The following is a 54,540-nucleotide window of genomic DNA, read 5'->3' as shown; positions in this document are numbered from 1 at the left end:
ATGTACATCAGGGCCAGGCCGCCAATGATCAGCACGAGCCATGCGATCAGGGTGCTCATCCTCGTCCTCCTCCGCCTCGGGCGGTGTTATCGATGCCGCGGCAGCGGCGCACGCATGCCCGCCGCCAGAAAGGGAACCAGTCGCGCGATCAGGGCCTGGGCATTGGCGGTCTCCGACAGGGGCGAGCCCGCCATCAGGCGTGCCACATCGGGCCCCACCATGCTGTAGGCCACCGCCCCCACCAGAAAATGTAGTCGCCAGGTGAGCTCCTCGCGCGGCAGATCCGGCAATACCCGCTGGAAGGCTTCCTTGAAGGCGCTGGCCGCCCGGGCGTTCACCGCCCGCACATGCTCCTGCAGCACCCGGGTGTGCTCGGTGTAGCTGCGCCCGACCAGCTTCACGAAGCGATCTCCTACTACATCGTGACTACCGGCCAGTTCCAGGTTGGGCGCGATGAAGGCCTCCAGTAGCTGCTCCAGGGTGGGGTTGCCGGCGAGCTCCAGCGCCGCCAGTCGGCGCAGACGTTCAGCGTTCAGCGGTTCCAGACGCCGGGAGAACACCGCCTTGATCAAGCCTTCCTTGGAACCGAAGTGATAGTTCACCGCCGCCAGGTTCACGTCGGCCTCGGCGGTGATGCGCCGCATGGAAGTGCGTGCGAAGCCGAGCTCCGCGAACAGCCCTTCGGCGGCATCGAGTATGCGTTCCTTGGTGTCGGATTGATCGGCCACGGCGTTTCGGAGCCTCATGTTCATACGTTCGTTTTAATGCTAGGGCAGAAGATCCCCGAGCGCAACATGTGGCGAGTTGCCCCCCTGCAAGGAGCACATCCGGCGGCATTTGGCGACACTGGGACTCGGCGCCCCGCACAGGCTTGAAAGCTTTTGGGCCCGCAACCAAGACCGCTTACAGAGAGGCACCGGCCCCTGGCCCGGACACACCCCGGCGAATATCAACAGGCGTATCCGGCCGCCTCGCAAAGCCCCAAGGAGAACGCATGGTAGCCGCCACAAAGCTGCGTTGTTACCGCGCCGGCCATTTGGTCCTGCTCCTGCTGTTCGGCTCGCTGACCGGCTGCGCCACGCACCACGTGCTGCCCCGCAGCGAGCAGACGGTGGACTCCCCCTGGCAGAGCTTCGAGGAAGCGAAGAGCGCCTACGACCGCATACGCCCCTCCCACACCACCACCGCGGAACTGCGCGAGCTGGGCTACGACCCCTACGGAGGGGCCAATATCCGCATCCTCAGTTATCTGGACCTGCTGGGAATGTTCATGCCCAATGACGCCATCGCCCTGGAGGATCTGGCCCCGGCACTGCGTCGCTGCCTGGCCGCCAAGGATCGCTGCTATGCCTACGAGGCGAGCCCTGCCCACGCCGTGGATCAGCGCTCGGGCAATCTGCTGCTGGACATCATGAGCTTTCGCCGTCACGTGGTGCACAGCGGCTGGAACTTCAAGGCACTGATCGTGGTGCACGAGGAGCGGGTGGTCTACAAGCTCTGGGGCGGCACCCCGCGGATCAACCGCAGCAGCACCGACAGCACCCCGCTGGGCCCGCTGCAGCAGATCAATCTGGGCCGCTTCATGTAAGATAGGCGCCTTCTTTGGCGCTGAAACAAGGCCTGCCCGGTGCTCGAAGCCCGACAGCTGGAATGTCTGCGCGGCGACAAGCAATTGTTCGTCGATCTGGACTTCACCCTGACCCCCGGCCATTGCCTGCTGCTGGAAGGCCCGAACGGCTCGGGCAAGACCAGCCTGCTGCGTATACTCGCGGGCCTGAGCGAAGCGGAAAGCGGCGAACTGCGCTGGCAAGGGCGGAACCTGCGCGGGCGGATGGCCCAGTACCGGGACAACCTCGCCTGGCTGGGCCACAGCGCCGGGCTCAAGGCGGAACTCAGCGGCGAGGAGAATCTGCGCTTTTTCGCCCGGCTCTACGGCCAGCGCCGCGGGATTGGCGCGGCCTTGGCGCGGGTGGGCCTGGCCGGACGCGAGCAGCTGCCGGTGCGCAGCTATTCCGCCGGTCAGCGGCGCAGGCTGGCACTGGCCCGGCTGCTGCTGCGGGGCGCGCCGCTATGGCTGCTGGACGAGCCCTACACGGCGCTGGACAGCGAAGGCATGGCCCTGGTGGACAGCCTGCTCGGCGAGCATCTGACCGGGGGCGGGCTGGCGGTGATCAGTTCCCACCAGCGGCCGCGGGCGAGCCTGCCGCTGCAGCAGCTGCGCCTGGGGGGGCCGGCATGATCGACAGCTTCCTCGCCCTGCTGCGCCGTGACCTGCAGCTCGCCCTGCGCGACAAGGGCGAACTGGCCAACCCGCTGATCTTCTTTCTGATCATCATCAGCCTGTTTCCACTGGCGCTGGGCGCGGGGCCGCAGCTGCTGCAGAGCATCGCCCCGGGGGTACTGTGGGTGGCGGCACTATTGGTGAGCCTGCTCTCGCTGGACCCGATCTTCCGCTCCGACTACGAGGACGGCAGCCTGGAGCAGCTGCTGCTCAGCCCCCAACCCCTGAGCCTGCTGGTGCTGGCGAAGATCCTCGCCCACTGGCTGGTGACCGGGCTGCCCCTGGCGCTGGCCTCGCCGCTGCTGGCGATGATGCTGCGGTTGCCCAGCGAGGCCTGGAGGGTGTTGCTGCTGAGCCTGCTGCTGGGCACACCGGTGCTGAGCGCGCTGGGGGCGATCGGGGTGGCGCTGACCGTGGGGCTGCGCCGGGGCGGCGTGTTGCTCTCGTTGCTGATCCTGCCGCTGTACGTGCCCTTGCTGATCTTCGCCGCGGGGGCCGTGGACGCGGCCGCCGCGGGCATCGACGTCAGCGGCCAGCTTTATCTACTGGCGGCGATGGCGCTGGCCAGCCTGGCGCTGGCGCCCTTGGCGGTGGCGGCGGGCCTGCGGATCAGTCTGGACTGACCCGGCGTTCGATACGCAGCTCCACGGTTCCCTGGCGGGTGCGAGGGTTTAGCGGCGCACTGCGCGCCACCGGGTCTCCGGCGCGGGGCGTGGCCTCCCCCGAGGGACTGAGACGCGCTTCCACGCGCACCACGTCCGCTGTGGCAAGGCTGTGCCCCGGCAGCATGGCATCGGCGTCGCTCAGGGCCAGCGTCAGCGGCAGATCGCCGAGCCGGCGGCGTACCGCCGCCAGGGGCGGGCCGGCCTGCTCGCCCCGGGCATACACGAACAACACGGTATCCTCGGGTAAGGCTTTCACCAGGGCCGGATCGGCACTCACGCTCACCCGCAGACTCACCGGCTCGGAGGCGGTGGCTGCCTCTTCGCCCAATTCCGCCAGCAGACGATCCACTTCCCCGCGCCCGGTGCTGTTCGGCGGCAAGGCGTCGCGCAGCGCCCGCCAGTAGACGCCGGCGGCCGGATTCTCGCCCAGCTCCACGGCAAGACGACCGGCAAGCCACAGGGTCTGCGGATCGCCGGGCTGCAGGCGCAGGGCCTGATCGGTGAGCGCCAGCGCCTGGCGGAGCTGCGCCTCGCCACCCACGCGTCCACGCGCCTCGGCCTCCGCGCGCAATAGCGCCGGCTGCTCGCCCAGCCGTTCCCGAGCGCGCGCATAGGCCTCGGCGGCGTCCGCGGGGCGCCCCACCACGGCGTAAGAGCGGCCCAACATCAACCAGGCTTCGCCGTCCTCGGGGTTCTGCGCCAGGCGCTGCTCCAGACGCGACAGATTATCGCGGATGAAAGCCACCTGGCTCTCTCGCTCCTGCTGTATACGGGCAAGCTCCGCTTCCACCTCCAGCGCCTGCTGGTTGCCCAGGCCCAGGTAAACCGGCACCGCGATCAAGGGCACCAGCAAGGCCAGCAACACCGCGCCCCGGAAACTGCCGCTGCGCTGCGCCCAGCTCACCTGGTCGGTCTGCTCGATGACCTGACGTTCCAGTTCGGCCAGGGCCTCGGCATGGGCGGCCTCGTCCAGCTCGCCCCGCTCCAGCTCCCCGCGCAGCTCGGCCATGCGCCGACGAAGCACTGCCAGATTGCTGCGCGCCTCGCTGACTCCGCTCAGCGCCCGACGCCGACCGCGCACCAGGGGCAGCAGCACGAAAGCCAGGGCCAACAGCAGCAAGGAGGCACCGGCGGTCCAGAAACTGATATTCATAGATCCTGCTTTCCGTCGAGTAGCTCACGGGCCCGCCGGCGTTGCGCATCGCTCAGTTCCACGGCCGCGGCCCGGCGGCGCAGCGTGCGCAACAGTACGAACACGCCGATGAACAACAACAGAAACGGCCCGAACCAGAGCAGCAAGGTGCCCGGGCGCATCGGCGGGCGGAACAACACGTAATCCCCGTAGCGATCGGTCATGAAACGGATGATTTCCTCATCACTGCGCCCCTCGCGCATCATCTGCGCGACCCGCGCCCGCAGGTCCTGGGCCAGTTCCGCGTTGGACTCCATGATGCTCTCGCCCTGACACACCAGGCAGCGCAACTGGCCGGCGATCTCCCGGTAGCGCTGCTGTTGGGCGGGGTCCTCGAAACTCTCCACCGCCACGGCGGGCAGGCCGAACAGGAGCGTCAGCAGTATCAGGAACCCGAGCAGACGCCGCTTAACCATTGGCCTGCTCCTGCAGCGCGCGAATACGGGGGATGATCTCCTCTTCCAACGCCTCGCGGTCGATGGCGCCGATGTGCTTGTGACGGATCAGGCCCCGGTGATCGAGGATGAAGGTTTCCGGCACGCCGTAGACCCCCCAGTCCAGCCCGATCCCGCCTTGCGGGTCGTAGATGATGGCCTGGTAATGATCTCCGAAGCGGGCCAGCCAGCGCAGAGCATCCTCGCGCTGGTCCTTGTAGTTCAGCCCATAGACCGGCGCGTCGACCCGTTGCGCCAGCTCCACCAGCAGCGGGTGCTCGTCGCGACAGGCCACGCACCAGCTGGCCCAGACATTGACCACGCTGACCCGCCCGCGCAGATCCGCGTGGCTGATCCGCGCCTCGGGCCGGTGCAGCCGCGGCGCCTCGAAGGCCGGCGCCGGTTTGCCGATCAGCGGCGAGGGCACTTCGTTGGGCCGCAGCCCCAGCCCGATGCCGAGCAGAACGACGAGCAGCAGGAACACGGTCAAGGGAATCAGAAACCGCCTCATGCCCCGCCCTCCGCGCCTCGGACGGCCCGGGTGCGCCGGTAGCGCCGATCCGCCGCGGCGAAGATGCCGCCCAGCACCATCAGCACGGTGCCGCCCCAGATCCAGCGCACGAAAGGCTTGTAGTGCACCCGCAGGCTCCAGGCACCCTGCTCGCCCAGGGGCTCACCCAAGGCCACGTACAGATCCCGAAACACACCCACGTCGATGGCGGCATCGGTCATGGGGCTTTGCTGCACCCGGTAGGTACGCTTCTCAGGCCACAGCTCGGCGATGTGCTCGCCGTCGCGGCTGACCATCACATGCCCGCGGCGGGCGGTGTAGTTCGGGCCTTCCACCCGGCTCACCCCGTCGAAACGGTAATCGTAGCCGGCCAGGGTCACGCTCTCGCCGGGCGCCAGGCGCACATCACGCTCCAGCTCCAGATTACTCACCAGGGTGACACCGACGATGAACATCGCCATGCCCAGATGGGCCAGCACCATCCCCCAGATACCCGCGGGAATACCCGCCAGCGCCCGCAGCGGCCGACGCTTGTTGCGCACCCGCTCCCAGAGCGACTGCAGGGAGCTCACCGTGATCCACAGCGCCAGCGCCACCCCGAGGGCGCTGGCCAGCCCGCCGGGCACCCACCAGGCCGCCACCAGTACGCCGATGAGTACCGCGAGCAAGGCCGCGATGCCGAAAGCCAGGCCGAGGCGCGACAGCCGATCGCCCTTCCAGCGCAGCAACGGCCCCACGCCCAGCAGCAGCACCAGCGGAATCATCAGCGGCACGAACACGGATTCGAAATACGGCGGGCCTACCGAGATCTTGCCCATGCCCAGGGCGTCCATGAACAGCGGATACAAGGTGCCGATAAGCACCGTGGCCGCCGCCACCGTCAGCAAGACATTGTTGAGCAGCAGCGCGGTCTCTCGGGAGACCATCTGGAAATCCGCCCCCACGCTCACCCGCGGCGCGCGCCAGGCGTACAGCAGCAGGGACCCGCCGATCACCAGCATCAGCAGCAGCAGGATGAACACACCCCGCTCGGGGTCGCTGGCGAAGGAGTGCACCGAGGTCAACACCCCCGAGCGCACCAGGAAGGTACCCAGCAGGCTCAGCGCGAAGGCGAAGATGGCGAGCAGCACGGTCCAGCTGCGGAAAGCGCCGCGCTTCTCGGTCACCGCCAGGGAGTGCATCAGCGCGGTGCCCACCAGCCACGGCATGAAAGAGGCGTTCTCCACCGGGTCCCAGAACCACCAGCCGCCCCAGCCCAGCTCGTTATAGGCCCACCAGCTGCCGAGGGAAATACCGGCGGTGAGAAACAGCCAGGCGACGGTGGTCCAGGGGCGGGACCAGCGCGCCCAGGTGGCGTCCAGCCGCCCGCCCAGCAGCGCCGCCACGGCGAAGGCGAAGGCCACCGAGAAACCCACGTAGCCCATGTAGAGCAGAGGCGGATGGGCGATCAGGCCCGGATCCTGCAACAGCGGGTTGAGATCGCGCCCCTCGGCGGGCGCCGGCAGCAGGCGGGCGAAGGGGTTGGAGGTGAGAATGGTGAACAGCAGAAAGCCCACGCTCACCAGCCCCAGCACGCCCAGCACTCGAGCGGCGAACACCCGGGGCAGACTGCGCGAGAAGAACGACACCGCCGCGCCCCAGGCGGCCAGGATCAGCACCCACAGCAGCAGCGAGCCCTCGTGGGCGCCCCACACGGCGGCGATCTGGTAGTACCAGGGCAGCGCCGTGTTGGAGTTCTGCGCCACGTAGGCGACCGAGAAATCATCCTGCAGAAAGGCCCAGGTCAGCGCCAGGTAGGCGAGGAACAGAAACAGCGTGTGGCCCCGGGCGAGCGCGGCGCCGCTGGCCATCCAGTCGGCCCGGCCGCGCACGGCGCCCGCCAGCGGCAGCACGGTCTGAAAGCCCGCCAGCACCAGGGCGAGGATCAACGCCAGGTGTCCAAGCTCCGGAATCATTGCGCCGCCTGCCCGGCGTGAGGATTGGCCAGCTTCTTGCCCTGCGCCAGGGCCTCGGCCACCTCCGGCGGCATGTAATTCTCATCATGCTTGGCGAGCACTTCCTCGGCCTGGAAACGGCCCTCCACCAGTCGGCCACGGGCCACCACGCCCTGCCCTTCGCGGAACAGATCCGGAAGTATGCCGGTGTAGCTCACCGGAATGCTCCGGTTGCCATCGCTGATGGCGAAAGCCACCCGCAGATCATCCCCGCGCTGCACGCTGCCGTCGGCCACCAGGCCGCCCAGCCGGAAGGGATAGCCCAGCGGCGCCTCGCCGTCCGCCACCTGGGTGGGGCTGAAGAAAAAGGTCATGTTCTTCTGAAAAGCGGTGAAGGCCAGCGCCGCGGCGCCACTCACCGCCAGCAACAACAGCCCCACCAGCGCCATGCGCCGTCCGCGCCGGGTCATGCCCCGCTCCTTGCCCGCTCCTTGCGGGCCAGTTCCGACCAAAGCCGCCGCGCCCGCTGACGCGCCAGCCACCAGTTGCCCAGCAGCACCGCCAGGCTCAGCCCGTAGGAGGGCCAGACATAGACGGCATAGCCGCCCATCGCGAAGAATTCCTGCCAGTTCATGAACGCAGCCGCTCCCTTACCCAGCGCGCCTTGCGCTCCCGCCACAGCATCTCGGCCCGCGCGCGCATCAGCAGCACCCAGCCGTAGTAGCACATGAAGGCCAGCGCCATGGCGAGCAGCGGCAGCAGCATGCTCCAGTGGATGCTGGGCGCCTCCAGCTTGGTGACCGTGGCACCCTGGTGCAGGGTGTTCCACCAGACCACCGAGTAATGAATGATCGGCACATTCACCACGCCCACCAGGGCCAGCACGGCACTGGCCCGCGCGCCCTTGCGCGGGTCTTCATAGGCATGGTGCAGGGCGATGTAGCCCAGATACAGGAACAGCAGAATCAGCTCGGAGGTGAGCCGCGCATCCCACTCCCACCAGGTGCCCCACATGGGCCGCCCCCAGAGCGAGCCGGTAACCAGCGCCAGGAAGGTGAACCAGGCGCCCAGCGGTGCGCTGGCCAGCGCCAGGATCTCCGCCGCCTTGACCCGCCAGATCAGCCCCACCCCGGCCAGCAGCGCCATGTTCACGTAGACGAACATGGACATCCAGGCCGCGGGCACGTGCACGAAAATGATCCGGTAGCTTTCACCCTGCTGATAATCGGGCGGCGCCCAAAACAGACCACCGTAGAGCCCCAGCGCGAACAGCGCCACGCAGGGCAACGCGAACCAGGGCATGAGCTGCCCGCACAGGCGATAGAATCGCTCGGGCGAACCAAGCTGATGGAGCCGAGTCCAGAGGCCGGGGCTGCGCACTGCCAGGGGTTCCTCCACGAAAGCACCGCGACGCCGGGCCGGGTGCGGTTAGCCTTACCGCGTGATGACGCGGGCCGCATTATGCCCCACAAGAGGGCTCCCCGTCGCGCCCGGCGCGACATCCCACCGGCTGGCGGGCGCTGCTCAAGAAATGGGTGCGGACGAGCCGGTTCGACCGATCTGGCGACTGGAAGTTCCGGGCGTCTCCGCAGCCAGCTTCACACGGCGCAAGCGCAGGGAATTGCTCAGCACGAAGATGCTGGACAGGCTCATGGCGCCGGCCGCCACCATGGGGTTGAGCAGAAGGCCGGTGAAGGGGTAGAGCACACCGGCCGCCACGGGGATCAGCGCCACGTTGTAGCCGTAGGCCCAGACGAAGTTGCCGACGATGGTGCGCCGGGTGCGCGCGGACAGGCGGAAGGCCGCGGCCAGCACACGCAGATCCCCCCGCATCAGCACCACATCGGCCGCTTCCACGGCGATATCCGTGCCGGTGCCAATGGCAATGCCCACGTCCGCCTGCGCCAGTGCGGGCGCGTCATTGATGCCGTCGCCGACGAAGGCGACCCGCTTGCCCTCGGCCTGCAGACGCTTCACCTCCGAGGCCTTCTGCTCCGGCAGCACTTCGGCGAGCACGCGGCTGATACCCAGCTCCACAGCGATGGCCTGGGCGGTATGGCGGTTGTCGCCGCTGAGCATGGCAAGCTCCACACCCTGCTCGCGCAAGCGCTCCAGCGCTTCCACGCTGCCGGGCTTGAGGGGGTCGGCCACGGCGATCAGGGCACCCAAGCGCCCATCCACCGCCACGTACAGCGGGGTACGGGCACGCCGGGCCAGATCCTCCGCCGCCGCCGTCAGCGGCGAAATATCCACCCCCAGCTCGCGCATATACCGATCGGCGCCGATATCCAGCCGCTGCCCGGCCACCGTCGCGCGCACACCAAAGCCCGGTCGTGCCTGAAAATCCGTCGCCGGGGGCAGGTCCAGGCCACGCTCCCGGGCGGCGCGGACCAGGGCTTCCGCCACCGGGTGCTCGCTCAGGGACTCCGCCGCCGCCACCAGCGCCAGCAATTCATCCTCCTCGCCATCGACCACCCGAAAATCGGTCAACGCGGGGCGGCCTTCGGTGAGGGTGCCGGTCTTGTCCAACACCACGCGGTCCACCTGACCCAACAGCTCCAGCGCCGTGCCCTTGCGGAACAGCACACCCTGCTCGGCCCCCTTGCCGGTGCCCACCATGATGGCGGTGGGGGTGGCCAGCCCCATGGCGCAGGGGCAGGCTATCAGCAACACGGACACGGCGCTGACGAAGGCGTAGGACAGCGCCGGACTGGGCCCGAGCAGCAACCAGACCACGAAACTCAGCAGTGCCACCAGCACCGCCACCGGCACGAACACCCCGGCAATGCGATCGGCGAGCAACTGGATCGGCGGCTTGTCCGCCTGGGCGCTCTCCACCATGCGGATGATCCGCGAGAGCACCGTGTCCTCGCCTACCCGGCTGACCCGGAACAGCAGACTGCCGTGCTTGTTCACGGTCCCGCCCACCAGCTCCGCACCCGGGCCTTTCTCCACCGGCACCGGCTCGCCGGAGATCATGGACTCGTCCACCCAGGAGCTGCCTTCGAGCACCTCCCCATCCAGCGGCACGCGCTCACCCGGGCGCACCTGCACCCGCTCGCCGGGCAGCACGTCCTCGACGGGCACATCCCGCGCCTCGCCATCGCGCAGCACCCGCGCGGTGGGCGCCTGCAGCCCCATGAGTTTGCGTATGGCCTGGGAAGTGCGGCCCCGGGCAATGTGTTCCAGATAGCGCCCGAGCAGAATCAGGGTGATGATCACCCCCGCCGCCTCGAAATAGCTCACCGCCGTGCCGGCGGGAAACAGGCCGGGCGCCAGCAGCGCCAGGAGGGAATAGAAGTAGGCCGCCGAGGCGCCGATCATGACCAGGCTGTTCATCCCCGGGTTCAGATGGCGCAGCTCCGTCCAGCCCCCACGGTAGAAGCGCGCGCCGGCATGGAATTGCACCGGCGTGACCAGCAGCAGCTCCAGCCACATCCAGCCACGCGCGTCCATCAGGCCATGCATCCACGGACCCAGCCCGGGGAGCATCTTGCCCATGGAGACCAGGAACAGCGGCACCGTGAAGAGCGCCGCCACCAACAGCGCGTATCGCAGCGATGCCCCTTCGGAGTCACCGACGGGCGGGGCGGCCTCCTCGGCGTGGCTCTCGTATCCGGCCTCGCGGATCGCATCACGCAGGCGACCGGGGCTCAGCGCGTCGGACAGGTAACCCACCGTCACCTTGCCTAGCGCCAGGTTGACCGAGGCGCGGACCACCCCGGGCCGCGTGAGCAGCGCCTTCTCGATACGGCCCACACAAGACGCGCAGCTCATGCCCTCCACCTGAAAAACCGCCTCCGCGATGCGCGGTTCGTAGCCCGCATCGCGTACCGCGCCCAGAACCGGCTCCAGCATCGCCCCACGGGCCAGGCGCAGATCCGCCCGATTGCCGGCCAGGTTCACGCTGGCCTGCTCCACGCCCTTGGCCTGCTCCAGCGCACGCTCTACGCGCCGCACGCAGGACGCGCAGCTCATGCCGTCTATGCCCAGCACCAGTTCTGTGCCCATCTCAGCCACCACGCTATCGGTATTTCAGCAATTCCATCAGCTCATCCACCAGGTGGTGGGTATCGCCGCGTTGGGCGGCGGTGCTGACGTGCTCCTGCAGATGGCTGCGCAGCACCAGCTCTCCCACCCGGTTGAGTGCGCCATTGACAGCCTTGACCTGCTTGAGCACATCCACGCAATAGACCTGCTCGTTGTCGAGCATGCGCAGGATGCCATCCACATGCCCTCTCAGCGACAGCAACCGCCGGCGGGCATCCTCGCGCACAGCCGGGTCCAGCCGCAGCCCCTCGCAGTGCCCCGCGTTTACGGCCCTAGCCATGGGATGCCACCAGTTCGTAGCCTTCCACCCGCAGCGCATGGGCCAGGGCCTCGGGGGCCGCATCACCCTCGAGGCGGGCTATACCGCGGGAGGCGCTCACCTCTTGCACCGCGCGAACCCCGGGCTGCGCCGCCGGCACCTTTTCCACAGCTCGCTCGCAGTGTCCGCAACTCATGCCCTTGATGAGCAATTCCATGATATCCCTCCCGTGCTTGCCACCCCTCCCCAGGGGGGGTGGCTATCCATGACGAGGCTAAGCCGTACGGCGCGGGTTTTCAAGAGCCCGGACCAAGGCCGGAAGCTTGTACGTCGCCGCCCGGACCCATAGATAAGAGCTACCCCAGAAGCTGACAAAGCCAACCCAATAATGCCGATGCACAGCCGGGGCCGGCGCCGCCCTCGCAGCCAGTTGGCGCACTGCCTGATTCGCCGGGGCGCTCTGTACACCCCGCTCTGGTTCGCCCTGAGCGGCGCCCCGGCGGGCAACTGGCCCTACGGGATGATGGCGGTGGGCGCCACACTGGGCCTGAGCCTGGCACTGCTGCCCCCCGGCCACACACCGGCACATACCCAAACCTCCGGTTGGCGCCTGTTGCGCTTTCTGCCCTGGTTCGCCTACGCCAGCCTGCGCGCCGGCTTCGATGTGGCGCGGCGGGCGTTCAGCCCCGGCCCACCCCTGAACCCGGGACTGCTGGAGGTGAAACTGCCCCAGGCGCCCGGCGCCCGACGCGTCGTGCTGGCGGGCCTGCTCACCCTGCTGCCGGGCACCTTGGCAGCGGATTTCACCGAGGGGGGGCTGAAGTTGCACGTGCTGGACCGCGCCCGGGACAACCGCGGCAACATTCTCGCCCTCGCCCACCGGCTATACGGCGCCGCCCGAGAGCCGCGCTGATGGATACGCTGCTGCTGGGGCTCGCCGTTTTCCTCCAGGGCAACATCCTCGCCGGGCTGTGGCGCATCTGGCGCGGCCCCACCGCCGCCGACCGCATGTTGGCCGCGCTGTTGTTCGGCAGCACCGGCATTGCCGTGTCCTTGCTGCTGGGCATGGCGCTGAGATTGCCCGCCGCCCTGGATGTGGCCCTGATCCTTGCGCTGCTCGCCGTCATCGCGGCACTGGCTTTCGTGCGCCGGGCCTGGCGCCCCGAGAAGGCGGCGAAACCGACGAAGGAGTAAAGGCATGCTCTGGCAGTTCTACACCGTGGCCTGCCTGATTCTGGGTGGTTTCTTCTTCCTCGCCGGTACTCTGGGGCTGTTGCGTTTTCCCGACGTGTATACCCGGCTGCACGCCCTCACCAAGGCCGACAATCTCGGCCTGGGCTTGATCGTACTCGGACTCCTCCCGCTGGCGGGGCGCTGGAGCGAGGCCCTGAAATTACTGCTCATCTGGGGACTGGCGCTGTTCGCCTCGGCCAGCGCGGCCCATCTGATCGCCCGCGCCGCGGTTCTTGAAGGGCGCAAGGTCTGGGAGCGCGAGCCATGATGCTGCTGTTCGATCTCCTGCTGGCGCCGGCCCTGCTGTGGGTCGCCCAGGGCGCCATGAGCCGACGCAACCTCTTCCAGGCGGTGGTGCTGTTCATTGCTTTCGGGCTGCTGCTCAGCCTCGCCTGGGTACGCCTGCGTGTACCCGATGTAGCCATGGCCGAAGCCGCCGTCAGCGCGGGGATCACCGGGGTGCTGATGCTGGACGCCCTGGGACGACTGGGCGGCAAGCACCCGCGGGGCAGGAGACGCTGAATGAGACAGCTCCGGGATTCTCTGGCGCATGCCCTGCTCACCGTGCTGGCCACCGGCCTGGGGGTGCTGCTCATCCTCGCCGCGTTGACACCGGCCGGACCGCCCTCGGCGCTGCCGGCGCAACTGCGCCAGACCATGCCGTACAGTGGCGTGGAGCACCCGGTTACCGCGGTGCTGCTGAATTTTCGCGGTTTCGATACCCTGCTGGAGATCGGCGTGCTGCTGCTCGCCGCCATCGCCGTGCTCATCCTGATCCCCGACAAGGGCAGCCGCGGGCATCGCCCGCTCAGCGCCGGCCCCACCCCGGGTCCGTTGGTTCCCTGGCTGCTGCCCCGGCTGCTGCCCATGGCCCTGATGACCGGTCTGTATCTGTGGTGGGCGGGCGCCAGCCGCCCGGGCGGGGCCTTTCAGGCGGGCACGGTGCTGGCGGCGGGCATCGTGCTGGCCTTGCTGGGACAGAGCCTGGGCCCTCCCCGGGTGGGTGCTCGCCTGCGCCTGGGCATGGTGCTGGGCTTTGTACTGTTCTGCGCCTTCGGCCTGGGCAGCGGGCTTGCGGCGCCTCCCATGGCGTATCCGGCGGGCTGGGCCAAGGCGCTGATCCTGCTCATCGAACTGGCGCTGATGGTGTCCATTGCGCTGATCTTCATGGTGCTGGTGATCGGCATTCCGCCCCACGCCCGCGGACGCTTTCCGGGGGACGCGCCATGAACGCGCCGCTGTACGCCGTCATAGGTGCGCTGCTGTTCGTGATGGCGCTGCGTGCCCTTTTCCTGAGCCCCCACCTGCTGCACAAGCTCATTGCCGGCAATATTGCCGCCAGCGGGGTGTTCCTCACCTTCATCGGCCAAGCGGGCGTCACGGACGGCGCGGTGGATCCGGTGCCCCAGGCCCTGGTGCTTACGGGCATCGTGATTTCGGTCTCGATCACGGCCTTCGCCCTGTCCGTGCTGCGCCGACTGCACGAATGCCACGGCCACGCGCACCTGGAGGCCTCGCGACCACGCAAGCGGCAATGATGGACTGGGCGGGCACAACACTAACCGTGGCGGTATTCGCCCCCCTGCTGGCGGCGCCCCTGGCCTTCGTGCTCGGTCACCGGGCGCTGCCCTGGCTCGCGCTGCTCACCGCGAGCCTGGTGCTGTTCAGCCTGCTGGCCGCCCTGATGCCGCCGGGCGGGGGCAGCCTGCTCATTGCGCTGGGCGGCTGGCAGGCGCCACTGGGCATCCTCTGGCGCCACGACGGCGCCAGCGCCGCCACCCTGCTGGTGAGCGCCGCGGTGGCCGCGGCCATCCTGGTGTACGCCAGCGCCTACCCCGCGCTGAGCCGGTGGCAGGGGCGGGCGCTGGGCTTCTGGCCGGTCTTCCTGCTGCTGTGGGGCGGCTTGAACGCGCTGTTTCTGGCCGCGGACCTGTTCAATCTCTACGTCACCCTGGAACTGGTCAGCCTGGCGGCGGTGGCGCTGGTGGTGCTGGAAGGCAGCGCGTCCAGCCTCACCGCCGGCATGCGCTATCTGCTCATCGCCCTGGTGGGCTCGCTGTGTTATCTGTTGGGCGTGGCGCAGCTCTACGGCCAGTACGGATTGCTGGCTATGGAGCAGCTCGGCGCGGTGCTGGAGAGCAACACCCCAAGCCGCCTGGCCATGGCCCTGATCAGCGCGGGGCTGTGCGCCAAGGCGGCGATATTCCCCCTGCATGTATGGTTGCCCGCCGCCCACGGCCAGGCTCCCGCCCCGGCCAGCGCCGCCCTGTCGGCACTGGTGGTGATGGCGCCGATGTACATCCTCTACCGGCTCCACGGCGAGCTGTTCCCCCCGCTTCACACCCCGGGCCTGCTACAGGGGCTGGGGATACTGGGCGCCGCAGCCATCGTCTGGGGCTCCCTGCAGGCTCTGGTGCAGACCCGCCTGAAATTGCTGATCGCCTATTCCACCGTGGCCCAGCTTGGCTATTTCATGCTGTATTTCCCGCTGCTACACCACCCCGGCGCCTGGGCGGGCGGTTTCTATCTGATGCTCTCCCACGCCCTGGCCAAGGCGGCCATGTTCCTCGGCGCCGGGACCATCCTCCACGCCCTGGGACATGACCGCATTCATGAGCTGCGCGGCGTGGCCTCGCGGATGCCCATGACGGTGCTCGCCTTCGGCGTCGCCGGCATGACCCTGCTCGGCCTGCCGCCCAGTGGCGGCTTCATCGGCAAGTGGCTGTTGCTGCAGGCCGCCATTGAAGGCGGCCAATGGCGCTGGGTGGTGGTGCTGCTGCTGGGTGGCCTGCTTACGGCGGGGTACCTGTTCCGCCTGCTCCGCCATGTGTTCAACAGCGGACCGGATCCGCGCCGTGCACCGGTGGCCAAACGCCTGGAGCTGACCGCGCTGTTGCTGGCCGCCGCCTCGCTGTTGGTGGGGCTGGCGGCCAAGCAGCCGACACTGATGCTGCTGGGCACGGCGCCCACGGGGGTGGCGCCATGAGCTGGAACGCCACCTGGCCGCTGATCACCATCCTCTGCTCGCTGCTGCCGGCCTTGCTGATCCTCACCCTGGATGAAGCCCGCCACCGGCTGCGCAACAGCCTCAACCTGGGCGGCGCGGTGCTGAAGCTCACCGTGGTGGGGCTGATGCTCTGGGGCGTGTACGGCGGCACCCGCTACGGCTTTGGCTGGGAGGTGCTGCCGGGGCTGAGCATTGTGCTGCGCGCGGATGCCCTGGCCCTGCTGTTCCTGACCCTCTCGGCGCTGCTCTGGCTGCTCACCACCATCTACGCCATCAGCTATCTGGGCCAGGGGCCGGACCTGAGCCGTTTCTTCGGTTTCTTCTGCCTGTGCGTCGCCGCCACCGCGGGCATCGCCCTGGCGGGCAATCTGTTCACCCTGCTGATCTTCTACGAGCTGCTGACCCTGTCCACTTACCCCCTGGTGGTGCACAAGGGAGACCGGGCCTCCCTCGCCGCGGGCTATGTGTACTTGCGCTACACCCTGGCCGGCGGCGCACTCGTGCTGCTGGGCACGGCCTGGCTGCATGCCCTCAGGGGCAGCCTGAGCTTCGCCGAAGGCGGGGGGGCGCTGGAGGCCGTGCCGGATCAGCTCAGCCTGCAACTGATCTTCTGGGTGCTGATCCTCGGTTTCGGCGTCAAGGCCGCGCTGGTGCCGCTGCACGGCTGGCTGCCCCGGGCCATGGTGGCCCCGGCACCGGTCAGCGCGCTGCTGCACGCGGTGGCGGTGGTCAAGGCGGGTGCGTTCGGCATCATCCGGGTGATCTACGATGTCTACGGCCTTGCCTTGTCGGCGCGCCTGGGGGTGCTCACGCCGCTGGCCTGGCTGGCGGCGTTGACCATCGTCTACGGCTCGGTGCAGGCACTGCGCCAGGACGACATAAAACGCCGCCTCGCCTACTCCACCGTCAGCCAGCTCTCCTATATCGTGCTGGGCACGGCGCTGCTAAGCCCCCTGGCCGGCATCGGCGGGCTGGCCCATTTGGTGCACCAGGGCGTAATGAAGATCACCATGTTCTTCTGCGCCGGCGCCCTGGCGGAAACCCTGGGCATACACCGGGTGAGCGAGCTGAACGGCGCGGGGCGACGCATGCCCCTGACCATGCTGACCTTCAGCATCGCCGGACTGGCCATGGTCGGAGTGCCGCCGTTGGCCGGCTTCATCAGTAAATGGCAGCTGGGCGTGGGCGCGCTGGAGAGCGGCAATGATTGGGTGGTTCCGGTGCTGTTGCTGAGCAGCCTGTTGAACGCGGCCTATTTCCTGCCGATCATCCACCGGGCCTGGTTCCTGCCTCCCGAGGGCAGCTGGCCCCAGGAGGCCGCCAGCCCCGGTCGCCTGGAGACTGCGCCCGGGCTGCTCTGGCCGGCGCTGATCACCGCCGCGCTCACGGTGTTGTTCGGCCTGTTCGCCGGCAGTGCGCTGAGCCCCCTGCACTGGGCCACCTTCATCAACGAGCAGGTCCTGCCATGAGCGCCCTTTGGCCTGCCCTCTTGTATCTGATCGTGCTGCTGCCCCTGGGGCTGGGGCTGCTCGCGGTGCTGCCCGGAGGCGCGCCCCGCGCCGCCCGCGCCCTGCCCGGTACGCCCCTGCCGGCACTACTCGCCGCACTGCTGCTGCCTCAGATCAGCCTGCAGCAGCCGCTGATCACCTTCGGCATCACCCTGGGACTGGATGCGCCCGGTCGGCTATTCCTGCTCTTCAGCGCCGTGATCTGGATGCTCGCCGGCTGGCACCTGCTGCGCACCCGGCCCTGGCAGCGGCCCGCCGGCGCGCGGCTGCTGTGCTGCTTCCTGCTTTGCCAGGCGGGGAACCTGGGCGTGATCATCGCCTTGGACCCGATCGGCTATTACATCGCCTTCAGCCTGCTCAGCCTGGCCGCCTACGGCTTGATCGTGGTGGAGCCCGGCGCCCGGGCACGCCAGGCAGGGCGGCTGTATCTGACGCTCGCGCTGCTGGGGGAGATGGCCATGCTGGCGGGCTTTCTTTACCTGGACCAGGGGCGCGAGGGGCTCCTGGTCGCCCTGTTGCTGTTCGTCGGCATGGGCGTGAAGCACGGCGTGCTGCCACTGCACGTGTGGTTGCCGCGCGCCCATGGCCTGGCCCCCTATCCCTGCAGTGCTCTGCTCTCCGGCGCCCTGCTGAAGGCCGGGCTGCTCGGCTGGATCCGCTTCCTGCCGGAGACCGGCGCCGGCCTTACCGCCCTCGCGCCCTGGATGCTCGGGCTGGGCCTGGCGGCCGCTTTCTATGGTGCCCTGGTCGGTGTGCTGCAGTCGAAGCCGAAGATGCTGCTCGGTTATTCCAGCATCAGCCAGATGGGCCTGGTCACCGCGCTGCTGGGCAGCAGCGCCGGCGAGCCTCGTACCTGGCCCCTGGCGGCCGCCGCCGCCGGCGCCTTCGCCCTCCACCACGCCAGCGTCAAGGCCGCGCTGTTCCTGGGGCTGGGCGTGGCACGCCGGGGCCGAGCCGGTGGCTGGGTGTATCCCACCCTGCTGATGCTCTCGCTCAGCCTCGCCGCCCTGCCCCTGAGCGGCGGATATCTGCTGAAGCTGTGGATGAGCGCGGCCGGGCAAGCTCCGATTGCACCGACCCCGGCCGGGCCGTGGAAGAACCTGCTGCCCTGGAGCTCGGTGGCGACCGGCCTGCTGATGAGCCGTTTCCTGTACCTCAGCCGCCGGCAGCCCCGGCCAAGCCCCCTGCCCGGCATGGACCCGGTGGGGCCCGCGCCCTTTCTGATCCTGGCGGCCTGGGCGCTACTCATGCCCTGGGTCTGGTCGTGGCTGCACCATCCCTACGCCCCGGCCACACTGTTGGCGGACAGCCTCAAGTGGAAAAGTCTCTGGCCCTGGCTGGTGATCCTGCCCCTGGCGGGCTTTGCCTGGTGGGTGGCGACAAGGGGTTGGAGGCTGCGCCCGATCGTCCCCGCCGGGGATATAGTGGTGCCGCTGGAAGTGCTGGCGGCCCGGCTCCGGCTGCCCGATACCGCCCGCAAACACCCTCACCGTCACCTCAGAAGGGGGGCGCTACGGCGTCGCCTCGACCATCTGGAGGCGAGGCTGCTGCATCTGCCCCGAACCGGCATCGTGTTGCTGGGTTTGATCCTGTTGCTCGCTGCCCTCAGCCTGGGAAGCTGAGCGATTCGGCCATGGCGGCCAAGACCGCGCCCACCCCGCCGGGCGGGACGGTCAGCCCTGCTTGCCCTGCTCGTCGGGCCGCGCGGCGGGTTTGCCCACGCTCTCCGCCAGCGCCACGCATAACAGCAGGCCCAGCCACCAGATCAGGCCAAGCTTGAGCAGCTGCCACAGGCTCTCGGCCTGGAGCATCAGGCCCAACATGACCAGCGTCAACGCCAGCAGCGCCTGGCGGCTGACCCCTACCTCGGGTCGCAGCCCGCGGTACAGGGCCCAGGCGCCGCCCAGCCAGCACAGCACACTGAGCAGATTGAAGCCCGCGTTCATCGCAGCTTCCCACGGCTTAGCGGCTGCCGGCGCGGCCACAGCAACCAGGCGGAGACCAGCAGCAGGAGAATCATCAGCAGCAGATCCATCAACCAGGGGAGCCCGGAAGCCTGGGCCGCCAGCGCGGCGGCGCAGGTCAACGCCGCGCAGCCGAGCACCAAGCCCCGGGCACGCTGGCGCGCCGCCGCCAACAACCCGCGCAGCGCGGCGGCGGCGGTGAACAGCAGGAAAAGCGCAATGGCTGCATTGAGTTCCGTCATAAGCACCTCGGCATGGGCGGAGCGGGTCCGCTTGCAGTCGGTGCCTCTTAGATGGTGCCCTGCGGGCACTGGGGCAAGTTCAGATCGACCAGAGCGTCCAGCCGGCCAGCAACAGGAAAAGCAGCCCCGCCAGCCGGTGCAGCCAGCGCCCGGGCATGTGCGCCAACAATCGCCCCCCGACCCACACACCCAAGGCCGTATTCAGCAGCAAGGCCAGGCTCCCCCCCAGCCAGACCGGCCAGGGCGGCGCCACAGTGGCGAGACCCGCCACCGCCAGCTGGGTCTTGTCGCCAAATTCGGCCAGGAACACCAGCGCGAAGCTGGTCACCAGCACCATGCCAGGGCGCCCCCCGGCGATCGCCCCCGCCTCCTCCTCATCGCCACCGCGCAAGGCCTGCCAGGAAAACAGCAGAAACAACCCCGCCACGGCGATATCCAGCCAGGGGCGTGGCAGCCACTGCGCCACCAGCGCACCGAACAGCACCCCCAGAGCGCTCAGCAGCACCAGAGCCCCACCGGCCCCCAGCAACACGCTCCATACCTTGCGGTGCCGTGCCGCCAGCGTCATGGCCACCAACTGGCTCTTGTCGCCGAATTCGGCGAAGAACACCACCAGGGCGGTGAAACCCAGCGCACCCAGGCCCTCCCGAGCCGGTGCCAGACTCGTCAAGAGACTGTCGAGCAAGGATTCCCCCCCTGTTCCGCCTTGCTTGAGTTGCCCGCGGCCGCGCCCAATACCCACTCGGGAAGCCCGACGCTCACCGGACGCCACCAGATATGCCAGCGAGTACGCAGGGACGCATCATCGTCGTTTCCAACCGCCTTCCGGTCACCCTGTGTCAGCAAGGCAAACGCTGGCACGCCGAGCCGAGCAGTGGTGGATTGGTCAATGCCATGGTGCCCGTGCTGCGCCGCCATGGCGGACTGTGGGTAGGCTGGCCCGGCCAGCTGGGCGCCAGTGCCCGGGCCTTGCGCCGGGCGCTGGACCAGGCCAGCGGCAACGGCGCCTATCGCTACCACCCGGTGAGCCTGAGCAGCGCCGAGCACGCCGGCTTCTACCACGGGTTTTCCAACGAGATCATCTGGCCACTCTTTCACGACCTGTTCACCCGCTGCAACTTCGACCCCCGTTACTGGCGCATCTACGAGCGGGTGAACCGCAAGTTCGCGCGCATCGTCTCGGGCCTGGCCTGTTGGCAGGACTTCGTCTGGGTGCACGACTACCACCTGATGGAGCTGGCGAGCGCGCTGCGACGCCTGTCCTGTCCGGCGCGGCTCGGTTTCTTTCTGCATATCCCCTTCCCACCACTGGAGATCTTTCTCAAACTCCCCTGGCGTTTCCAGATCCTGCGCAAGCTGCTCGCCTTCGACCTGATTGGTTTCCAGACCTTGCGTGACCGGCGCAACTTCGGCCAATGCGTACACCGGCTGCTGCATACGCCCGCCAGGGCCGTGGCCCGGGGTACCCTGCTGCAGGTGGCCCACCGGGAGGAAGAGGCCTCGCACCCGGTCGCCGTGGGCAGCTTCCCCATCGGCATAGATGCCCAGGCGGTGCGCGCCCAGGCGCTCTCCAGCGAATCGGCGCAAGTGGCGGCCACGCTGGACGAGGCCTTCCCGGGCCGTTGCATCATCCTGGGCGTGGATCGGCTGGACTATACCAAGGGCCTGCCCAACAAGCTGGAGGCCTTCCGCACGGCCCTGCACCGTTATCCACGCCTGCGCGGGCGGGTGCACCTGGTGCAGCACGCCGTACCCAGCCGCCATGACATACCCGCCTACCAGGCGCTGCGGCTGGAGGTGGAGCGGCTGGTTGGCGAGATCAACGGCGAGTTCACGGAGGAAGGCTGGGTTCCCATTCACTATATGTTCCATCGCTTGAGCCCGGTGCATCTGGCCGCCTGGTACCGACGCGCCGACATCGCCCTGGTCACACCGCTGAAGGACGGTATGAACCTGGTGGCCAAGGAATACTGCGCCAGCCGCGTCGAGCGCCCCGGGGTACTCATACTCAGCGAATTCGCCGGCGCCGCCCCCCAGCTCCAGGACGGCGCGCTGCTCATCAACCCCTACGATGTGGAAGGCACCGCCGAGGCCATACACCGGGCCTACCGCATGCCGGCTTCGGAACGAGCCCGCAGGATGGCGCGGCTGTGGCGCCAGGTGAGCGAGCAGAATGTCTACCGCTGGGCCGAGCAGTATCTTGCCGCCGCGGCCCAGCCCGAACCACACCGCTTCCCGCCGGTGGCCGATTACCTGCCCCGTGAGCCGGCCGCCGAGCGTTTCATTCACGCCTCCCTGCACCGTGCCTGAATGCGCGGCCGCGTCCCTCACGCCCTGCCCTGGCCCGCACGGCGCCTGCCCGCCGCGCTGGCGGCGGGCGCGCTGGCGCTGTTCTTGGGCCTGGCGCCCCCTATCGGGCATGCCCAGAACGCCCAAGCCACGGACACCACCGCGACGGATGTCTTGCGCCTGGAAGCGCGCATCGAGGCCCTGGAGAGCCCCGAGGGCGAGCCCGCCACGGGCGGCAACGCCGATGCCCTGGCTCTCTACCGAGAAGCGCGGGAGCGGCTGCAACAGGCACAGCGTGACCAGCAGGCGGCCGCCGCCTTTCGCGCGGCGCTGGAGAATGCCCCGGGCCGGGCGGCACGGGCACGACGCGAGGCGGAATCCGACCGAGCGCCGGACGACTGGCCACCCTTGCCGGGCGAAGGGGCCGATCTAGCCACACTGGAACAAGCCTTGAGCGAGGAGAAGGCGCGGCTCGCCGCCCTGCAGAGCGAACTGCAGGCGCTGGAGGCACAACTGGCGGATATGCGCGACCAGCCGGCCCGCCTGCGTGAGGCACTGCTGGAACTGCGCAGCGAGCAGGAAGCACTCACCCAGGAAAGTGCCAGCGCCGACGGGGAAGAGCTGGCGGAAGCCAGAGCCGCACTGCTGGATGCCCGCCGCCGGGCCGTGGCGGCCAAGACGCGCATGCTGGAGCAGCAGTTGCTCAGCCACAACGCCCGGCAGGAACTGGCCAGGGCACAACGCCTGCGCCTGCTTCAGCACATCGAATGGCTGCAACAGCGGGTCGGCTCGCTGGAGACGCGCGTCAACCGCGAAAGTCGCAGCGAGGCCGAACGCGCCCGGGAACAGGCCCAACGCGCCGCGGAATCCGTGCGCGGGCTGCACCCCCTGTTGAGTGAACAGGCGCAGCGCAACAACGCCCTCAGCGAGCAGCTCAACACGCTGGTGGCCGGCGTGGAGCAGCTCGCCGAGGAGAACCGCTACGCTCAACGACAACTGGAGCAGTTGCGCCGCAGCTACCAGAGCACCCGCCGGCAACTGGAACTCGCCGGGGGCGATGTGCTGCTCGGCGAGGCCTTGTTGCGCGAGCGGCGCAGCCTCCCGCCCCCTCAGCGCTTCGAGGAGCGCCTGAAGGCTCTGCGCACGCGACTGGCCCGGGCCCGCCTGGAGATGCTCCGTCTGCAGGAAACGGCTCGCGCATTGCAGGAGCCGAAGGCTCTTGCCCGGGAGCTTGTCGCCGAACGGGTGCGACTGACCGCCCGCCCCGAGGATATTCCCCGCATACACACCGCGCTGGAAGCGCTGCTGGCCGAACAGGCCGGGCTGGTGGATACCCTGCGACTGAACCTCAACCGACGCATCGATCGCATCGCCGAACTGGCACAGGCCCAGGAACGGCTACAGGAGCAGAGCGCGCGCTACGCCGCGCTGTTGGATGAACACCTGCTCTGGGTGGCCAGTGCCGACCCGCTGAACCGAGCCTGGTTTTCTCAATTACGCGAGGCCCTGCTGGCACTGTTGCGCGCGGCGGGTTGGCGCAGCGTGATTCAGGCCATCGGCCAAGGCGCGGCGAGCCGCCCCGCGTCGACCACCGGGCTGTTGCTCGCAGCCTTGTTCTGCCTGCTGCTCACGCCGCGCCTGCGGCGCCTGCTGCGCGAGGCACAGCGCCGCGTGGGCCATCCGCTGGAAGACCGCTTTCGCTATAGCCTCCAGGCCCTGGCGTATACCACCTTGCTGAGTTTGCCCACCCCGCTGCTGCTGGGCACCCTGGGCTGGCTCGCCACTCGGGGCGCCGGTCCCGGCAGTTTCGCCCACGCCCTTGGTGAAGGCCTGCAAGCCGCCGCGCTGATCGGCTTTCTGGGGCTCGGCCTGTCCCAGTCCTGCCGCCCCGGCGGGCTCGCGCCGGTGCATTTCCGCTGGCCCATCGGGCTGTGCCGCCAACTGCGCGCGCCGCTGCGTCGCTTCGTACCGCTACTGGCCCTGTCGGCCCTGCTGGTGGCCTATGGTGCCGAGCAGCAGGGAACCGGCGCACACGACAGCCTGGGGCGCGCGGCCTATATGAGCGCCGCCCTGCTGCTCGCCTGGACCGCCTGGAACTGGCTGCGCGCCGGCCGACTGTTGCCCAGGCGAAGCGCGGGGTACAGCTGGCAACTGCTGCGCTTCGCCGTCACCGCCCTGCCGTTGGCCCTGGCGACACTCGCCGGCCTGGGCTACTACTACACGGCCCTGCAACTGGCCAGCCGCCTGATGGCCAGCGCCTGGTGGCTATTGCTGATCATCGTCGGGCTGTCGCTGATCCTGCGCGGCATGCGCCTGGCGGAGCGCCGACTTGCCCATCTGCGGGCGAGCCAGCGTCGGAAACAAGGCGGAGGCGTAATCGAGCAGCAACCTCAGCTCTCGCTACAGACCGTGGACGAGCAGACCCGGCAGCTACTGCGCCTGCTGGTGGGCGTGAGCCTGCTGGTGGGGCTGTGGTGGCTATGGGCGGACCTGCTGCCCGCCCTGCGCATTCTTCAGGAGGTGGTGCTCTGGCACCATTACACCGGCGCGGGCAGCGAGCAGCTGATGCGGCCGGTCACGCTGTTGGACGCCGCCCTCGCCGTCGCCCTGCTCTCGGGCGTGATTCTGCTGGTACGCAACCTTCCCGGCCTGCTGGAGATCCTGCTGCTGCGCCGGGTGCACATGGATCCGGGAAACCGCTATGCCGTCACCACACTCAGCCGCTACCTGGTAACCGGGCTGGGGCTCATCGCCGCCATTGCCCTGATCGGCATACGCTGGAGCGAGGCGCAATGGCTGGTGGCCGCGCTGGGCGTGGGCCTGGGCTTCGGTCTGCAGGAGATCTTCGCCAATTTCGTCTCCGGGCTGATCATCCTGTTCGAGCGGCCGGTGCGAGTGGGCGACACCGTTACCCTGGGGGATCGCACCGGCACTGTCAGCCGCATCCGCATTCGCGCCACCACCATCACCGACTGGGCGCGGCGGGAGCTGATCATCCCCAACAAGGACTTCGTCACCGAGCAGCTGATCAACTGGACGCTTTCCGACCAGATCACCCAGTTGCTGATCGAGGTGCGGGTGGATTTCGCCAGCGAACCCGAGACCGTCAGCCGCGTGCTGCGGGAGGCGGTGCGAACACAGGGCCTGATCCTCTCCGACCCGGCCCCCAGTGTGCACTTCATGCGTTTCGGCGAACAGGGCATGCATTTCGAGATCCGCGCCTACCTGCAGGGCATGGAGGACCGGCTCTCGGTCACCGACGCCCTGCATCAATCGATACTCGCCGGGCTGCGGGCGCAGGGCATACGCCTGGCGGCGCCCCAGCGGGAGCTGCACCTGCGCTCGGTAAGCGCGCGGGCCTGGCCGCCGGGGCGAGACGGCCCGTCCCCCACTGGCGGGGACCAGGCTCCTGATTTACGATGACGCTGTTCTCAATAATCAACAAACCGTGAGGCCCGACCATGTCCGAGCACGAAGAGCAGCTATCCACCAACGCCCCCGCCGGCGACCAGAAGAACATCGCCCTGCTGGTGCATCTCAGCGGCATCATCCTCGGGTTCATTCCCAGCCTGATCGTCTACCTGATCAAGCAGAGCGAAGGCCCCAGCTGGTTGCTGGAGCAGGTGAAGGAAGCGCTGAACTTCCAGATCACCGTGCTGATCGCCTTCATCGTCTGCTGGGTGCTGGCCTTCGTGCTGATCGGCGCGCTGCTGATGCCGCTGGTGTGGCTGACCAATCTGGTGCTGTGCATCGTCGCGGCAGTGAAGGTCAGCAACGGAGCGAGCTATCGGTACCCGTTCGCACTGCGCCTGATCAAGTAAGGCCGGTGGGTCTCGAGCCGGCGCCGACCGGCCCGGCACGCTGACCGGCGTCGCGTGCCCGGCGGGTCGGCGACCCCGCGCCCTAATCCACCATGGGCGACAGACGAAACCCGACAACCTCCTGTTTCCTTAACAACTCCCGGGACAGGCGCTGGAAACTGCGCCTGTCCATGGCACGAATCACCATCGTGTATTCGAAGAACTCGCCACCCGTCGACAATCTATAGCCGACCTTCAGAACCCGGCAGCCGACCTGCCGCAGCAGATCCCGCACCTGCTGCTCCGGCAGCACCGTCTCGCGGTGAAATCGCAGCACGTGCTCGGCATGGTGGCGGCGGGGAATCCAGTCCTCCAGCATGCGCAGCACCGACAGGGTGAGCAGGGTCAGGGCCGATGCGAGCAAGGCCGGCCCGTAGAAGCCGATGCCGAGCAAGGCACCGATGGCCGCCGTCATCCAGATGGAGGCAGCCGTGGTGAGACCACGCACCGTGAGCCCCTCCTTGAAGATCACGCCGGCGCCGAGAAACCCGATCCCGGTCATGATCCCCTGCGCCATACGTGTAGGATCGGTGCGCACCATATCCACGGGCAGATCGCCCAGCCACTCGGCCTGGTAGACCGAGATCATCATCAACAATGAGGATGACACGCAGACCAGCACATGGGTCCTGAACCCCGCCGGGCGGCCACTGAAACTACGCTCCGCGCCGATGAGGCCGCCGATGACAAGCGCTGAAACCAGGTGCAGCGCCTGGCCCGAGAAAATCAGTTCATACACTTGCGAAAACACCCATCACCTCCCTTTGGGCAAGGGGCGCATAATGGCTAAAGTACACGCATATCGCCATATCGCGCCCTGTGGCACCCCGTAATTCCTGCTCCAGCCCGATAAGCCTGGAGAGCGGCGCCTGCCCTTGCAGACATATGGGCAGACCACTGACTTCCACGGAAAACGGCGTGACCTGACGCCAGAGCAACACCCGGCGCACGGTGGTGTCCATGGCAGGCGGCGGAACGATGCGAAAACCCATGACCGGTTCCGATGGTCGGGGTTTTTCCAGCCGAAGAATTTCCAGATCCTTCGGCAGATAATAACCGGGCATATAGGCAAGAATTCTCGCCACCCCGGAACCCATGGACGATTCGTTTATCGCGAATATCTTTACTCCTTTCTCATGATGTTCTATGCAAACACCCGTTCCTCCAGCGAACAATTCCGCCACGTCGATATTACGTGGAAAAGACGGAGCGCCGCGTACACGCTCCATGACTCGCGCGAGAACATACGTCACATATGCACCCTTCACGAAGATATCGGCAGCCGGCAGTGCCGCCTCGACCCGCTAAAACAGCCGTGAAATTCCAAAAAAAAGCAGCGCCCAGAAAACTGGACACTGCGTTTTTGGTTATTCCCGGATAGATGATACGCTCCGCAATTAAATAAGCAAGCTGCGGGCAGCAGTGCCGCAACGGCGTGACGACGACCACGGAGTCAGCACCGCCGACCTGCGGCTAATAGGCGCCGTTGAGCCACAACGGATATTGTGGGAATGAAATGGACCGAGGATTCCAATCCCGGCCGTTTTCCATTTGGCGGAGAGGGGGGATTGATTCGCGGCCTGCGGCCACTCCCCCCTGCGGGGCCTTGTCGAACCCATCATTGCCATGGATCGGGGTTTCGACTCCCAGTGTCGTTCAAACGAAAAACGGGGCCCCGCCGGGGCCCCGTTTTCCATTTGGCGGAGAGGGGGGGATTCGAACCCCCGGTCCGGGAGTACCGGACAACGGTTTTCGAGACCGCCGCTTTCGACCACTCAGCCACCTCTCCTGAACACCTGGCGCGCGGCCCCGGGTAAGGGCCGGACAGGATTCGCTACGCGCTGAGGCGGGCTAGTCTACAATATCCGGGGGTTCATACGAAGAGGCATTTCCTTGATGACGCGGGGAGCATCTCCTGCCGCGCTGCTGATGGCGGTGCTGTGTCTGGCGCTGAGCTATATGGCGTGGACCGCCAACATGCGTCCCCCCACCCTGCTGGAACGCATCAAGCAGGACGGGGAACTGGTGGTGGTGACGCGGCTGGGGCCGTCCACGTATTACCATAGCGGTGAGCGGGATCTGGGCATGGAGTACGACCTGGCGCGGGCCTTCGCCCGGGAACTGGGCCTGGACCTGCGTATCGTTATCGCAGAGGACCTGAACCAGGTCTTCGAGATCCTCGACAGCCGCCGTGCGCACATCGCCGCTGCCGGGCTCGCCGTCACCGAAGCGCGCCGCAAGCGGTATGATTTCTCGGTTCCCTACATGAGCGTACGCCAGCAGCTGGTGTATCGCGCCGGCGCGCGCCGACCCGCCACGCTGCTGGAACTGGAAGAACCCGTCCTGGTCAGCCCCGGCAGCAGTCATGCGGAGTATATCCGCCGAACCGCGCTCAAGCTGCCTGGCCTGGACTGGGCCATAGACCCGCTGGCGAGCTCGGAAGAGCTGCTCTATCGGGTGTGGAACCGGGAGATCCCCTACACCATCGCCCATTCCAATGAACTCACCCTGCACCAGCGTTTCCTCCCGGAGCTGCGCGCCGCCTTCGATCTCACCAAGCCCCAGGGCATCGCCTGGGCCCTGCCCGACTACCGGGACGACAGCCTGAAGCAGGCCGCGGATCGCTTCTTCCGCCGCATCCGCGAGGACGGCACCCTCACCCACCTGATGGAGAAGTACTACGGGCATCTGGCCCGCTTCGATTACGTGGGCACCCTGACCTTCACCCGCCATGTCACCGAGCGCCTGCCGAAATACCGGGCACTGTTCGAGCAGGCGGCCCGGGAGCACGGCCTGGACTGGCGCCTGCTGGCAGCGATCGGTTATCAGGAATCCCACTGGGACCCGCGTGCCGTCTCGCCCACCGGAGTGCGCGGGCTGATGATGCTGACCCTGAACACGGCGAGCCATGTGGGGATTTCCAACCGATTGGACCCGGCCCAGAGCATCGAGGGGGGCGCGCGTTATCTGGCGGAGATGAAGGCGCGTGTTCCCCAACATCTGCAGGAGCCGGTGCGCACCTGGATGGCCCTCGCCGCCTACAACGTGGGCCTGGGCCACCTGGAGGACGCCCGGGTGCTCACCCAAGAGCTGGGCGGTGACCCGAATTCCTGGTTCTCGGTGCAGAAACACCTGCCGCTACTGGCTCAGCGCAAGTACTACAGTCGCACCCGCTACGGCTACGCCCGGGGCTGGGAACCGGTCACCTACGTGCAGAACGTACGCAGCTACTACGATCTGCTCATCCGCATCACCGAGCCCGATCTACTGCGGGTGGAATCCAGCGAAGCCGTACCGGAGCGACCCGTATACCTGGCCCCGGAGGACCCGCCCGTACGGCTTGTTTCACCGCTGGATTCGCTCTTTTAAGGCCTGACTCGAGCCCTTCCCTTGCAGGAGCGGCCCATGACCGCGCCGGCACCGGAAGGACGCGTCTAGGCGCCGCGGCGCCGGCGAAAGAAGGCCCGGAGCAGCTCGCCGCATTCCTCGGCCAGCACCTCGCCCTCCACACTCACCCGATGGTTGTGGGCGGGATCCTGCAGCAGCCCGAAGGCACTGCCGGCAGCCCCGGTCTTGGGGTCGGTGGCGCCGAATACCACCCGCGCCACACGGGCGTGAATGATAGCGCCCACGCACATGGGACAGGGTTCCAGGGTGACGTAAAGGGTGGTGCCGGGCAGACGGTAATTGCCCAGCGCCGCGCCGGCGGCACGCAGGGCCTGGATCTCGGCATGGGCGCTGGGGTCGCGGCTCGCCACCGGGCTGTTCCAGCCCTCGGCGAGCACCTGGCCGGCGGCGTCGGTGAGCACCGCGCCCACCGGCACCTCGTCGGCCTCGTCGGCGCGCCGGGCGCAATCCAGCGCCCGGCGCATCAGCGCCAGATCACGGGGCCGGGGCACGGCCTATTCCCATTCGATGGTGGCCGGCGGCTTCCCGGAAACGTCGTACACCACCCGGGAAATCCCCTCGATCTCGTTGATGATCCGCCGCGAGACCAGGTCCAGGAACTCGTAGGGCAGATGCGCCCAGCGGGCGGTCATGAAGTCGATGGTCTCCACCGCGCGCAGGGCCACCACGTGCTCGTAGCGCCGGCCATCGCCGGTCACGCCCACGGACTTGACCGGCAGGAACACGGCGAAGGCCTGGCTGACCTTGTCGTACAGCTCATGAGCGCGCAGCTCTTCGATGAAGATATGGTCCGCCCGGCGCAGGGTGTCAGCGTAGTCCTTCCTCACCTCGCCGAGGATGCGCACGCCCAGGCCCGGCCCGGGGAAGGGGTGGCGCTGGATCATGTCCGCCGGCAGCCCGAGTTCCAGGCCGATCCTGCGCACCTCGTCCTTGAACAGCTCCCGCAGGGGCTCGACCAGCTTCAGCTTCATGTGCTCGGGCAGGCCGCCCACGTTGTGATGGGACTTGATCACATGGGCCTTGCCGGTCTTGGCACCGGCCGATTCGATGACATCCGGGTAGATGGTGCCCTGGGCGAGCCAGCGCACGTTCTTCAGCTTGGCCGCCTCGGCATCGAACACATCGATGAAGGTGTTGCCGATGATCTTGCGCTTGGCCTCCGGGTCCTCCACGCCGGCGAGCCGCGAGAGGAACTGCTCCTCGGCGTCCACCCGGATCACCCGCACGCCCATGTGGCGAGCGAAGGTGGCCATCACCTGATCGCCCTCCTGCCGGCGCAGCAAGCCGTTGTCCACGAACACGCAGGTGAGCTGATCGCCGATGGCCCGGTGCAGCAGCGCGGCCACCACCGAGGAGTCCACCCCGCCGGAAAGCCCCAGCAGCACTTCGTCCTCGCCCACCTGCTCGCGTACCCGGGCGATGCTGTCCTCGATGATATTGCCGGCGGTCCAGGCCGCGGCGCAGCCGCAGATCTCGTGCACGAAGCGCGAGAGGATGCGCTGGCCCTGGGCGGTGTGGGTGACTTCCGGGTGGAACTGCACCCCGTAGTAACGGCGCTCGTCGTCACCGATGCCGGCGATGGGGGCGGCTTCGGTGCTGGCGATGACCTTGAAGCCCTGAGGCAGCGCCGAGACCCGGTCGCCGTGGCTCATCCACACGTCCAGCAGGCCGTAGCCCTCCTCGCTGGTGTGGTCCTCGATATCCCGAAGCAGCCGGGAGTGGCCGTGGGCGCGCACCCGCGCATAGCCGAATTCCTTGTGGCTGGAGGGCTCCACCGCGCCGCCCAGTTGGGAGGCCAGGGCCTGCATGCCGTAGCAGATGCCCAGCACCGGCACTTCCAGCTCGAACACCGCCTGGGGCGCGCGCGGGGTCTGCTCGAAGGTGACCGACTCGGGGCCGCCGGAGAGAATCACCCCGCTGGGGGCGAAATCGCGTACCGCGGCGTCGTCCACGTCGCAGGCGTAGATCTCGCAATAGACGCCGGCCTCACGCACCCGGCGGGCGATGAGCTGGGTGTACTGGGAGCCGAAGTCAAGGATCAGGATACGCTGGGCGTGGATATCGTGCGCCATGGGTCTTTACTAGCCTGCCAACCTTAAAGAAATAGCCGCCTCACGCGGGCCCTTGGGAGCAGCCGCGATGCAGCGAAGCGGAATCGAGGATTCCCCACCACTACGGCGGGGAACCCCCTCCAGCCTCAATCCACCCGGTAGTTCGGCGCTTCCTTGGTGATGCTCACATCGTGAACGTGGCTTTCCCGCACGCCGGCGCCGGTGATACGAACGAACTGAGGTTTGCTGCGCATCTCGTTGATATCCTTGCAACCCACATAGCCCATGCTGGCGCGCAAGCCGCCCACCAACTGGTGGACGATGGCCACCAGACTGCCCTTGTAAGGCACGCGGCCCTCGATGCCCTCGGGTACCAACTTTTCCACCTGCTCGGTGCCGTCCTGGAAGTAGCGGTCCGAAGACCCCTGGCTCTGGGACATCGCACCCAGCGAGCCCATGCCCCGGTAGGACTTGTAGGAGCGGCCCTGGTAGAGCTCCACCTCGCCGGGCGCCTCTTCGGTACCGGCCAGCATGCTGCCCACCATCACCGTATGGGCACCCGCGGCGATGGCCTTGGAGACATCACCGGAGTAGCGCACGCCACCATCGGCGACCAGGGGCACGTCGGTGCCCTTGAGGGCCTCGGCCACATCGGCGATGGCGCTGATCTGGGGCACCCCCACCCCGGCGATGATGCGGGTGGTGCAGATGGAACCCGGCCCGATGCCCACCTTCACCCCGTCGGCACCCGCTTCCATCAGCATGCGGGCGGCCTCACCGGTGGCGATGTTGCCGCCAATCACCTGCAGATCCGGGTAGGTCTGTTTCACCCAGCGCACCCGGTCGATGACACCCTGATGATGTCCGTGGGCGGTGTCCACCACCACCACGTCGACCCCGGCGGCGACCAGGGCGGCGACCCGCTCTTCGGTGCCGGCACCGGCGCCCACCGCGGCGCCGACCCGCAGGCGCTCGTGCTCGTCCCGGCTGGCCAGCGGATAATCCTTCGCCTTTTGAATGTCCTTCACGGTGATCATGCCGCGCAGCTCAAAGCGATCGTTGACCACCAGCACCTTCTCGATGCGGTTGTGGTGCAGCTTCTCCAGCACCTCTTCGCGATCGGCGCCCTCGCCCACCGTAACCAGCCGGTCCTTCGGCGTCATGGCGACCGACACTGGCTCGTCCAGCCGAGTCTCGAAGCGCAAATCACGGCTGGTGACGATACCCACCAGTTCTTCGCCATCCACCACCGGTACGCCGGAGATGTTATTGGCCCGGGTCAGATCCAGCACCTCGGCGATGGTGGTGGACGGCCCCACGATGATCGGCTCCTTGATCACGCCGGACTCGAACTTCTTCACCTTGCGGACTTCCGCCGCCTGCTGTTCGATGGTGAGGTTCTTGTGGACGATGCCGATGCCGCCCTGCTCGGCCAGCGCAATGGCCAGACGGCCTTCGGTGACGGTGTCCATGGCCGAGGAGACCAACGGCACCTTGAGACGGATGCCGCGGGTCAGCTGCGTGGACAGGTCAACTTCCCGGGGCAGCACCCGGGAGTAGGCCGGCATGAGGAGCACATCATCGAAGGTCAGGGCTTCCTGGGCGATTCGCAGCATATGTTGGCTACACCTGTGGCTTCGGTTGCGGGCGTCACGGACGCTCGGAGAGCGAGCGCCCGGTTTTTGGATAGCCGGCCATTATAATACCCGCGACAGCTTGCCGCAAAGCGACTCCGCGCGGCGGGCGGGGCACTGATGGCCACGATGGGTGGCGCGGACACCTGGGCTCAGGGTTTTCGCGACCATGCGCCGCTCCTGCAGGGGGGCCGCCGCCGCTGCTATGATGCGCCCATGCAAAGCCCGAACCCCGACCAACGCCCGGACATCTACACCGTTACCCGCCTCAACGAAGAGGCCCGCGCGCTGCTGGAAACCGGCCTGCCGCTGCTGTGGGTGGAGGGTGAGATCTCCAACCTGGCCCGACCCGCTTCAGGGCATATCTATTTCACTCTCAAGGACAGCGGCGCGCAGGTGCGCTGCGCCATGTTCCGCGGACGCAACCAGCTGCTGCGCTTCGCGCCGCGCAACGGCGAGCGGGTTTTACTGCGAGCCAAGGTCAGCCTCTACCCGGCCCGGGGTGATTACCAGCTCATCGTGGAGCACATGGAATCCGCCGGTGATGGTGCCCTGCGCCGGGCCTTCGAACAGCTGCAGGCCCGGCTACAGGCGGAAGGCCTGTTCGACCCCGCCCACAAGCGCCCCCTACCTGCCATGCCCCAACGCCTGGGGGTGATCACTTCGCCCAGCGGGGCGGCCATCCGCGATGTGCTCAGTGTGCTCAAACGCCGCTACCCGCGGCTGGAAGTGCTGATCTACCCGGTGCCGGTGCAGGGGGAAGGTGCCGCTCGGCAGATCGCCGAGGCCATCGCCCTGGCCGATGCCCGCCGAGAGGTGGACCTGCTGCTGCTCACTCGCGGCGGCGGCTCGCTGGAAGACCTCTGGGCCTTCAACGAGGAAGACGTGGCCCGGGCGCTGTACGCCTGCGAGCTGCCCACGGTGAGCGCCGTGGGCCACGAGGTGGACTACAGCATCGCCGATCTGGTGGCGGACCAGCGCGCCGCCACGCCCTCGGCGGCCGCGGAGCTGATCAGCCCGGACGGCGCGGCCTGGTTGCGGCGCTTCGTCCAGCTGGAGCAGCAGCTGCGCAATCTGCAGCGGCGCCAGCGCCAACGCCAGCACGAGCGCCTGCAGTGGCTGACGCACCGCCTGCGCCAGCTCCACCCGGGTCGCCGGCTGCAGGACCATGGCCAGCGCCTGGATGAGCTGGAGCAGCGCCTGCGGCGGGCGCTGCAACTGCAGCTAAGCGGCCTGCATCAGCGCCTGGCGGGCCTGAATGAGCGACTCGGCGGCTGCTCGCCGGCCGAACGTATTGGCCACGCGCGGGAGCGGCTTCAGGCCCTGGCCCGGCGCCAGCAGCGACAGATGCAGCAGGAACTGCATCAGCGCCGGCTGCGCCTGCGGGGGCTGGCCGGGGAGCTGAATGCCATCAGCCCGCTGGCGACCCTGCAGCGCGGTTACGCCATTGTCCACGATGCCGAAGGTGGCGTGCTGCGCCGCGCCGCCCAGGCACGTTCCGGGGACGCGGTGGTGGCCCGGCTCAGCGACGGCAGCCTGCACTGTGTGGTGGGCTCGGTGCGGCTGAACGAGCCCGGCGAACAGGACTGAATTCCAGCCCCGGGCCGCCGAGCTTTGCGCCCTTTCACGGCCGAGGTATTTTTCTGTTTGCGGCGGCCGGTTTTCGGTGTATACAGCTCTCGAATATCTCGGGAGTTTATACACATGGGTGATGACTACGACGCCGACACCTGGGATGGCGAGGACGAGGGCGTAGGCGAGGACATCCTGCCGCCCCCTCGCCACAATGCCGGCGCCCGGCCGGACAGCCGCCGCGCCATAGAGGCCATGCAGGAGGAACGCCGCCTGCGTCAACTGCTGGAGGACGAATACAGCTTCTAGTGAAACACTGATGCTTGCGGGGCGGCCAGGCCGCCCCCAGCTTCCGGGTACGCACCGCCGCCCCGGGAGAAGACCGCTATGGCCAGGCCTGGGCCCCCGACCCCACATCGCCCCCCCAACGAGACCGCCTCCAGCGGCACCGCGCTTGATGATGCAAACCCGGGCGCTGGCAGCCCCCATGGGGCCAGCCTGCAACGCTATTACCGTCGTATCGCGCCCCGCCTGCTGCTGCACGCCCAAGGTCGGTTCGTCACGCCGATCACCTCAGCCCCGATCAACGGTGGCTCGCCGGCCGAGGTACCGATGACGCCGCTTTGTCTGGCCGAGCGCCGCGATCTGCTGAAACTGTGCGCCGCCGGCGCGGTGGCCTTTCACGCCCCCACCAGCCGGGCCGACGCGCCGGAGTGCCCGGATCAGCTGGTGTACGCCCTGGCGGGCGGCCAGGGCGATTTCGAGGCACTGAAGACCGCCGCCGCCACGTTGGCGGATCTACTGGAAGAACTGGACCTGTGCGCCTACCCGATGCTGGACGGGCTGGGCGGGCTGCAGTTGCGCGTGCCGCTGGACGCCCGCGCCGACTATCCCGCCACCCGGGCGCTGGCCCGCAGGCTTGCCCGGGCCATGGAGTTGCGGGACTCGACGCGCTACAGCGCCCGTCCTGCCCCCGCGGGCGAGCGTCTGTTCATCGATTACCGGCTCAATGAGCGGGACAGCCGCCCGGTGCTGCCCTACAGCCTGCGCCCGGCCCCGGGCTGGCCCGTGGCCGCACCGCTCAACTGGGAAATGCTCGCCGATCCCGACCTGGACGGACGCGGCCTGAGCCGCCACCGGGTCATGCACTGGCCCCAGGGGCCGGACCCCTGGGCCGACGACCCCTGGGCCGACGACCCCTGGGCCGGCGACCCCTGGGCGGGTTACGCCGGACAGGCCGGCTCCGTGGCCCAGGCCCATGCGCGGCTGGACCGCTCCGCGACCACGGTGTGAGCTCTACGCCTCGCACCTTCACCCGCCATGGCGTTGCAGGTGTCGTCGCAGCAAGCGCAGGTTGCGCCGGTTGGCCTTGAAGAAGAAATCAAACGCGTCCCCCAGCAGCGGCACGCTGCCGAGCAGCACATCCAACCCCACATTGGCGGCCATGCGCAACAGCACCGTGCGCGGCGCTCCCATGCGCCAGGCGCGCAGCACGATCCAGGCGCTCAGCCCCCCGGTGGCCAGATCTCCCGCCCCCGGAATCAACCCGATCAAGCCGTCCAACCCGAAACGCCAACGGGTGCCGGGGACCCGCAGACTGCTGTCGAGCAACCTCGCCAACCGATCGAGCTCCCGCAACTGCGCCTCGGTACCCATACGATGCTGGATGGGGCAGCGCGGCTCATTCTTCCAGATCGGACAACTGCAGATGCAGCGCCTGCACCGAGATCTGGATCTCGCGTATGGAGATCCCCAGAGAAATGATCAACAACAGCAGGCTGACGCCGAAGAGATACTTGGCGATCAGCGCCTGGCCGGCGAACAGCAGGAACATGCACAGCACGCACAGCAGCAGGCTGGCCACCCCCGCCGCCTGCATATTGCGGATCAACAGCACCCGCCGGCGCAGATTGTCGATCTGACCGCGCAGATTACTGTCGCGGTGGCTGCGATAGCGGGTCTGCAGATCGCGAATCAGTGCGGCGAGGGCCAGAAAGCGGTTGGTGTAGGCGAGCAGCAGCAGGGAGATGGCCGGAAACAGCAGCGCCGGCGTGGCCATGGAGAAGTCCATCGAAAACCGTCCTGTACCGTATACCGAACCAGAGGTGTCGCGCCTTCCGACTGCAGGAGCGGCCCATGGCCGCGATGCATTATTCCCCCGGCGCGCGCCAGGGAAATCGCGGCCACCTGCCGCTTCTGCAGGGAAGCGTTCACAAGTATGGGGTGCCCATGAACTGTCGCATGATAGTACTGCTGTTCGCCACTACGCTGACTGCCTGCGCCGCCCAACCCCGCCTCTTCGACGACTGGCGCATCAGCGGCGCGCTGGACCTGGCCCATTCCGATGTCCGCATCTTCATCAACGGCGAGCAGGTGGTGCACGGCCCGCTGCGCGGCCAGGACTCTCCGCCACTGCCCTTCAGCTCACCGGCGGTCTTCCCCCTGCGCGGCGAGTACCGGGGCCACAGCATCAGCGTGGCATGCGGGCAGCTGCCCTATACCGCCGACCCCTATTGCCGGGTTTACGTGGATGGCCAGATGGCGAAGATGTTGTCGTTCTACCTGCAGGAGGCGGAATAACGGCCCAGGGACGCCGACAAACGCCGGCGGCGCGAAGACCCCGGGTCCCCGCCCGCCCGGCCCGGCGGGTGGTACCGGCAAAATCCTCCTGGTGCCACCCGCCCGTAACCGCGATGCGGCCGAAGGCGGCATCGAGAATGCCCTGGGGCTTATGCGCCCTGGCTCACCCCGGCATGCGGGGTTTCGGCTCCTCCCCCGGCGCCAGCTCCGCCTCGGCCCCGGCCAGGCCACGGCGTTCCCGCTGTATCTTCGGTGAGACAAAGGCCAGCATCACATCCCCCGGCTGGGGCTTGAGCGGGTATTCCGCCTGCTGAAACTGCACGCGCCCGGCCCGCAGCAGGGCGAGCGGCATGGCATTGTCATCCATCTCGGTGAAGTAGCTCTCGGCCGGGTAGTCCTCGGTCAAGCGGGTCTTCTGGAAGCGCCAGCCCTGGTAGTGCAGGCGCAGCAGTTCCTCGTAGCGGGCGTCTCGCCCATAGAGTACCCGGCCCTTCAGGGTGCGGCGCATCTCCCGGGGCTGCTCCTCGACGGAGGTGGGCAGCTGGAAGACGTTCTCGCGGCCGAAGGTGTTGATGAAGCGCGAACAGACCAGGGCGTTGTAGGCGTCGTTGTCGGTGAGCGCCAGCAGGTAGCCGATGTCGCTCAGGTCCAGTCGCTCCTCGGCGTCCTCGGAGAGAATCTCGCCGTAGTAGTAGCGCAGCCCCCCCAGTCGAGCGCCACGCAGGCGCGACCAGGAGGGGTCAGCGACCATCACCGACACGTCCAGCTTCTGAAGGGTGCTGGCGAATTCCACGCTCCAGGGGGTGGCGCCGACGATCAGCACGCCACGGCGCTCGGACGAGGCCAGGTCCAGCACCCGGGCAAGCTTGTCCAGCGAGAAGCCATGCACGATCACGGTGAGCAGCACCAGGGCGAAGATCAAGGGCATCAGCAATTCCGCCTGAGCATAGCCGGCGGCCACCATCTCGGGGCCGAACACACCGGCCACCGCCGCGGCGACGATGCCCCGGGGCGCGATCCAGGCCACCAGCAGCCGCTCTCGCCAGGTCATGTCGCTGCGCACGGTGGCCAGCAGCACCGCCGCCGGGCGCACCAGGAAGAGCACCGCGGCGAGCAGCGCCGCCGCCCGCCAGTCCAGCAGCCGCAGGGTCTCGGGGGTGATATTGGCGGTGAGCAGGATGAACACCGCGGAGACCAGCAGTACGGTGAGATATTCCTTGAAGCGGCGCACTTCCTCGATATCCGCCAGCCCCCGATTGGCCAGCACGATGCCGAACACGGTCACCGCCACCAGCCCCGCCTCGTGCTGCACCTGGTTGCTGAGCAGAAAGCTCAGCAACACCGCCATCAGCAGCACCAGAGGCTTCAGGTATTCGGGCACCCAGTGGCGGATGAAGGCCAGCGCAATCAACTGCGCTCCCAGCCAGCCGAGCGCCACACCAACGCCCAGACCCAGCGCCAAGCCCCCGAACACGCTCACGCCAAAGCCCGGACCGCTGCCCACGGAATGGAAGTACTGAAACACCAGCACCGCGAGCATCGCACCGATGGGGTCGTTGATGATGCCCTCCCACTTCAGGTAGGAGGCGGGCCGGCGGCGCAGCCCGGCGCTGCGCAGCAGCGGGATGATGACCGTGGGGCCGGTGACCACGATGATCGCGCCGAACACCAGCGCCACGGGCCAGCTCAGGCCGCCGATATAGTGGGCCGCCAGGCTGCCCAGCAGCCAATTGAAGGGCAGCGCCGGGAACAACAACCGGCGCACGCCGCTGGAGGCCACGCGGAATTCGTGCCAGCGCAGGCTCAGGCCGCCCTCGAAGAGGATGATGGCCACACACATCTGCACCACCGGCTGGGTGAGCTCCCCCAAGTCCCGGGCGGGCACCATCCAGCCGAATACCGGGCCCGCCAGCAGGCCGAACACGCAAAGCAGCACGATGGCGGGCCAGCGCAGCCGCCAGGCGAGCCACTGGGCGCTGATGCCCAGCACCGCCACCAGAATCAGGGCCGTGGTGAGATGGCTGTTCATAGAGTCTTTGTTATTACCGTTCGCTCGGGGCTGCGCAGATTAGCATGAGAGCGACGTCGCCGCCCTCAGCCACGGCGGCGCACATCCATGACGTTGCGCAGCGCGCCGATACGGTCCATCAGGCGGCTGAGCTGGGCCACGTCCTCGATCTCCACGGTCAGATCCATGTGCGCCAGATGCTCACGAGCGTCGGTGCGCGTGTTGATGCCCAGCACATTGATCCGGTCGTTGCTGAGAATGGCGGAGATATCGCGAATCAGGCCTTGGCGGTCGTGGGCGCGCACATGAATCTCCACCGGGTAGCGACGCTCTCCCGGGCGGCTCCAGCTCACATCGATCAACCGCTCCGCCTCGCTCTCGCGCAGCCGCTGCAGGGTCGGGCAGTTGCCCCGGTGCACCGTCACCCCCTGGCCGCGGGTGATGAAACCGACGATGGCATCGCCCGGCGCGGGCCGGCAGCAGCGGGCCAGACGGGTGAGCAGGTTGCCCACCCCGTAGATGCTCACATCGTCCCCGGGGCCGCTGCGACTGGGCGGGCGGGTGTGCAGCTCGGGCTCCGGCGCGGGCAGCAGCTGCTCGCTCAGGTACTGGGCGATCTGTCCGCCGGTGATCTCCTGGCGGCCGATGGCGGCCAAAAAATCATCCACCTTGGGGAAGCGCGGATTCTTCTGCGCCAGACGCTCCAGGTTCACATCCTGCACCCCCAGCCGGTGCAGCTCCCGATCCAGAATGGCGCGACCGGCGCTGATGTTCTTGTCGTGGTCCTGCTGGCGGAACCAGGTCCGGGCCTTGGCCCGGGCACGGCTGGTGCCCAGGTAACCCCGGCTGGGATTGAGCCAGTCGCGGCTGGGGGTGCTGGCGGGATGGGTGAGGATCTCCACCTGGTCGCCGTTGCGCAGCGGCTGGGTGAGCGGTGTCATGCGGCCGTTGATCTTCGCCCCACGGCAGTGATGACCGATGTCACTGTGGATGTAGTAGGCGAAATCCAGCGCCGTCGCGCCCCGGGGCAGGTCCAGGATGCGCCCCTTGGGGGTGATGGCGTAGACCCGGTCCTCGAAGACCTCGCCCTTGAAACGGTCCAGCAGGTCCTCGCCCTCCTCCGGGCCGCTCTCCAGCAGCTGGCGCAACCAGGCGAGCTTGCGCTCGAAATCCGCATCGCGGCTGCCGCCTTCCTTGTAGCGCCAGTGGGCGGCGATGCCCAGCTCCGCCTCCTGGTGCATCTGCCGGGTGCGAATCTGCACCTCGAAGGCCATGCCGCCGGGGCCGATCACCGCGGTGTGCAGGGAGCGGTAATTGTTCTCCTTGGGGGTGGCGATGTAGTCGTCGAATTCCTTTGGGATATGCCGCCACAGTCCGTGCACCACGCCCAGCGCCGCGTAGCAGGCGGGCACGTCATGCACCATCACCCGCAACGCGCGGATATCGTAGAGCTCGTTGAAGTCGAGCTGCTTGCGTTGCATCTTCTTCCAGATGCTGTAGAGGTGCTTGGGCCGGCCTCGGACCTCAGCCTCGACACCGGCCTCCGCCAGGGCGGCCTGCAGGGTCTGGCGGATCTCGGCGATGTAGGCCTCGCGGTCGCGGCGCTTTTCGGCGAGCTGCTTGGCAATGCGCTTGTAATTGGCCGGCTCCAGGTAGCGGAAAGCCAGATCCTCCAGCTCCCACTTGAGCTGCCAGATACCCAAGCGGTTGGCCAGCGGCGCGTAGATATCGCGCACCTCCTGGCCCAGGCGCCGACGCTCGTCCTCCGGGAGCCCCTTCGCCAGACGCAGCTCTTGCAGGCGCTCGGCCAGGGTGATGAACACCACCCGCACATCCCGCGCCATGGCCAACAGCATCTTGCGCAAAGGCTCGGCCCGGTCCTCGGCGCCGGCCTCGGCGTGCTCGGGCAACTGTTCGATCAGGCGCATGCGCCCGGTGCCTTCCACCAGCGCCGGCAAGGCGGTGCCGAAGCGCCGGCGCAGAGCTTCCAGTTCAGCCTCGGAAATATCCTTCAGCAGGGCCGCGGCGATGGTCTCCACATCGAGACGCAGCTCGGCGACGATGGTGGCCACCGCCAGGGCATGGCGGAAGGCGATTTCGCCATTCTCGCGCAGGCGCTCGCCGTAGCTGGCGTCGGCGGTCTGCCAGGCCATATGCAGGAAGGTGCGCTCCTCGCCCTGCAGGGGCACCGGCAGATGCGCCGCCCATTGCTCGAAGCCGACCTCGCCGCGATTGATCAGTTCATGGGCCTGGCTGTTGATGCTGACCATGCTGAGCCCCGTGGCCGTGGAAAAGGCGGAGTTTATCACCCCACGAACGGCGGCACTTGCCCAGCCAGCAGCACCACTGTATAAATACACAGGTCGAGACGATTTCCCCCGCAGGCACGGCCGTGAGCCGCGCCTGCGGGACGGAACCCAAAACAGGGAGACAGCCATGCAACAGCTCACCCCCCGGCAGCAGCAGATACTGGAGCTGATCCGCGGCTTCATCGCCGATACCGGCTACCCGCCCACCCGGGCGGAAATCGCCCGCACGCTCGGCTTCCGCTCGGCCAATGCCGCCGAGGAGCATCTGCGGGCGCTTGCCCGCAAGGGCATGATCGAGCTGCGGGCCGGCGCTTCCCGGGGCATACGTCTGCTGGAGAAGGAACCGGAAGAGCCCGGCCTGCCGGTGATCGGCCGGGTGGCCGCCGGCAGCCCCCTGCTCGCCCAGGAGCACGTGGAGCGCCACTGCCCGCTGGCCCCCGAGCTGTTCCAGCCGGCGGCCGATTATCTGCTGCGGGTGCGGGGCATGAGCATGCGCGATGCGGGCATTCTCGACGGCGATCTGCTCGCCGTGCACCGCAGCCACGAGGCTCGCAACGGCCAGATCGTGGTGGCCCGGCTGGACGACGAGGTCACCGTCAAGCGCTTCGAACGCCAGGGCTCGCGGCTGCGGCTGCTGGCGGAGAACCCGGATTTCGCCCCGATTGAAGTCGACTTGAGCCGCGAGCCGGTCACCATCGAGGGCCTGGCCGTGGGCGTGATCCGGAACATGTAAGGCAGCGGCTCGCCGCAGGCAAGAAGAAACACCGCCCCGGTCGGGGCAAGCGAGGTAGCGATGAACAGCGCCGTGGAAGAACTCCTGCAGCAACCGGGCATCTGGCGCGCCAATGCCCCGGCCCGCAACACGGGCCTGGAGCACGTGAGCAGCGGCTTTGACTCCCTGGACGCCTGCCTGCCCGGCGGCGGCTGGCCGCTGGGGGCGGTCACCGAGATCCTGCACGGGCAATCGGGCATCGGCGAGCTGCGCCTGCTCATGCCCGCGCTGGTGGAACTGACCCGGCGCGGGCGCTGGGTGGCGCTGATCGCCCCGCCCCACATTCCCTACGCCCCGGCGCTGGCCGCCTACGGGCTGGACTTGTCCCGGCTGCTGCTGGTGCATCCGCGGGCCGAGTCCGACGCCCTGTGGGCGGTGGAACAGGCCCTGCGCGCCGGCACCTGCGGCGCGGTGCTCGCCTGGCCCAGGCGCCTGGACGAGCGCAGCCTGCGCCGCCTGCAGCTGGCCGCCGAGGCCGGCAACAGCTGGAGCCTGCTGTTCCGCGATGTCCGCAGCGCCGAGCAGCCCTCCCCCGCCGCGCTGCGGCTGCAACTGGAAGAGCGCAAGGGCAAGACCTTGGTACAGCTGCTCAAGTGCCGTGGCGGCCACGCCGGGCAGCATCTGCTGCTGGATCTGGAACGGGATGTGCGCCTGCCGGCGACGGAAGCCCCGGCCGTGGAGCAGCCGGTGGCCGAGAAACCGGCCCGGCGTCCTCGGCGTGCCGCCCCGCGGCCGCTGAGCCGACCGCCTGCGCCGGCGGGCACGCCGCAGCTGGACCTGCCGCTGGCCGGCGGGGCCCCAAGGCGCGGACGGCGGCGGTAGGGGGGCATTACACCGCAGAGACGCAGCGGTACGCAGCGAAAACCCAACGACAGCCATAAGGCCATGGCTGTCGCCCGCCTGCCCCGTGTCTTTTTTCCGCGTCGCTTCTCGCGCCTCCGCGTCTCTGCGGCAAACCCATTCGAGCCTGGATCAAAGCGCCGGAATCAAGGCCCCCAGCAAGGTCTTCACCCGCTCCATCCCCACGCTGAGATTGCCTTCGATCTCTTCCATGGTGACCTCGTCCCCCTGCAGACCGGCGGCCCAGTTCACGCTGACCGCGCAGGCGGCATAGCGCAGGCCCGCCTCCCGGGCCAGGGCCGCTTCGGGCATGCCGGTCATGCCGACCATATCGCAGCCGTCGCGCCGCAGGCGGCGGATCTCGGCGGCGGTTTCCAGGCGCGGACCCTGGGTGGCGCCGTAGGTGCCGGCACCCTGGTACGGAATCTGGCCCGCCTCCGCCGCGGCCATCATGCGCCGACGCAGCTCCTCGTCGTAGGGGTGGGTGAGGTCCACGTGGGTAACGTGGGCCAGATCATCCTCGAAGAAGGTATGCTTGCGCGACCAGGTGTAGTCGATGATCTGGTCGGGAAAGGCGAGGCTGCCCGGGGTGAGCGCTTCGTGGATCGCCCCCACGGCGGCCACGGCCAGCACCCGGCCCACCTTCAGGTGCTTGAGCGCCCAGATGTTCGCCCGGTAGTTCACCCGGTGGGGCGGAATGGTATGCCCATAACCGTGACGCGCCAGGAACATCACTTCCCGCCCGTGCAACACCCCATGGGTGACGGGCCCGGAGGGGTCGCCGTAGGGCGTGTGCACCACTTCCCGGTGGGTGATTTCCAGCCCCGGCAGCCGGGTGAGGCCGGTGCCGCCGATGATTGCCAGCGAAGTATCCGTGGTCACGCTCAATCCTCCTGGGCGGCGTAGATGCCGGGCAGGTTCCGGCACAGCCCCTTGTAGTCCATGCCGGCGCCGAAAACGTAGCGATCGTCCACCTCCAGGCCGACGAAATCCGCTTGCAGGTTCTGGAAACGCCGCTCGTGGCGCTTGTCCACCAGCACCGCACTCAGCACCTCTTTCGCACCCTGGGCGCGGCAGTCATCGAGTATGCCGGCCAGGGTGTGGCCCTCGTCGAGAATGTCGTCGATCACCAGCACGGTGCGCCCGGCCAGCGGCGCCTGGGGACGGGCCAGCCACAGCAGTTCGCCGCCACTGGTCTCGCCGCGGTAGCGGGTGGCGTGGATGTAGTCCATTTCCAGAGGGAAGCGCAACTGAGGCAGCAGCTTGCCGGCGGGGATCAGCCCCCCCACCATGACGGTGAGTACCAGCGGCATGCTCTGCGCCAGGCGCTCGCTGATCTGCTCGGCCATGCGGGTGATGGCCAACTCCACCGCCGCCCCGTCGTGGAGCAGCTCGGCGGCGCGCAACACCGCCTCGGCCTGTTCGGAACGCGCCAGCGTCATGCCCTTCCCCTTGAATTGTTGTCAGTAGGTGAACGTCACCGTTTCGTCGTCCATGGCTTCGCTGATGACGTAGGCGCCGCCCACGATCTCGGCGACCTCGGCGATGAACTCCTCGCCGTAGAGTTCCACCACCGAGGTGCCTACCTTGAAGGTGACCCCTTCCTCGTGGGCTTCGCGGATCATCTGATAGGCATTCTTGCCGCATTTGTCCCCGATCTCGACCCGCTCCGCCGCGCCGGGCAGCGCCAGTCGACCGGTGACACCGGCAAAGATCACTTCCACGTCATATTCCATGCTCGCCGCCACCGCCGCCTGACGCAGCGGCACACCCACGCCGGGTCCGCAGTCAGGATCGATATTGGCCATCACAATCAGTAATTTGTTCGCCATGCGCCATCTCCCGGATTCCGCCGGTGTGCCAAGGGGGCTGGCATTATAGGGATGCGCCACCACACTAACCACCCCGACCAAGCGCTCGAGCCCCGGGAGCGCGCGGATCACTACCCCCGGGCTTCTCGGGGCACACTGCCGTTCTCGCCGATCTGCGCATCCCCGAGCATGCGCAGCGCCTCGGGCACGTGCACCGTGGAAGTGGGGAAGGCGATCTCGGCACCGTGCTCATCGATGATGCGCATGATGCGCAGCAATACGTCCTGCTTCACCGTGTGGTACTTCACCCAGTCCACCGTCTTGGTGAAGGTGTAGATGAAGAAGTCCAGGGAGGAGGCCCCGAAGCTGTTGAAGGCGACGATCAGGGTGCGCTGTTCGGTTTCCATATCCTCATGATCGATGAGCATCTGGCGCACCGCCGTGACGATGGATTCCATCTGCTCCCAGTCGTCGTAGCGTATGCCGATGGTCTCGTTGATACGCCGGTTGTACATGCGCGAGGGGTTCTCCAGCGCGATGCTGTTGAACACCGAGTTGGGCACATAAAGCGGGCGCTGGTCGAAGGTACGGATGGTGGTCAGCCGCCAGCCGATGTTCTCCACCGTGCCCTCGATGTTCCGGTCTGGGGAGCGCACCCAGTCGCCCACCGAGAAGGGCCGGTCCAGGTAGATGGTCAGGCCGCCGAAGAAGTTGGAGAGCAGGTCCTTGGCGGCGAAACCCACTGCGATGCCGCCGATGCCGCCGAAGGCCAGCACGCCGGAGATGCTGAAGCCCAGCGTCTGCAGGGCCACCAGCAAAGCGATGATGGTGATGGCCAGGCGCACCAGCTTGCCCATGGCGTCCACCGTGGTGTAATCCAGCGGCTCCCCCCGTTCCCGGCGCCGGGTGATGATGTTCTCTTCCACACCGCGCACCAGACGCAGCAGGAACCAGGCCATCATGGCGATCACGGCGATCTGGCGCGCCGGGGCGACGTAGTCGAAGATCGCCGCCGGCACCGCCAGGGTGCGCTGCAGCACTTCCACGGCGAAGGCCACGCCCAGAATCCAGATCAGCCAGTACAGCGGCGAGCGCAGGGCCTGAACCACCGCATCGCCCCAGCGAAAGCCCTTGCGCTGGAACTTGGCCTGCAGCCGGCGCAGCGCCAGGCCGGCCATGAAGTTCACCAGCACCGCGACGAACAACACCACGGCAAGCTGCACGACCAGCATGCCCTGCCCTTCCAGGCCCAGGCTACGGGATAGAAAATCCTGCAAATCCTTCCACATAGGTAATTCTCTTGATGTCTTGTCAGAGGTTCAGTTGGCGCTCGGCGGAGCGCGCGCAAGCGTCTACCGCGCGGCGGGCCTCGGCCCATTCGCGGCTCGCCCTCAGGGTCGCCCAGTCGGGGGACTGGCGGCCGTGCAGGCGGGCGAGACGCATGGCGGCCACCGGCTCGGGGGCCCACATGGCGCGCATGACCGGCTCGACTTGCTCCAACTCATTGCACAGCAGCAGCATATCGCAACCGGCCGAGAGTGCCGCCCGAGCCCGAGCCGGCATATCGCCAATCACCGCCGCACCGGCCATGCCCAGATCATCGCTGAACACCGCGCCCTGGAAGCCGATCTGGTTGCGCAGCACGTCCTCGATCCAGAACGCGGAGAAGCTGCCGGGCTTCGGGTCGCATTGGCTGTAGACCACATGGGCCATCATCATGCCCTCCAGCCCCGTGTGGCAGAGCTGCTCGAAGGGGCGCATGTCCTCCATCACCAGATCTTCGGCCCGGCGCTCGTCCACCGGCAGCTCCAGGTGGGAGTCCGGCGCCACCGACCCGTGGCCCGGGAAGTGCTTGCCGGTGGCGCTCATGCCAGCCCGGTGCATGCCGCGCACATAAGCCTGGGCCAGCTCACCGATGGCTTCGGGGTCGGCGTGGAAGGCCCTGTCCCCGATCACGCTGCTCACACCCCGGCCCAGATCCAGTACCGGCGCGAAGCTCAGGTCCACCCCTACGGCCCGCAACTCGGCGGCCATCAGCCAACCGCTCTGCTCGGCCCAGCCCAGGGCCTGCTTGCGGTCCCGGTCCCAGGCGGCGCCCAGATCCGCCAGCGGCGGCAACTCGGTGAACTCGCCCCGGAAGCGCTGCACCCGGCCGCCCTCCTGGTCCACCGCGATCAGCAGCGGCGGGCGACGCAGGGCGTGGATCTCGTCGCACAGGGCGCGCAGTTGCGCCACGGATTCGTAATTGCGGGTGAACAGGATCACCCCGCCGATCTTCGGCTGGCGCAGCAGCTCGGTCTCGGCCGCGGTGAGCCGGGTGCCGGCGATGCCGACCATCAATTGTCCCAAGGACATGGAAACTCCTTCATGGAGACACGGGTTCATTCATGCAGATAAACGGGCGTGCCCGCGGGCACCCGATCGAACAGCGCGATGAGCTCGGCGTTGCGCATGCGCACGCAGCCCTTGGAGAGCGGCCTGCCCATGGGAAAGGTATCCGGGCAGCCATGGATATAGATGTAACGGCGCATGCTGTCCACATCCCCCAAACGGTTGCGCCCCGGCTCCAGGCCGCTCAGCCAGAGGATGCGGGTGAGGATCCAGTCCCGCCCGGGCTGCTCGCGGCCCAGCGCCTCATCGTAGACCTCGCCGGTGGGCCGCCGAGCGCGAAACACCGTGCCCGCGGGCAGCCCCGCGCCGATCCGCGCCCGCACCCGGTGCCAGCCCCGGGGCGTGCAGCCGCTGCCCTCGCGCTCGCCCGGGCCGTTGACGGCCGTGGATACGGCGTGCTCCGCGAGCACGGCCTCGCCCTCACGCAGAATCAGGCACTGAGCGCCCAGATCCACCTCGATCCAGCGCCCCCGGGTCAAGTCACTCATCGCGCCACTCACGGTACGGATGCTTCACGAGCATCACATTGTAATAGCGCGCCTCCCCCGAGACCTCCGCACCCAACCACCCGGGGCGGGCGAAGGGCTCGTCCTCATGGGCAAGCTCGATCTCGGCCACCCGCAGGCCGGCGTTGTCGCCGTGGAACTCGTCAATCTCCCAGGTATGCCCCTGGTGTTCGACATAATGCCGGGTCTTCTCGATCAGCGGCCCCTCGCACAGGGTGTCGAGCATCTCGCGGGCGTCAGCGAGCGGGATCGGGTACTCGTACTCCGCCCGGCGCACGCCGAGCGTCACGCCCTTGATGTTGAGATTGGCCTGCTCGCCCTCGATGCGCACCCGCACCGAGGCCTGGCGCGCACCGAGCAGATAGCCCTGCGCGAAGGCCACACTGCGCTGCACGGCGCCGCGCCAGTCCTCGTTGAGCAACAGAAACTTGCGCTCGATTTCTTCCGCCATGGGCACCTCCGATGGCCATCTTAACCCGCAGGCCTCGCCCCGTCCGCGTTTGCAGTAGAATCCACCCCCATGGACAAAGTGCAATTGCAGGCCGCGCTGCATCGACTGATACCACTGAGCGCCGCCATGGGCCTGGAGGTGGAGCGCCTGGAGCCCGAGTGCCTGGTACTGGGCGCGCCACTCGCGCGCAACCACAACCACAGCGGTCAGGGCTTCGCCGGGGCGATCTACTCCCTGGCGAGCCTGGGCGGCTGGGCCATGCTGTACCGGCTGGTGCAGGAGCGAGGCCTGAGCGCCAGGCTGGTGCTGGGCGAGGCGCGCATTCGCTACAGCCGACCGCTGGAAGATGACTTGCGGGTGCGAGTGGCGCTGTCGCTGACCGAACAGCGGGCACTGGTGGCAAGGCTCGAGAATGGGCGCACGGCGCGACTGACCTTGCGACTGAGCATCCCGGATACCGAGGCGCCCGCGGCCGTTTTCCACGGGGAGTATTTCGCGAAACCGGAGGCACCAGCCACTCCCGGATAGAAGCGGCCGGGGCCGATGCAGCCTCGCGATGCGTGCCTGTCGGGTTCAACGCCGACCCCCAACTGCTACAATGCCCGCCCCGATTCGCCACGCACTTTACGGATAGGAACAACACGCATGAAACGCCTGGTCCTGATTCGCCACGGGCAAAGCCAGTGGAACCTGGAAAACCGCTTCACCGGCTGGGTGGATGTGGATCTGTCGGACAAGGGGCGCGAGGAGGCCGCCGCCGCCGGCGCCCTGCTCGCCGAGCACGGCTACCGCTTCGACATGGCGTTCTGCTCGGTGCTCAAACGCGCCATCCGCACCTGCTGCGCCTGCCTGGACGCGCTGGACCAGCTCTATATTCCGGTGGTCAAGGACTGGCGCCTGAACGAGCGCCACTACGGTGGGCTCACCGGGCTGAACAAGGCCGAGACGGCGCAGAAGTACGGCGACGAGCAGGTGCACATCTGGCGTCGCAGCTTCGACACTCCGCCCCCGGCGCTGGACGCGGACGACGAGTATCACCCGCGCTTCGACCCGCGCTACGCCCACCTGCCCCCCGAGCAGCTGCCCGCCACCGAGTCCTTGAAGATCACCCTGGAACGGGTACTGCCCTACTGGGAATCGGACATCGTGCCGGCCCTCCAGCAGGCCGACTCCATCCTCATCGCCGCCCACGGCAACAGCCTGCGCGCACTGATCAAGCATCTGAGCGGCGTCTCCGACGAGGACATCACCAGTGTGGAGATCCCCACCGGCGACCCGTTGGTCTACGAGCTCAACGATGATCTTTCCGTGATCCGTCGCTACTACCTGCGCGAGGAATCACGCTGAGCCAATGAGCGAGCGCATTGCCCTGATCAGCGGCGGCAACCGGGGGCTGGGGCTGGAGACGGCCCGGCAGCTCGCCCGCCACGGCCTGCGGGTGGTCATCACCAGCCGCGAGGGCCTGGCGGGCAAGGCCGCCGCGGACAAGCTGCAGAGCGAGGGCCTGCGAGTCAACTATCTGCCCCTGGATCTCAACCGCCCCGGCTCCGCGGCGAAGCTTGCCGAGGAGTTGGCGCTGCAGCACCGACGCCTGGACGTGCTGGTGAACAACGCCGGCCTCTTCCCCGAAGGCTCGCCGGACAAACCGCAGCATTCCAGCCTGCTGGAAATGGAGCCGGGCACCCTGCGCGAGACCCTGGAAGTGAACCTGTTCGGCGCCATCGAGCTGTGCCAGCGCCTGCTGCCGCTGATGCGACGCAATGGCTACGGACGCATCGTCAACGTCTCCAGCCAGCTGGGGCAACTCGCGCATATGCGCGATGGCTTCCCCGCTTACCGGATCTCCAAGACCGGGCTGAACGCGGTCACCCGCATGCTCGCCGCCGAGCTGCAGGGGGAGAACATCCTGGTGAACAGTGTCAGCCCCGGCTGGGTGCGTACCCGTATGGGCGGGCCGAATGCGCCACGCACGCCGGCGGAGGCCGCGCAAGGGATCGTATGGGCGGCGACGCTGGCGGACGACGGGCCCAGCGGGGGCTTCTTCGAGAACGGGCAGCGGTTGGAGTGGTGAGCAGGGAGGCGCTGAGGGATACAGCGCGTTAGCGATGTGGGGGCGGGTGAAAGCCCGCGATTCTTTTCCGCGAACATGGAGCGGAGGGAGCACTCGCGGCCATGAGCCGCGCCTGTGCGGGAACAAGGGGCCGGTGGGCCCCTTTCCTTTTTGCAGACTGTGAGCGGCGGTTACTGGGCGGTCCAGCCGCCGTCCACGGGCAGGGCCGTGCCGGTCATAGCGGACGCCGCATCGGAGGCGAGGAAGCTCGCCAGGGCGCCGATCTGTTCGGGCTGCACGAAGGTCTTGGAGGGCTGCTTGTGGCGAACCAGCTCCACCTTGGCTTCGTCAATGCTCAGGTTCTCCCGCGCGCCCAGATCCTTGATCTGCTGCTCGATCAGCGGGGTCAGCACCCAGCCGGGGCAGATGGCGTTGCAGGTGATACCCCGATCGGCATTCTCCAGCGCCACCACCTTGGTCAGGCCGACGATGCCATGCTTGGCCGCCACATAGGCCGCCTTGTTCACCGACGCCACCAGGGCGTGCACCGAACCGGTGTTGATGATCCGGCCCCAACCCTGCTTCTGCATATGAGGCAGCGCGGCCTGAATGGCGTGGAAGGCCGAGGAGAGGTTGATGCCGATGATCGCATCCCACTTGGCCCGCGGGAAATCCTCGGTGGCGGCGGTGTGCTGAATACCGGCGTTGTTCACCAACACGTCCACCCCGCCCAGCTCACGAATGGCCTCTTCGACCATGGCCTGGATCTGATCCGGATCACTCATGTCGGCGGGCGAGAAACGGGTCTGCACCCCGAACTCCTGTGCCAGCTCGCTCGCCAGGGCATCGCCCTCTTGCCGCGAAACCAGGCCGTTGATCATCAGCTTTGCGCCATCCGCGGCCAGTGCGCGGGCCACCGCCAGACCGATACCGCTGGTGGACCCGGTCACTACCGCCGTTTTTCCTGCCAAGGACATGCTATTCACTCCTCCCGAGAGTTTTTATTCAAAGGTCGATGGGTGCGCGGCCAGAGGAGACCAAGCTGATTATGAACCGGCTACCGCCGGCCCTTTATTGTATTGATCAGCCGCGCTGTCACGGGGCAACCCACCCCGCAGCAAAACCCCGCCAGTATGCCACCCAGACCGTGCTGCCACCAGCACCGCACCGAGCTTGACGCGCCACCACCGCGACACTTATGTTTGCAGGCGTCGGGCACAAGAGCCGCAAAGGCCAACCCGCCGTCTCCCGCTCGCGATCCATTCGATCACAGGTCGACCTGACCCACCTTGGCCTCCGCCTGTACACGGAGGACGGGCAGCGTTTGACCGCATGCTGACGAGACACCGAAGGTAGGAGCCGAATGAGCACTGAATTCCCCATCCTGCGCACGCCCAGCGAGGCCGAAGTCACCCATAGCAACATGGCCCGCTACATGCGCTGGCTCACGGAACGGGGGCACGGTGAGTTCCGCGACTACGCCCAGCTTCACGCCTGGTCGGTGCGCAACATCGAGGCCTTCTGGCAGAGTATCTGGGACTACACGGGCGTGATCGCCCAGCAGCCCGCCGAGCGGGTACTGGGCAAGCGCGAGATGCCCGGCGCCGAGTGGTTTCCCGGCGCACGCCTGAACTTCGCCGAGAACCTGCTGCGCGAAGCGCTGCACGGCGACCCGAACAAGACCGCCATGGTGGCGCGCTCCGAGACCCGCGAGCGCTTCACCCTGACCTACGGCGAGCTGCTGGCTCAGGTGGGTGCGCTGGAAGCTTATCTGCGCTCGCGCGGCATTGGCCAGGGCGACCGGGTGGCGGGCCTGGTGGCCAACACCCCCGAGGCCATCATCGCCCTGCTCGCCTGCGCGAGCATCGGCGCGATCTGGTCCTCGGCCTCGCCGGATTTCGGTGTCAACGGCGTGCATGACCGCTTCGGGCAGATCGAGCCCAAGGCGCTGATCGCGGTGAATGGCTACGGCTACGGCGGCAAGACCTTCTCGCGCATCGAACAGGTCAACGAGCTGCGCCAGCGCATCCCGTCCATCGAGACCGTGGTGTACATTGAGAACCTGCCTGGCGAAGCCATTCCCGGCGACGAGAGCACCGTGAGCTGGAGCGAAGCCCAGGCGGCGGGCGCCGGCCAAAAGCCGACTTTCACCCCCCTGCCCTTCGACCAGCCGGTGTACATCCTGTATTCCTCCGGCACCACCGGCGTGCCCAAGTGCATCGTCCACGGTGCCGGCGGCGCGCTGCTCCAGCACAGCAAGGAGCTGATGCTGCACGGTGACATTCGCCGCGAGGACGTGTTCTTCTACTTCACCACCTGCGGCTGGATGATGTGGAACTGGCTCGCCTCGGGCCTGGTCACCGGCGCCGAGCTGGTCATTTTCGACGGCAACCCGGCTTACCCCGGCATCGATGCGCTGTGGCAGATGGCCGAGGAAGAGAAGGTCACCCACTTCGGCACCAGCGCGAAGTTCCTGGGCGGTTGTCGTAATGCCGGCCTGAAGCCGGGTGAGGACCATGACCTCTCGGCCCTGCGGGTGATCTTCTCCACCGGCTCGCCGCTGCTGCCCGAGGATTACGACTGGGTGTACAGCGCGGTGAAACAGGAGCTGATGCTGGCCTCCATTGCCGGCGGCACCGATATCGTGTCCTGCTTCGTGGGCGGCTCGCCGCTGGTGCCCGTGCGACGGGGCGAGATCCCGGCCAAGGGGCTGGGCATGGACGTGAAGGCCTATGACGATGACGGCCACGAGGTCGTCAACGCGCGCGGCGAACTGGTCTGTACCCAGCCCGCGCCCTGCATGCCGGTGGCCTTCTGGAATGATCCGGACATGGCCAAGTACAAATCGGCCTACTTCGAGACCTTCCCCGGCGTGTGGGCCCATGGGGATTACATCCTGTTCAACGAGCACGGCGGCTCGGTGATCTATGGGCGCTCTGACGCCACCCTGAACCCGGGCGGCGTGCGCATCGGCACCGCCGAGATCTACCGCCAGGTGGAAACGCTGGACCAGATCGCCGACAGCATCGTGGTGGGCCAGCCCTGGGATGGGGATGTGCGCGTGGTGCTGCTGGTGGTGATGAACCCGGGGCAGCGCCTCACCGAGGAGTTGCAGAAGGAGATCCGCACGCGAATTCGCCAGGGCGCGAGCCCCCGCCACGTGCCGGCGAAGATCGTGGAGGTCAGCCAGATCCCGTACACCCGTTCGGGCAAGAAGGTGGAGATCGCGGTGGCGAAGATCCTGCGCGGCGAGGCGGTGAAAAACCGCGAGGCGCTCACCAACCCCGAGGCGTTGGACGAAGTCGCGGCGCTGGAAGAGCTCAAGCACTAGCCCGCTGGTAGGCGGCGCCCGGCCCCGGGCGTCGACCTATCCGCCGCTCAGCACCGCACCCAGCGGGCTGACCACCGCCATCCCGCCGCGTTGCAGCACGTGGGTGTAGATCTGCGTGGTACGCAGATCCGCATGGCCCAACTGCTCCTGCACCGTGCGTATGTCCGCGCCGCGCTCCAGCAGGTGGGTGGCGAAGGAGTGGCGCAGGGTGTGGCAACTGGCCGGCTTGGCGATACCGGCCCGCCGGACGGCATTCTTCACCGCCTTTTGCACGCTGCTTTCGGCGAAATGGTGCCGACGCCGCACCTCGCTGCGCGGGTCATGGCTGAGCTGGTTCGCGGCAAACACATACTGCCAGGCCCACTCCTCTGGGGCGCTGGGATATTTTCGCGCCAGCGCATGGGGCAGATAGACGCTGCCGACGCCGTCAGCCAGATCCTGCTCGAACAGGGTGCGCCGAGTCTGCAGGTGTCGGCGCAAGGGCAGGCAAAGATCCTCCGGCAGGGTCACGATACGGTCCTTGCGCCCCTTGCCATCGCGCACGTAGATCGCGCGGTGGGTGAAATCCAGATCCTTTACCCGTAATCGCACACTCTCCAGCAGCCTTAGACCCGAGCCGTACTGCAGGCAGGCGATCAACCAATGCGCGCCCCGAAGGGCCGCGAGCAGCCGGCGTACCTCGTCGTGGGTGAGGACAACCGGCAGTTTCGGCCTGTGGGTCGCCCGAACCACCTGCGGCAGCCCTTCCAGGGGCCGTTCGAGCACCTTGGCGTAGAGAAAGACCAACGCGTTCAGGGCCTGATTCTGCGTTGCGGGCGCCACGTGGCGCTCTACGGCCAGGTAGGTGAGGAATTCACCCACCTCCGCCTCAGCCATATCCGCCGGGTGGCGCTTGCCCTGGTAGTTGATGTAGCGACGAATCCAGGCGAGGTAGGCCTGTTCGGTGCGAATGCTGTAGTGCCGAACGCGGATGGCGCGTCGCACCCTTTCAAGGAACGGTGACTGCCCCATTCCCCTAGCCTCCTTATTCGTCGCGATGAAGATTGTGTCTCCATTCAGTGGGTGGCGAGCGCTCGGAGCACAATGCCCGTTCGGTTCCGTCTAATCCGCAACGCGGCCACAGGTGGCCCACGCCGAACCGGGGGGTAACGTCGTGGCGCTAGTGGCATCGGGCTGGTATGTTGCGAGTAAAGATAATCAAGCGGGGGGCATGCTCCGCTGCGGGTTAGGTGGAAGGTCTCCGTGTTTAAACAGGGAATGTTTCCGTCTACTCACTGTTAGAGTGCCAGCATGAAGATCGGCGCTAGCAGAGAACAATTAGAACGTGCCAGTCGGTTGATTCAACCACTAGTGCTATACGTACTGGCAGCTATGTGTTGGTCATGGTACGAAGGGGC

Annotated in this window: 59 protein-coding genes and 1 tRNA gene (1 of these 60 only partly in view); 26 read left to right on the top strand and 34 right to left on the bottom strand. The window is 67.7% G+C overall.

The genetic code is table 11. The features are described 5' to 3' along the window. Positions 1-59, bottom strand: partial view of an acyl-CoA dehydrogenase gene (locus GBG68_RS03275; RefSeq protein WP_152145098.1) — the start only. 2,398 nt of this gene lie to the left of the window's left edge; the window shows 59 of its 2,457 coding nt (coding positions 1-59); the start codon lies at positions 57-59; the stop codon falls past the left edge of the window. Between the two features lie 27 nt (positions 60-86). Further along, a complete protein-coding gene (locus GBG68_RS03270; RefSeq protein ID WP_193222199.1) occupies positions 87-746 on the bottom strand; it encodes a TetR/AcrR family transcriptional regulator in 660 nt (219 codons plus the stop codon). 248 nt (positions 747-994) lie between these two features. Here GBG68_RS03270 and GBG68_RS03265 point away from each other — a divergent pair, with 248 nt between their 5' ends. The 3 genes from GBG68_RS03265 to ccmB are packed head-to-tail and all read left to right on the top strand — an operon-like array spanning position 995 to position 2,904. Continuing rightward, positions 995-1,588, top strand: coding sequence for a hypothetical protein (locus tag GBG68_RS03265; RefSeq protein WP_152145094.1), 594 nt, complete (start codon positions 995-997; stop codon positions 1,586-1,588). A 39-nt stretch (positions 1,589-1,627) separates the two neighbouring features. Next, on the top strand, positions 1,628-2,239 hold the full coding sequence (gene ccmA, locus GBG68_RS03260; protein WP_152145092.1) for a cytochrome c biogenesis heme-transporting ATPase CcmA: 612 nt from the start codon (positions 1,628-1,630) through the stop codon (positions 2,237-2,239). Beyond that, the gene (ccmB, locus tag GBG68_RS03255) at positions 2,239-2,904 is read left to right on the top strand and encodes a heme exporter protein CcmB (protein WP_413463308.1); all 666 of its coding nucleotides are present in this window, start codon (positions 2,239-2,241) and stop codon (positions 2,902-2,904) included. The genes ccmA and ccmB overlap by 1 nt, the downstream gene beginning before the upstream one ends. On the opposite strand, the gene ccmI is transcribed toward ccmB, so the two are convergent. The 10 genes from ccmI to GBG68_RS03205 all read right to left on the bottom strand — a co-directional run bounded on the left by ccmI (position 2,891) and on the right by GBG68_RS03205 (position 11,543). Further along, a complete protein-coding gene (gene ccmI / locus GBG68_RS03250; RefSeq protein ID WP_152145088.1) occupies positions 2,891-4,099 on the bottom strand; it encodes a c-type cytochrome biogenesis protein CcmI in 1,209 nt (402 codons plus the stop codon). The two genes, ccmB and ccmI, sit on opposite strands and share 14 nt — an antisense overlap. Further along, positions 4,096-4,554, bottom strand: a complete 459-nt coding sequence (locus tag GBG68_RS03245) for a cytochrome c-type biogenesis protein CcmH (protein WP_152145086.1) — start codon at positions 4,552-4,554, stop codon at positions 4,096-4,098. Before GBG68_RS03245 ends, ccmI begins: the two co-directional genes overlap by 4 nt. Continuing rightward, positions 4,547-5,083 carry a DsbE family thiol:disulfide interchange protein gene (locus GBG68_RS03240; RefSeq protein WP_152145083.1) on the bottom strand — a complete coding sequence of 179 codons (537 nt, stop codon included), beginning with the start codon at positions 5,081-5,083 and terminating at the stop codon, positions 4,547-4,549. The genes GBG68_RS03245 and GBG68_RS03240 overlap by 8 nt, the downstream gene beginning before the upstream one ends. Continuing rightward, entirely contained in the window at positions 5,080-7,038 is a 1,959-nt protein-coding gene (locus tag GBG68_RS03235) for a heme lyase CcmF/NrfE family subunit (protein WP_152145081.1), read from the bottom strand. Before GBG68_RS03235 ends, GBG68_RS03240 begins: the two co-directional genes overlap by 4 nt. Continuing rightward, positions 7,035-7,487: a cytochrome c maturation protein CcmE gene (gene ccmE, locus GBG68_RS03230; RefSeq protein WP_152145079.1), complete on the bottom strand. Its 453-nt coding sequence runs from the start codon at positions 7,485-7,487 to the stop codon at positions 7,035-7,037. The genes GBG68_RS03235 and ccmE overlap by 4 nt, the downstream gene beginning before the upstream one ends. After that, complete coding sequence (gene ccmD, locus GBG68_RS03225) at positions 7,484-7,651, bottom strand: heme exporter protein CcmD (protein WP_152145077.1); 168 nt, start codon at positions 7,649-7,651, stop codon at positions 7,484-7,486. The genes ccmE and ccmD overlap by 4 nt, the downstream gene beginning before the upstream one ends. Continuing rightward, entirely contained in the window at positions 7,648-8,397 is a 750-nt protein-coding gene (locus GBG68_RS03220; RefSeq protein ID WP_413463306.1) for a heme ABC transporter permease, read from the bottom strand. Before GBG68_RS03220 ends, ccmD begins: the two co-directional genes overlap by 4 nt. Before the next feature lie 144 nt (positions 8,398-8,541). After that, complete coding sequence (locus GBG68_RS03215; RefSeq protein ID WP_152145075.1) at positions 8,542-11,028, bottom strand: heavy metal translocating P-type ATPase; 2,487 nt, start codon at positions 11,026-11,028, stop codon at positions 8,542-8,544. 13 nt (positions 11,029-11,041) lie between these two features. Next, positions 11,042-11,347 (bottom strand): metal-sensitive transcriptional regulator, encoded by a 306-nt coding sequence (locus GBG68_RS03210; RefSeq protein ID WP_152145073.1) that lies wholly within the window; start codon positions 11,345-11,347, stop codon positions 11,042-11,044. Then, entirely contained in the window at positions 11,340-11,543 is a 204-nt protein-coding gene (locus GBG68_RS03205; protein WP_152145071.1) for a heavy-metal-associated domain-containing protein, read from the bottom strand. The genes GBG68_RS03210 and GBG68_RS03205 overlap by 8 nt, the downstream gene beginning before the upstream one ends. A 171-nt stretch (positions 11,544-11,714) precedes the next feature. Between GBG68_RS03205 and GBG68_RS03200 the strand changes: the two genes are divergently transcribed. The 9 genes from GBG68_RS03200 to GBG68_RS03160 are packed head-to-tail and all read left to right on the top strand — an operon-like array spanning position 11,715 to position 18,696. Next, positions 11,715-12,239 (top strand): Na+/H+ antiporter subunit E, encoded by a 525-nt coding sequence (locus tag GBG68_RS03200; RefSeq protein ID WP_152145069.1) that lies wholly within the window; start codon positions 11,715-11,717, stop codon positions 12,237-12,239. After that, the gene (locus GBG68_RS03195; RefSeq protein WP_152145067.1) at positions 12,239-12,520 is read left to right on the top strand and encodes a monovalent cation/H+ antiporter complex subunit F; all 282 of its coding nucleotides are present in this window, start codon (positions 12,239-12,241) and stop codon (positions 12,518-12,520) included. Before GBG68_RS03200 ends, GBG68_RS03195 begins: the two co-directional genes overlap by 1 nt. A gap of 4 nt (positions 12,521-12,524) precedes the next feature. Then, on the top strand, positions 12,525-12,827 hold the full coding sequence (gene mnhG / locus GBG68_RS03190) for a monovalent cation/H(+) antiporter subunit G (RefSeq protein ID WP_152145065.1): 303 nt from the start codon (positions 12,525-12,527) through the stop codon (positions 12,825-12,827). Further along, on the top strand, positions 12,824-13,081 hold the full coding sequence (locus tag GBG68_RS03185; RefSeq protein ID WP_152145062.1) for a Na(+)/H(+) antiporter subunit B: 258 nt from the start codon (positions 12,824-12,826) through the stop codon (positions 13,079-13,081). Before mnhG ends, GBG68_RS03185 begins: the two co-directional genes overlap by 4 nt. After that, entirely contained in the window at positions 13,082-13,789 is a 708-nt protein-coding gene (locus GBG68_RS03180) for an MnhB domain-containing protein (protein WP_152145060.1), read from the top strand. Next, complete coding sequence (locus tag GBG68_RS03175; RefSeq protein WP_152145058.1) at positions 13,786-14,097, top strand: sodium:proton antiporter; 312 nt, start codon at positions 13,786-13,788, stop codon at positions 14,095-14,097. Before GBG68_RS03180 ends, GBG68_RS03175 begins: the two co-directional genes overlap by 4 nt. Continuing rightward, a complete protein-coding gene (locus tag GBG68_RS03170) occupies positions 14,094-15,545 on the top strand; it encodes a complex I subunit 5 family protein (RefSeq protein ID WP_152145056.1) in 1,452 nt (483 codons plus the stop codon). Before GBG68_RS03175 ends, GBG68_RS03170 begins: the two co-directional genes overlap by 4 nt. Continuing rightward, positions 15,542-17,035, top strand: a complete 1,494-nt coding sequence (locus GBG68_RS03165; protein WP_152145054.1) for a proton-conducting transporter membrane subunit — start codon at positions 15,542-15,544, stop codon at positions 17,033-17,035. The genes GBG68_RS03170 and GBG68_RS03165 overlap by 4 nt, the downstream gene beginning before the upstream one ends. After that, positions 17,032-18,696: a proton-conducting transporter membrane subunit gene (locus GBG68_RS03160; RefSeq protein WP_152145052.1), complete on the top strand. Its 1,665-nt coding sequence runs from the start codon at positions 17,032-17,034 to the stop codon at positions 18,694-18,696. The genes GBG68_RS03165 and GBG68_RS03160 overlap by 4 nt, the downstream gene beginning before the upstream one ends. Positions 18,697-18,747: 51 nt before the next feature. Here the strand turns inward: GBG68_RS03160 and GBG68_RS03155 are convergent, their stop codons facing one another. The 3 genes from GBG68_RS03155 to GBG68_RS03145 form a co-directional block, all read right to left on the bottom strand. After that, positions 18,748-19,020, bottom strand: coding sequence for a hypothetical protein (locus GBG68_RS03155; protein ID WP_152145050.1), 273 nt, complete (start codon positions 19,018-19,020; stop codon positions 18,748-18,750). Next, positions 19,017-19,280, bottom strand: coding sequence for a hypothetical protein (locus GBG68_RS14070; RefSeq protein WP_193222198.1), 264 nt, complete (start codon positions 19,278-19,280; stop codon positions 19,017-19,019). Before GBG68_RS14070 ends, GBG68_RS03155 begins: the two co-directional genes overlap by 4 nt. 79 nt (positions 19,281-19,359) lie before the next feature. Then, positions 19,360-19,965 (bottom strand): TMEM165/GDT1 family protein, encoded by a 606-nt coding sequence (locus tag GBG68_RS03145; RefSeq protein WP_226801590.1) that lies wholly within the window; start codon positions 19,963-19,965, stop codon positions 19,360-19,362. A gap of 92 nt (positions 19,966-20,057) precedes the next feature. Here GBG68_RS03145 and GBG68_RS03140 point away from each other — a divergent pair, with 92 nt between their 5' ends. From GBG68_RS03140 to GBG68_RS03130, 3 genes are read left to right on the top strand one after another with little or no spacing between them, the layout of a single operon-like run. Beyond that, positions 20,058-21,590: an alpha,alpha-trehalose-phosphate synthase (UDP-forming) gene (locus GBG68_RS03140; RefSeq protein WP_152145046.1), complete on the top strand. Its 1,533-nt coding sequence runs from the start codon at positions 20,058-20,060 to the stop codon at positions 21,588-21,590. Beyond that, entirely contained in the window at positions 21,591-24,992 is a 3,402-nt protein-coding gene (locus tag GBG68_RS03135) for a mechanosensitive ion channel domain-containing protein (RefSeq protein ID WP_152145044.1), read from the top strand. 38 nt (positions 24,993-25,030) lie between these two features. Next, the gene (locus GBG68_RS03130) at positions 25,031-25,390 is read left to right on the top strand and encodes a DUF4870 domain-containing protein (RefSeq protein WP_152145042.1); all 360 of its coding nucleotides are present in this window, start codon (positions 25,031-25,033) and stop codon (positions 25,388-25,390) included. Positions 25,391-25,472: 82 nt separating this feature from the next. Here GBG68_RS03130 and GBG68_RS03125 read toward each other — a convergent pair whose 3' ends face one another. The 3 genes from GBG68_RS03125 to GBG68_RS03115 form a co-directional block, all read right to left on the bottom strand. After that, on the bottom strand, positions 25,473-26,168 hold the full coding sequence (locus tag GBG68_RS03125; protein WP_226801588.1) for an MgtC/SapB family protein: 696 nt from the start codon (positions 26,166-26,168) through the stop codon (positions 25,473-25,475). Then, positions 26,161-26,658 carry a hypothetical protein gene (locus GBG68_RS03120; RefSeq protein ID WP_152765418.1) on the bottom strand — a complete coding sequence of 166 codons (498 nt, stop codon included), beginning with the start codon at positions 26,656-26,658 and terminating at the stop codon, positions 26,161-26,163. Before GBG68_RS03120 ends, GBG68_RS03125 begins: the two co-directional genes overlap by 8 nt. Positions 26,659-27,127: 469 nt before the next feature. Then, a tRNA-Ser gene (locus GBG68_RS03115) sits at positions 27,128-27,218 on the bottom strand. A 107-nt stretch (positions 27,219-27,325) separates the two neighbouring features. Between GBG68_RS03115 and mltF the strand changes: the two genes are divergently transcribed. Continuing rightward, entirely contained in the window at positions 27,326-28,798 is a 1,473-nt protein-coding gene (mltF, locus tag GBG68_RS03110; protein WP_152145037.1) for a membrane-bound lytic murein transglycosylase MltF, read from the top strand. 65 nt (positions 28,799-28,863) lie between these two features. Here mltF and tadA read toward each other — a convergent pair whose 3' ends face one another. The 3 genes from tadA to guaB all read right to left on the bottom strand — a co-directional run bounded on the left by tadA (position 28,864) and on the right by guaB (position 32,501). Beyond that, positions 28,864-29,328, bottom strand: a complete 465-nt coding sequence (gene tadA, locus GBG68_RS03105) for a tRNA adenosine(34) deaminase TadA (RefSeq protein WP_413463305.1) — start codon at positions 29,326-29,328, stop codon at positions 28,864-28,866. 3 nt (positions 29,329-29,331) lie between these two features. Continuing rightward, positions 29,332-30,909 (bottom strand): glutamine-hydrolyzing GMP synthase, encoded by a 1,578-nt coding sequence (gene guaA / locus GBG68_RS03100; protein WP_152145035.1) that lies wholly within the window; start codon positions 30,907-30,909, stop codon positions 29,332-29,334. Positions 30,910-31,034: 125 nt separating this feature from the next. Continuing rightward, on the bottom strand, positions 31,035-32,501 hold the full coding sequence (gene guaB, locus GBG68_RS03095) for an IMP dehydrogenase (protein ID WP_152145491.1): 1,467 nt from the start codon (positions 32,499-32,501) through the stop codon (positions 31,035-31,037). A gap of 237 nt (positions 32,502-32,738) precedes the next feature. Here guaB and xseA point away from each other — a divergent pair, with 237 nt between their 5' ends. The 3 genes from xseA to GBG68_RS03085 all read left to right on the top strand — a co-directional run bounded on the left by xseA (position 32,739) and on the right by GBG68_RS03085 (position 35,387). Further along, positions 32,739-34,112, top strand: coding sequence for an exodeoxyribonuclease VII large subunit (gene xseA, locus GBG68_RS03090; RefSeq protein ID WP_152145489.1), 1,374 nt, complete (start codon positions 32,739-32,741; stop codon positions 34,110-34,112). A gap of 114 nt (positions 34,113-34,226) precedes the next feature. Next, on the top strand, positions 34,227-34,403 hold the full coding sequence (locus GBG68_RS14065; protein WP_193222197.1) for a PA3496 family putative envelope integrity protein: 177 nt from the start codon (positions 34,227-34,229) through the stop codon (positions 34,401-34,403). A 78-nt stretch (positions 34,404-34,481) separates the two neighbouring features. After that, positions 34,482-35,387: a hypothetical protein gene (locus GBG68_RS03085; RefSeq protein WP_152145033.1), complete on the top strand. Its 906-nt coding sequence runs from the start codon at positions 34,482-34,484 to the stop codon at positions 35,385-35,387. A gap of 18 nt (positions 35,388-35,405) precedes the next feature. Here GBG68_RS03085 and GBG68_RS03080 read toward each other — a convergent pair whose 3' ends face one another. Then, a complete protein-coding gene (locus GBG68_RS03080; RefSeq protein WP_152145031.1) occupies positions 35,406-35,750 on the bottom strand; it encodes a DUF4112 domain-containing protein in 345 nt (114 codons plus the stop codon). A gap of 25 nt (positions 35,751-35,775) precedes the next feature. Next, the gene (locus GBG68_RS03075) at positions 35,776-36,165 is read right to left on the bottom strand and encodes a DUF2721 domain-containing protein (RefSeq protein ID WP_152145029.1); all 390 of its coding nucleotides are present in this window, start codon (positions 36,163-36,165) and stop codon (positions 35,776-35,778) included. Between the two features lie 170 nt (positions 36,166-36,335). On the opposite strand from GBG68_RS03075, the gene GBG68_RS03070 reads away from it, so the two are divergent. Beyond that, a complete protein-coding gene (locus tag GBG68_RS03070; RefSeq protein ID WP_152145027.1) occupies positions 36,336-36,674 on the top strand; it encodes a hypothetical protein in 339 nt (112 codons plus the stop codon). 163 nt (positions 36,675-36,837) lie between these two features. Here the strand turns inward: GBG68_RS03070 and GBG68_RS03065 are convergent, their stop codons facing one another. Both GBG68_RS03065 and relA read right to left on the bottom strand, forming a co-directional pair. After that, positions 36,838-38,703 (bottom strand): cation:proton antiporter, encoded by a 1,866-nt coding sequence (locus GBG68_RS03065; RefSeq protein ID WP_152145025.1) that lies wholly within the window; start codon positions 38,701-38,703, stop codon positions 36,838-36,840. Between the two features lie 65 nt (positions 38,704-38,768). Further along, positions 38,769-40,952, bottom strand: coding sequence for a GTP diphosphokinase (gene relA / locus GBG68_RS03060; RefSeq protein WP_152145023.1), 2,184 nt, complete (start codon positions 40,950-40,952; stop codon positions 38,769-38,771). A 166-nt stretch (positions 40,953-41,118) separates the two neighbouring features. On the opposite strand from relA, the gene lexA reads away from it, so the two are divergent. Together lexA and imuA are read left to right on the top strand one after the other, a co-directional pair. After that, positions 41,119-41,724 (top strand): transcriptional repressor LexA, encoded by a 606-nt coding sequence (gene lexA, locus GBG68_RS03055; protein ID WP_152145020.1) that lies wholly within the window; start codon positions 41,119-41,121, stop codon positions 41,722-41,724. A 60-nt stretch (positions 41,725-41,784) separates the two neighbouring features. Further along, positions 41,785-42,585 carry a translesion DNA synthesis-associated protein ImuA gene (gene imuA, locus GBG68_RS03050; protein WP_152145018.1) on the top strand — a complete coding sequence of 267 codons (801 nt, stop codon included), beginning with the start codon at positions 41,785-41,787 and terminating at the stop codon, positions 42,583-42,585. A 150-nt stretch (positions 42,586-42,735) separates the two neighbouring features. Here imuA and GBG68_RS03045 read toward each other — a convergent pair whose 3' ends face one another. The 7 genes from GBG68_RS03045 to GBG68_RS03015 form a co-directional block, all read right to left on the bottom strand. Next, positions 42,736-43,485 carry an S-methyl-5'-thioinosine phosphorylase gene (locus GBG68_RS03045; RefSeq protein WP_152145016.1) on the bottom strand — a complete coding sequence of 250 codons (750 nt, stop codon included), beginning with the start codon at positions 43,483-43,485 and terminating at the stop codon, positions 42,736-42,738. A gap of 2 nt (positions 43,486-43,487) precedes the next feature. Then, on the bottom strand, positions 43,488-44,045 hold the full coding sequence (locus GBG68_RS03040; RefSeq protein ID WP_152145014.1) for a hypoxanthine-guanine phosphoribosyltransferase: 558 nt from the start codon (positions 44,043-44,045) through the stop codon (positions 43,488-43,490). A gap of 21 nt (positions 44,046-44,066) precedes the next feature. After that, positions 44,067-44,435: a peroxiredoxin gene (locus GBG68_RS03035; protein WP_152145012.1), complete on the bottom strand. Its 369-nt coding sequence runs from the start codon at positions 44,433-44,435 to the stop codon at positions 44,067-44,069. Between the two features lie 110 nt (positions 44,436-44,545). Then, a complete protein-coding gene (locus GBG68_RS03030; RefSeq protein ID WP_152145009.1) occupies positions 44,546-45,703 on the bottom strand; it encodes a mechanosensitive ion channel family protein in 1,158 nt (385 codons plus the stop codon). A gap of 22 nt (positions 45,704-45,725) precedes the next feature. Next, positions 45,726-46,769 carry a beta-N-acetylhexosaminidase gene (gene nagZ, locus GBG68_RS03025; RefSeq protein ID WP_152145007.1) on the bottom strand — a complete coding sequence of 348 codons (1,044 nt, stop codon included), beginning with the start codon at positions 46,767-46,769 and terminating at the stop codon, positions 45,726-45,728. A 26-nt stretch (positions 46,770-46,795) separates the two neighbouring features. Beyond that, entirely contained in the window at positions 46,796-47,293 is a 498-nt protein-coding gene (locus tag GBG68_RS03020) for a L,D-transpeptidase (protein ID WP_152145005.1), read from the bottom strand. Then, positions 47,286-47,762, bottom strand: coding sequence for a CYTH domain-containing protein (locus GBG68_RS03015; protein ID WP_152145003.1), 477 nt, complete (start codon positions 47,760-47,762; stop codon positions 47,286-47,288). The genes GBG68_RS03020 and GBG68_RS03015 overlap by 8 nt, the downstream gene beginning before the upstream one ends. A gap of 69 nt (positions 47,763-47,831) precedes the next feature. Between GBG68_RS03015 and GBG68_RS03010 the strand changes: the two genes are divergently transcribed. From GBG68_RS03010 to GBG68_RS03000, 3 genes are all read left to right on the top strand, one after another. Next, positions 47,832-48,290, top strand: coding sequence for a YiiD C-terminal domain-containing protein (locus tag GBG68_RS03010; RefSeq protein WP_152145001.1), 459 nt, complete (start codon positions 47,832-47,834; stop codon positions 48,288-48,290). A gap of 126 nt (positions 48,291-48,416) precedes the next feature. Beyond that, positions 48,417-49,109: a 2,3-diphosphoglycerate-dependent phosphoglycerate mutase gene (gpmA, locus tag GBG68_RS03005; protein ID WP_413463307.1), complete on the top strand. Its 693-nt coding sequence runs from the start codon at positions 48,417-48,419 to the stop codon at positions 49,107-49,109. Positions 49,110-49,113: 4 nt separating this feature from the next. Beyond that, entirely contained in the window at positions 49,114-49,833 is a 720-nt protein-coding gene (locus GBG68_RS03000; protein ID WP_152144997.1) for an SDR family oxidoreductase, read from the top strand. A gap of 170 nt (positions 49,834-50,003) precedes the next feature. Here the strand turns inward: GBG68_RS03000 and GBG68_RS02995 are convergent, their stop codons facing one another. After that, positions 50,004-50,789 (bottom strand): 3-hydroxybutyrate dehydrogenase, encoded by a 786-nt coding sequence (locus GBG68_RS02995; RefSeq protein WP_152144995.1) that lies wholly within the window; start codon positions 50,787-50,789, stop codon positions 50,004-50,006. Between the two features lie 386 nt (positions 50,790-51,175). Between GBG68_RS02995 and GBG68_RS02990 the strand changes: the two genes are divergently transcribed. Beyond that, positions 51,176-53,143: an acetoacetate--CoA ligase gene (locus GBG68_RS02990; RefSeq protein WP_152144992.1), complete on the top strand. Its 1,968-nt coding sequence runs from the start codon at positions 51,176-51,178 to the stop codon at positions 53,141-53,143. Between the two features lie 36 nt (positions 53,144-53,179). Here GBG68_RS02990 and GBG68_RS02985 read toward each other — a convergent pair whose 3' ends face one another. Further along, positions 53,180-54,154, bottom strand: a complete 975-nt coding sequence (locus GBG68_RS02985) for an integron integrase (protein WP_152144990.1) — start codon at positions 54,152-54,154, stop codon at positions 53,180-53,182. Positions 54,155-54,540 lie beyond the last annotated feature (386 nt).

Origin of the sequence: Alkalilimnicola sp. S0819, from assembly GCF_009295635.1 — a bacterium.
In the GTDB taxonomy this organism is placed as follows: domain Bacteria; phylum Pseudomonadota; class Gammaproteobacteria; order Nitrococcales; family WHIW01; genus S0819.
Note: the sequence above shows the minus strand (reverse complement) of the source record. Positions and strands in the feature narration are given on the sequence as shown.

Coding starts and splice junctions, on each gene's coding strand:
- guaA (WP_152145035.1), bottom strand. CDS start 30,909: ATGGCGCACGATATCCACGCCCAGCGTATCCTGATCCTTGACTTCGGC.
- GBG68_RS03075 (WP_152145029.1), bottom strand. CDS start 36,165: ATGGACTTCTCCATGGCCACGCCGGCGCTGCTGTTTCCGGCCATCTCC.
- GBG68_RS03195 (WP_152145067.1), top strand. CDS start 12,239: ATGGATACGCTGCTGCTGGGGCTCGCCGTTTTCCTCCAGGGCAACATC.
- nagZ (WP_152145007.1), bottom strand. CDS start 46,769: ATGTCCTTGGGACAATTGATGGTCGGCATCGCCGGCACCCGGCTCACC.
- GBG68_RS03020 (WP_152145005.1), bottom strand. CDS start 47,293: ATGAGTGACTTGACCCGGGGGCGCTGGATCGAGGTGGATCTGGGCGCT.
- GBG68_RS02990 (WP_152144992.1), top strand. CDS start 51,176: ATGAGCACTGAATTCCCCATCCTGCGCACGCCCAGCGAGGCCGAAGTC.
- xseA (WP_152145489.1), top strand. CDS start 32,739: ATGCAAAGCCCGAACCCCGACCAACGCCCGGACATCTACACCGTTACC.
- GBG68_RS03210 (WP_152145073.1), bottom strand. CDS start 11,347: ATGGCTAGGGCCGTAAACGCGGGGCACTGCGAGGGGCTGCGGCTGGAC.
- GBG68_RS03130 (WP_152145042.1), top strand. CDS start 25,031: ATGTCCGAGCACGAAGAGCAGCTATCCACCAACGCCCCCGCCGGCGAC.
- GBG68_RS03085 (WP_152145033.1), top strand. CDS start 34,482: ATGGCCAGGCCTGGGCCCCCGACCCCACATCGCCCCCCCAACGAGACC.
- GBG68_RS03080 (WP_152145031.1), bottom strand. CDS start 35,750: ATGGGTACCGAGGCGCAGTTGCGGGAGCTCGATCGGTTGGCGAGGTTG.
- GBG68_RS03010 (WP_152145001.1), top strand. CDS start 47,832: ATGGACAAAGTGCAATTGCAGGCCGCGCTGCATCGACTGATACCACTG.
- GBG68_RS03200 (WP_152145069.1), top strand. CDS start 11,715: ATGCCGATGCACAGCCGGGGCCGGCGCCGCCCTCGCAGCCAGTTGGCG.
- GBG68_RS03170 (WP_152145056.1), top strand. CDS start 14,094: ATGATGGACTGGGCGGGCACAACACTAACCGTGGCGGTATTCGCCCCC.
- mnhG (WP_152145065.1), top strand. CDS start 12,525: ATGCTCTGGCAGTTCTACACCGTGGCCTGCCTGATTCTGGGTGGTTTC.
- ccmI (WP_152145088.1), bottom strand. CDS start 4,099: ATGAATATCAGTTTCTGGACCGCCGGTGCCTCCTTGCTGCTGTTGGCC.
- GBG68_RS03120 (WP_152765418.1), bottom strand. CDS start 26,658: ATGGAGCGTGTACGCGGCGCTCCGTCTTTTCCACGTAATATCGACGTG.
- GBG68_RS03205 (WP_152145071.1), bottom strand. CDS start 11,543: ATGGAATTGCTCATCAAGGGCATGAGTTGCGGACACTGCGAGCGAGCT.
- imuA (WP_152145018.1), top strand. CDS start 41,785: ATGAACAGCGCCGTGGAAGAACTCCTGCAGCAACCGGGCATCTGGCGC.
- GBG68_RS03245 (WP_152145086.1), bottom strand. CDS start 4,554: ATGGTTAAGCGGCGTCTGCTCGGGTTCCTGATACTGCTGACGCTCCTG.
- GBG68_RS03015 (WP_152145003.1), bottom strand. CDS start 47,762: ATGGCGGAAGAAATCGAGCGCAAGTTTCTGTTGCTCAACGAGGACTGG.
- ccmD (WP_152145077.1), bottom strand. CDS start 7,651: ATGAACTGGCAGGAATTCTTCGCGATGGGCGGCTATGCCGTCTATGTC.
- GBG68_RS14065 (WP_193222197.1), top strand. CDS start 34,227: ATGGGTGATGACTACGACGCCGACACCTGGGATGGCGAGGACGAGGGC.
- GBG68_RS02985 (WP_152144990.1), bottom strand. CDS start 54,154: ATGGGGCAGTCACCGTTCCTTGAAAGGGTGCGACGCGCCATCCGCGTT.
- GBG68_RS03235 (WP_152145081.1), bottom strand. CDS start 7,038: ATGATTCCGGAGCTTGGACACCTGGCGTTGATCCTCGCCCTGGTGCTG.
- GBG68_RS03070 (WP_152145027.1), top strand. CDS start 36,336: ATGATAGTACTGCTGTTCGCCACTACGCTGACTGCCTGCGCCGCCCAA.
- GBG68_RS03135 (WP_152145044.1), top strand. CDS start 21,591: ATGCGCGGCCGCGTCCCTCACGCCCTGCCCTGGCCCGCACGGCGCCTG.
- GBG68_RS03030 (WP_152145009.1), bottom strand. CDS start 45,703: ATGTGGAAGGATTTGCAGGATTTTCTATCCCGTAGCCTGGGCCTGGAA.
- GBG68_RS03040 (WP_152145014.1), bottom strand. CDS start 44,045: ATGACGCTGGCGCGTTCCGAACAGGCCGAGGCGGTGTTGCGCGCCGCC.
- relA (WP_152145023.1), bottom strand. CDS start 40,952: ATGGTCAGCATCAACAGCCAGGCCCATGAACTGATCAATCGCGGCGAG.
- GBG68_RS03175 (WP_152145058.1), top strand. CDS start 13,786: ATGAACGCGCCGCTGTACGCCGTCATAGGTGCGCTGCTGTTCGTGATG.
- GBG68_RS03185 (WP_152145062.1), top strand. CDS start 12,824: ATGATGCTGCTGTTCGATCTCCTGCTGGCGCCGGCCCTGCTGTGGGTC.
- GBG68_RS03240 (WP_152145083.1), bottom strand. CDS start 5,083: ATGAGGCGGTTTCTGATTCCCTTGACCGTGTTCCTGCTGCTCGTCGTT.
- GBG68_RS03035 (WP_152145012.1), bottom strand. CDS start 44,435: ATGGCGAACAAATTACTGATTGTGATGGCCAATATCGATCCTGACTGC.
- GBG68_RS14070 (WP_193222198.1), bottom strand. CDS start 19,280: ATGACGGAACTCAATGCAGCCATTGCGCTTTTCCTGCTGTTCACCGCC.
- GBG68_RS03160 (WP_152145052.1), top strand. CDS start 17,032: ATGAGCGCCCTTTGGCCTGCCCTCTTGTATCTGATCGTGCTGCTGCCC.
- GBG68_RS03140 (WP_152145046.1), top strand. CDS start 20,058: ATGCCAGCGAGTACGCAGGGACGCATCATCGTCGTTTCCAACCGCCTT.
- ccmE (WP_152145079.1), bottom strand. CDS start 7,487: ATGACCCGGCGCGGACGGCGCATGGCGCTGGTGGGGCTGTTGTTGCTG.
- GBG68_RS02995 (WP_152144995.1), bottom strand. CDS start 50,789: ATGTCCTTGGCAGGAAAAACGGCGGTAGTGACCGGGTCCACCAGCGGT.
- GBG68_RS03000 (WP_152144997.1), top strand. CDS start 49,114: ATGAGCGAGCGCATTGCCCTGATCAGCGGCGGCAACCGGGGGCTGGGG.
- GBG68_RS03265 (WP_152145094.1), top strand. CDS start 995: ATGGTAGCCGCCACAAAGCTGCGTTGTTACCGCGCCGGCCATTTGGTC.
- mltF (WP_152145037.1), top strand. CDS start 27,326: ATGACGCGGGGAGCATCTCCTGCCGCGCTGCTGATGGCGGTGCTGTGT.
- GBG68_RS03180 (WP_152145060.1), top strand. CDS start 13,082: ATGAGACAGCTCCGGGATTCTCTGGCGCATGCCCTGCTCACCGTGCTG.
- GBG68_RS03270 (WP_193222199.1), bottom strand. CDS start 746: ATGAGGCTCCGAAACGCCGTGGCCGATCAATCCGACACCAAGGAACGC.
- GBG68_RS03215 (WP_152145075.1), bottom strand. CDS start 11,028: ATGGGCACAGAACTGGTGCTGGGCATAGACGGCATGAGCTGCGCGTCC.
- GBG68_RS03165 (WP_152145054.1), top strand. CDS start 15,542: ATGAGCTGGAACGCCACCTGGCCGCTGATCACCATCCTCTGCTCGCTG.
- lexA (WP_152145020.1), top strand. CDS start 41,119: ATGCAACAGCTCACCCCCCGGCAGCAGCAGATACTGGAGCTGATCCGC.
- GBG68_RS03065 (WP_152145025.1), bottom strand. CDS start 38,703: ATGAACAGCCATCTCACCACGGCCCTGATTCTGGTGGCGGTGCTGGGC.
- GBG68_RS03155 (WP_152145050.1), bottom strand. CDS start 19,020: ATGAACGCGGGCTTCAATCTGCTCAGTGTGCTGTGCTGGCTGGGCGGC.